General features: G+C 48.8%; 45 protein-coding genes, 1 other RNA gene, 1 pseudogene and 1 riboswitch (1 of these 48 running past the window's edge). Of the genes and pseudogenes, 15 read left to right on the plus strand and 32 right to left on the minus strand.

What is annotated here, in order from left to right:
• The 9 genes from KO508_RS14500 to ffs form a co-directional block, all read right to left on the minus strand.
• Positions 1 to 1,727: vWA domain-containing protein (locus KO508_RS14500; RefSeq protein WP_216009026.1), on the minus strand; the 1,727-nt coding region annotated here is incomplete at its 3' end.
• Between the two features lie 32 nt (positions 1,728 to 1,759).
• Entirely contained in the window at positions 1,760 to 2,104 is a 345-nt protein-coding gene (locus KO508_RS14505; protein ID WP_216009027.1) for a hypothetical protein, read from the minus strand.
• On the minus strand, positions 2,104 to 2,550 hold the full coding sequence (locus tag KO508_RS14510) for a YcgN family cysteine cluster protein (RefSeq protein WP_216009028.1): 447 nt from the start codon (positions 2,548 to 2,550) through the stop codon (positions 2,104 to 2,106). The genes KO508_RS14505 and KO508_RS14510 overlap by 1 nt, the downstream gene beginning before the upstream one ends.
• On the minus strand, positions 2,547 to 2,840 hold the full coding sequence (locus KO508_RS14515; protein WP_216009029.1) for a YcgL domain-containing protein: 294 nt from the start codon (positions 2,838 to 2,840) through the stop codon (positions 2,547 to 2,549). Before KO508_RS14515 ends, KO508_RS14510 begins: the two co-directional genes overlap by 4 nt.
• A complete protein-coding gene (locus KO508_RS14520) occupies positions 2,837 to 3,985 on the minus strand; it encodes a ribonuclease D (RefSeq protein ID WP_216009030.1) in 1,149 nt (382 codons plus the stop codon). Before KO508_RS14520 ends, KO508_RS14515 begins: the two co-directional genes overlap by 4 nt.
• 43 nt (positions 3,986 to 4,028) lie before the next feature.
• Positions 4,029 to 4,631 (minus strand): recombination mediator RecR, encoded by a 603-nt coding sequence (recR, locus tag KO508_RS14525; RefSeq protein ID WP_200360741.1) that lies wholly within the window; start codon positions 4,629 to 4,631, stop codon positions 4,029 to 4,031.
• 35 nt (positions 4,632 to 4,666) lie between these two features.
• On the minus strand, positions 4,667 to 4,990 hold the full coding sequence (locus KO508_RS14530) for a YbaB/EbfC family nucleoid-associated protein (RefSeq protein ID WP_216009031.1): 324 nt from the start codon (positions 4,988 to 4,990) through the stop codon (positions 4,667 to 4,669).
• Between the two features lie 3 nt (positions 4,991 to 4,993).
• Positions 4,994 to 6,949: a DNA polymerase III subunit gamma/tau gene (dnaX, locus tag KO508_RS14535; RefSeq protein WP_216009032.1), complete on the minus strand. Its 1,956-nt coding sequence runs from the start codon at positions 6,947 to 6,949 to the stop codon at positions 4,994 to 4,996.
• 121 nt (positions 6,950 to 7,070) lie between these two features.
• Positions 7,071 to 7,167: signal recognition particle sRNA small type (gene ffs, locus KO508_RS14540), an RNA gene on the minus strand.
• 83 nt (positions 7,168 to 7,250) lie between these two features.
• On the opposite strand from ffs, the gene KO508_RS14545 reads away from it, so the two are divergent.
• The 8 genes and pseudogenes from KO508_RS14545 (at position 7,251) to KO508_RS14580 (ending at position 20,121) form a co-directional block, all read left to right on the plus strand.
• The gene (locus KO508_RS14545) at positions 7,251 to 8,249 is read left to right on the plus strand and encodes a D-hexose-6-phosphate mutarotase (RefSeq protein ID WP_252738146.1); all 999 of its coding nucleotides are present in this window, start codon (positions 7,251 to 7,253) and stop codon (positions 8,247 to 8,249) included.
• Between the two features lie 482 nt (positions 8,250 to 8,731).
• A complete protein-coding gene (prsK, locus tag KO508_RS14550; protein WP_216009033.1) occupies positions 8,732 to 10,864 on the plus strand; it encodes an XrtA/PEP-CTERM system histidine kinase PrsK in 2,133 nt (710 codons plus the stop codon).
• A gap of 103 nt (positions 10,865 to 10,967) precedes the next feature.
• The gene (prsR, locus tag KO508_RS14555; protein ID WP_216009034.1) at positions 10,968 to 12,341 is read left to right on the plus strand and encodes a PEP-CTERM-box response regulator transcription factor; all 1,374 of its coding nucleotides are present in this window, start codon (positions 10,968 to 10,970) and stop codon (positions 12,339 to 12,341) included.
• 51 nt (positions 12,342 to 12,392) lie between these two features.
• Positions 12,393 to 15,029 carry a tetratricopeptide repeat protein gene (locus tag KO508_RS14560; RefSeq protein ID WP_252738147.1) on the plus strand — a complete coding sequence of 879 codons (2,637 nt, stop codon included), beginning with the start codon at positions 12,393 to 12,395 and terminating at the stop codon, positions 15,027 to 15,029.
• A 192-nt stretch (positions 15,030 to 15,221) separates the two neighbouring features.
• Positions 15,222 to 15,302, plus strand: a riboswitch (cyclic di-GMP riboswitch).
• Positions 15,303 to 15,815: 513 nt separating this feature from the next.
• Positions 15,816 to 15,902 (plus strand): annotated as a pseudogene (locus KO508_RS19130) (PEP-CTERM sorting domain-containing protein); the annotation flags it as partial.
• Between the two features lie 130 nt (positions 15,903 to 16,032).
• Positions 16,033 to 17,451: an exosortase/archaeosortase family protein gene (locus tag KO508_RS14570; RefSeq protein WP_216009035.1), complete on the plus strand. Its 1,419-nt coding sequence runs from the start codon at positions 16,033 to 16,035 to the stop codon at positions 17,449 to 17,451.
• Positions 17,452 to 17,684: 233 nt separating this feature from the next.
• Complete coding sequence (locus KO508_RS14575; protein WP_216009036.1) at positions 17,685 to 19,307, plus strand: FAD-binding oxidoreductase; 1,623 nt, start codon at positions 17,685 to 17,687, stop codon at positions 19,305 to 19,307.
• A gap of 13 nt (positions 19,308 to 19,320) precedes the next feature.
• Positions 19,321 to 20,121, plus strand: a complete 801-nt coding sequence (locus KO508_RS14580) for a PEP-CTERM/exosortase system-associated acyltransferase (RefSeq protein WP_216009037.1) — start codon at positions 19,321 to 19,323, stop codon at positions 20,119 to 20,121.
• A 68-nt stretch (positions 20,122 to 20,189) separates the two neighbouring features.
• On the opposite strand, the gene KO508_RS14585 is transcribed toward KO508_RS14580, so the two are convergent.
• On the minus strand, positions 20,190 to 21,002 hold the full coding sequence (locus tag KO508_RS14585) for a THxN family PEP-CTERM protein (protein WP_216009038.1): 813 nt from the start codon (positions 21,000 to 21,002) through the stop codon (positions 20,190 to 20,192).
• Between the two features lie 462 nt (positions 21,003 to 21,464).
• Here KO508_RS14585 and KO508_RS14590 point away from each other — a divergent pair, with 462 nt between their 5' ends.
• From KO508_RS14590 to KO508_RS14610, 5 genes are all read left to right on the plus strand, one after another.
• A complete protein-coding gene (locus KO508_RS14590) occupies positions 21,465 to 23,168 on the plus strand; it encodes a hypothetical protein (protein ID WP_216009039.1) in 1,704 nt (567 codons plus the stop codon).
• A 308-nt stretch (positions 23,169 to 23,476) separates the two neighbouring features.
• A complete protein-coding gene (locus KO508_RS14595) occupies positions 23,477 to 26,065 on the plus strand; it encodes a hypothetical protein (protein ID WP_216009040.1) in 2,589 nt (862 codons plus the stop codon).
• 1 nt (position 26,066) lies between these two features.
• Complete coding sequence (locus KO508_RS14600) at positions 26,067 to 26,690, plus strand: acyltransferase (protein WP_216009041.1); 624 nt, start codon at positions 26,067 to 26,069, stop codon at positions 26,688 to 26,690.
• Complete coding sequence (locus KO508_RS14605) at positions 26,690 to 28,051, plus strand: hypothetical protein (protein ID WP_216009042.1); 1,362 nt, start codon at positions 26,690 to 26,692, stop codon at positions 28,049 to 28,051. The genes KO508_RS14600 and KO508_RS14605 overlap by 1 nt, the downstream gene beginning before the upstream one ends.
• Entirely contained in the window at positions 28,048 to 29,010 is a 963-nt protein-coding gene (locus tag KO508_RS14610; protein ID WP_252738148.1) for a glycosyltransferase, read from the plus strand. The genes KO508_RS14605 and KO508_RS14610 overlap by 4 nt, the downstream gene beginning before the upstream one ends.
• A 31-nt stretch (positions 29,011 to 29,041) precedes the next feature.
• Here KO508_RS14610 and KO508_RS14615 read toward each other — a convergent pair whose 3' ends face one another.
• The 21 genes from KO508_RS14615 to KO508_RS14715 form a co-directional block, all read right to left on the minus strand.
• Complete coding sequence (locus tag KO508_RS14615) at positions 29,042 to 30,229, minus strand: hypothetical protein (protein ID WP_216009044.1); 1,188 nt, start codon at positions 30,227 to 30,229, stop codon at positions 29,042 to 29,044.
• Between the two features lie 231 nt (positions 30,230 to 30,460).
• A complete protein-coding gene (locus KO508_RS19085) occupies positions 30,461 to 31,573 on the minus strand; it encodes an acyltransferase family protein (RefSeq protein ID WP_216009045.1) in 1,113 nt (370 codons plus the stop codon).
• Positions 31,567 to 32,178, minus strand: coding sequence for a GDSL-type esterase/lipase family protein (locus tag KO508_RS14625; protein WP_216009046.1), 612 nt, complete (start codon positions 32,176 to 32,178; stop codon positions 31,567 to 31,569). The genes KO508_RS19085 and KO508_RS14625 overlap by 7 nt, the downstream gene beginning before the upstream one ends.
• A gap of 95 nt (positions 32,179 to 32,273) precedes the next feature.
• Positions 32,274 to 33,392 carry a glycosyltransferase family 4 protein gene (locus KO508_RS14630; protein WP_216009047.1) on the minus strand — a complete coding sequence of 373 codons (1,119 nt, stop codon included), beginning with the start codon at positions 33,390 to 33,392 and terminating at the stop codon, positions 32,274 to 32,276.
• Positions 33,392 to 34,873, minus strand: coding sequence for an oligosaccharide flippase family protein (locus KO508_RS14635; protein ID WP_216009048.1), 1,482 nt, complete (start codon positions 34,871 to 34,873; stop codon positions 33,392 to 33,394). The genes KO508_RS14630 and KO508_RS14635 overlap by 1 nt, the downstream gene beginning before the upstream one ends.
• The gene (locus KO508_RS14640; RefSeq protein WP_216009049.1) at positions 34,870 to 35,958 is read right to left on the minus strand and encodes a glycosyltransferase family 4 protein; all 1,089 of its coding nucleotides are present in this window, start codon (positions 35,956 to 35,958) and stop codon (positions 34,870 to 34,872) included. Before KO508_RS14640 ends, KO508_RS14635 begins: the two co-directional genes overlap by 4 nt.
• A 44-nt stretch (positions 35,959 to 36,002) precedes the next feature.
• Complete coding sequence (locus KO508_RS14645; RefSeq protein ID WP_216009050.1) at positions 36,003 to 36,920, minus strand: hypothetical protein; 918 nt, start codon at positions 36,918 to 36,920, stop codon at positions 36,003 to 36,005.
• Complete coding sequence (locus KO508_RS14650) at positions 36,908 to 37,978, minus strand: acyltransferase family protein (RefSeq protein WP_354668041.1); 1,071 nt, start codon at positions 37,976 to 37,978, stop codon at positions 36,908 to 36,910. The genes KO508_RS14645 and KO508_RS14650 overlap by 13 nt, the downstream gene beginning before the upstream one ends.
• Positions 37,930 to 39,819: an asparagine synthase (glutamine-hydrolyzing) gene (gene asnB / locus KO508_RS14655; protein WP_216009052.1), complete on the minus strand. Its 1,890-nt coding sequence runs from the start codon at positions 39,817 to 39,819 to the stop codon at positions 37,930 to 37,932. The genes KO508_RS14650 and asnB overlap by 49 nt, the downstream gene beginning before the upstream one ends.
• A complete protein-coding gene (locus KO508_RS14660) occupies positions 39,819 to 40,976 on the minus strand; it encodes a glycosyltransferase family 4 protein (protein ID WP_200360788.1) in 1,158 nt (385 codons plus the stop codon). Before KO508_RS14660 ends, asnB begins: the two co-directional genes overlap by 1 nt.
• 3 nt (positions 40,977 to 40,979) lie before the next feature.
• Positions 40,980 to 42,320: an O-antigen ligase family protein gene (locus tag KO508_RS14665; RefSeq protein WP_216009053.1), complete on the minus strand. Its 1,341-nt coding sequence runs from the start codon at positions 42,318 to 42,320 to the stop codon at positions 40,980 to 40,982.
• Entirely contained in the window at positions 42,320 to 43,489 is a 1,170-nt protein-coding gene (locus KO508_RS14670; protein ID WP_216009054.1) for a glycosyltransferase family 2 protein, read from the minus strand. The genes KO508_RS14665 and KO508_RS14670 overlap by 1 nt, the downstream gene beginning before the upstream one ends.
• Entirely contained in the window at positions 43,486 to 44,601 is a 1,116-nt protein-coding gene (locus KO508_RS14675; RefSeq protein ID WP_216009776.1) for a FemAB family XrtA/PEP-CTERM system-associated protein, read from the minus strand. Before KO508_RS14675 ends, KO508_RS14670 begins: the two co-directional genes overlap by 4 nt.
• Entirely contained in the window at positions 44,591 to 45,718 is a 1,128-nt protein-coding gene (locus KO508_RS14680; protein WP_252738149.1) for a GNAT family N-acetyltransferase, read from the minus strand. Before KO508_RS14680 ends, KO508_RS14675 begins: the two co-directional genes overlap by 11 nt.
• 21 nt (positions 45,719 to 45,739) lie before the next feature.
• On the minus strand, positions 45,740 to 47,566 hold the full coding sequence (locus KO508_RS14685; protein WP_216009055.1) for a carbamoyltransferase family protein: 1,827 nt from the start codon (positions 47,564 to 47,566) through the stop codon (positions 45,740 to 45,742).
• Complete coding sequence (locus tag KO508_RS14690; protein WP_216009056.1) at positions 47,563 to 48,558, minus strand: polysaccharide deacetylase family protein; 996 nt, start codon at positions 48,556 to 48,558, stop codon at positions 47,563 to 47,565. The genes KO508_RS14685 and KO508_RS14690 overlap by 4 nt, the downstream gene beginning before the upstream one ends.
• A gap of 16 nt (positions 48,559 to 48,574) precedes the next feature.
• Positions 48,575 to 49,924 (minus strand): hypothetical protein, encoded by a 1,350-nt coding sequence (locus tag KO508_RS14695; protein WP_216009057.1) that lies wholly within the window; start codon positions 49,922 to 49,924, stop codon positions 48,575 to 48,577.
• Between the two features lie 4 nt (positions 49,925 to 49,928).
• A complete protein-coding gene (locus tag KO508_RS14700) occupies positions 49,929 to 50,804 on the minus strand; it encodes a polysaccharide biosynthesis protein (protein WP_216009058.1) in 876 nt (291 codons plus the stop codon).
• Complete coding sequence (locus tag KO508_RS14705; protein ID WP_216009059.1) at positions 50,804 to 52,387, minus strand: XrtA system polysaccharide chain length determinant; 1,584 nt, start codon at positions 52,385 to 52,387, stop codon at positions 50,804 to 50,806. Before KO508_RS14705 ends, KO508_RS14700 begins: the two co-directional genes overlap by 1 nt.
• Positions 52,387 to 53,025: an XrtA/PEP-CTERM system exopolysaccharide export protein gene (locus KO508_RS14710; RefSeq protein WP_216009060.1), complete on the minus strand. Its 639-nt coding sequence runs from the start codon at positions 53,023 to 53,025 to the stop codon at positions 52,387 to 52,389. Before KO508_RS14710 ends, KO508_RS14705 begins: the two co-directional genes overlap by 1 nt.
• A 47-nt stretch (positions 53,026 to 53,072) precedes the next feature.
• Positions 53,073 to 54,479, minus strand: coding sequence for a TIGR03013 family XrtA/PEP-CTERM system glycosyltransferase (locus KO508_RS14715; protein WP_216009061.1), 1,407 nt, complete (start codon positions 54,477 to 54,479; stop codon positions 53,073 to 53,075).
• A 280-nt stretch (positions 54,480 to 54,759) separates the two neighbouring features.
• On the opposite strand from KO508_RS14715, the gene KO508_RS14720 reads away from it, so the two are divergent.
• Entirely contained in the window at positions 54,760 to 55,668 is a 909-nt protein-coding gene (locus KO508_RS14720; RefSeq protein WP_252738150.1) for an XrtA system polysaccharide deacetylase, read from the plus strand.
• A 42-nt stretch (positions 55,669 to 55,710) separates the two neighbouring features.
• Positions 55,711 to 56,748 (plus strand): ExeA family protein, encoded by a 1,038-nt coding sequence (locus KO508_RS14725; RefSeq protein ID WP_216009062.1) that lies wholly within the window; start codon positions 55,711 to 55,713, stop codon positions 56,746 to 56,748.
• 16 nt (positions 56,749 to 56,764) lie between these two features.
• Here the strand turns inward: KO508_RS14725 and prpD are convergent, their stop codons facing one another.
• Positions 56,765 to 57,671, minus strand: partial view of a 2-methylcitrate dehydratase gene (gene prpD, locus KO508_RS14730; RefSeq protein WP_216009063.1) — the 3' portion only. The gene runs 578 nt beyond the window's last position; the window shows 907 of its 1,485 coding nt (coding positions 579-1,485); the start codon falls outside the window, past its right edge; its stop codon occupies positions 56,765 to 56,767.

Here is a 57,671-nt window from a genome sequence, read left to right on the forward strand (position 1 = left end):
TCTGGCTCTGGCTCTGGCTCTAATTCTGGTTCGGGTTCAGGCATGACAACAGGCGCTTCTGCTTCAATATCTGCCATTGCCTGTTGCAACTCATCCAGACTTTCCGAGTCTTCCTGCGTTGTTTCTTCTACAGTGGCAGCATTACGACGCTTGCGTAAAAGCAAGAATACAATCAATGCAAAAAGCACTAACGCCCCTGCTCCCGCGCCGATCATCCATAAGGGTATGGGCAGGGTTCCAGACTCTTCTGGAGTCTCTTCAGGCTCTGGCGTAACCGAGGCCGCTGGCGCTTCAGGTTCGGGCTCAATCGCGGGCTCTGGCTCTTCTATTGGCTTCTGCTCTGGTGCCGACTCCGGCTCAACGGCTGGCTCCTGCTCCAGCTCCGACTCAGAACCTGACGGTGCCTGCTCAGCCGTTTCAGCCATACTTACATCTATAGGCGACTCAAGGCTCGGTTCAACCATGCCCTCAGGCACTAGAAATTCAGTTGTGGCGGTAAATTTGCGTGAAAACGTTTTACCATCGGCAACAACATCTATGCGGTACAGCCCTGCAACCGGCAATTTGCTGATGGAATCCGAGTACTCACCATCCGCAGGTGGCTGATCCCCAGATAAAGTCTTGCTGCCGCTACGACCGTCTTCAGAGGTCAGGCTTAGAGTTACACTCATTACGTTGAGAAATTCGGAATTGGTTACTTTTTCTTCTTTTTCGAAGAAAGCCACGCGAACATCCACGGGAGATTCTGCGGTAAACGTTGCAGGTATCGGAGCAGCCACCATTCTCAAATCACTAACGACCGTAACGCGACTACCTTCACCGAGTTGACCTTTAGCCCGCCACTCCCCGGCCAGAGGCTGTTTGATGGTTATAAGGTCATAGGCTGCTTCTCTTGCCCAGCGAACGTTGTCCGGCTGGTCTGATTGCTGAAGGGTTTCTCCATCAGGTCGAACCAGCTCAAGTTCTTCAGCTCCAGCGGCCGAGCCACGGAATATCAGTGCGGTAAATTCGTTGACCCCGGCATCCACAGCGAAGGCATTACCTTCAATAGGAATCTGCTCCTGCGGGGCAGCAGTATTCAGAGCATCGAGAAAAGCAAGATTAAGAGACTCTGCCGTGTCTGCAACCCGGAAGCTACCCTGTGATTTTGTAGCAAGAGTCTTCAGGAACCCGGCATCTGCCTGCTCCGATAAGGCAACCGGATGGAAAGTGGCACCTTTTGCAACCAGCGCATCAAGAACACCACCAAGAATTCGCTTTTCTTCCGCCTGATTAACATCGGCGCTGTTTGATATATCAACCTTGCCATCCGTCAGCAAAATGAAGTGGGTGTTCTCAAGGGTGCCACCGGTTACAAAATCATCACTGGCAACTTCAATGGCTTTACCAAGATTTGTGCGAAGGGCTACGGAGTTTATTTTTGGTGACCGTTCAATCGCGGTTTCGCGCCACGCGTCCGTCACTTCACCATGGGGCACCAGCATGTTCACATACTGCCCGAAGGTCCAAACGCCCGCGGTACTGCCTTCTGGGATCACCCTTGCCAGCAGCCTTACAGCAGGTTGCCGTAGGTTATTCGGGTCGGTTTCTTTCATTGACCCTGAAATGTCCACAATGATGCGTACATCCGGGCTTTCCGGCAGCGTTAGCGGTGCGGCGTCCTGAGCCCAAAGCGTTGCGGGCAGCAGTAAAGCAATGAAGAAAACCAGCGTAAAGGATCTTGGCATTGTTGTTCTCAAACGAAATGAATTGGGTTGTCTCAGCGCCGGGACAAACGGTAACGGACCATGTCAAGAATCCAGACCAAGAGCATAACAAGCCCCCCGATACTGAGATTCAGCCATGCTCTGCCAGCGTTATCTGCGTCACCCAGAATCTGCTCATAACCTCCGAAAAGCCAAGCGGGTATCCACCAGCCTGCCAGTTCAGGGGACTCTACGGGCGTCAGCAATAGGGCCACGAGCGCGGCGAGCAGAAGGGTACGCAGGCCGTACAACGGCAAAAACCTGAACAGCTTTTTCATCATGTAAAAAAACACAACGAAAGCGATAGCATAAGCGGCCCAGAAGATGCCGTAAGCAATTTGTGCATCAATATCGATCATTACAGAACCCAGTGAATGATGTGTTCTTCCCAGTTTTCTTCCGCCACTTTGTCCTCACGGATAACTTTGTGACGTATGGATACACCGGCCTCGTGAACCGTGTTCGGGTTCCCGCTACGTAATGGGTGCCAATCAGCAAGAGGCCGACCCTCCGCCAAGGTGCGGTATGCGCAGGTGTGAGGTAGCCAATGGTAATCGTTCACCGTACCTGGTGTCAGCACTGTACAGCCCGGTACTTTCTCAAGCCGATCTGAGTACACCGTACACTGGCAGGTACTTTCATCCATAAAACGGCAAACCAACTCAGTATGGTAAACCTCGCCTGTGTCTTCATCTTCGAGCTTGTTGAGGCAGCATTTTCCGCAACCGTCACACAATGACTCCCATTCCTGTTGCGTCATCTCGCTCAGGCGCTTGCGCTGCCAGAACGGGATTTGCGCAATCATGAGTTTCTCAGCCCCGGCTTGGTACGAAAATCGACAACATAAGAGTCTTGCTCTTCCGGCATCTGCAAAAAGAAATATTTTTCAGCTAGGGCGCTAAGTACCTGCTCACCGGTTGTTCTGGCAAGCTTGCGCTCCGGCGTCATAACCAAATCCATAGAATGAATCGGGTTACCAAAAATCCCTCTAAGGCTTTCAGGCAACTCCTCCCAATTCTGTCCACGACGAACAAAGATATAGGTATCGCTCTTTTTGCTGCTTCGGAAAACAGACACAAATTCCCGATCTTTCATGATTGCAGATAATCCTCGATATCGTTCATTACCGGCGCGAGAATTCTCGTGCGCCAGCCATGGAAAAATGGGCTGTCAGCCAAGCTTTTGTCTTGCACCACTTTCTCCAAACGCTTTCTTGGGGCAAGCAATTCTATTGGAATATCAGCAGCTTCTGCCGCACTTCTAAAAAACCGTTTCAAGTTTTTAAAGTACACCTGCTGGTCCCGACTCAGTGGTGGCGCAATGCGTTCTAGCCCAGAAGTATCAGCTTTACGCCCTTGCGCAACAAGCTTCAGCAAGGCGTCGCCATAACGCCGAACTACGCCCCCCGGAACACCCTGGATATTAGACAAGTCGTTGAGGGACTGCGGTAGCCGGTCTGCAATGGCAATAAGCAGAGGATCTGCCAACACCCTACCCCGCGGGCGGTCACGCTCTCTACTTTCGAGCTCGCGCCAGACCACCAAATTTTTGAGCACAAGCTGCTGCTGTAAGGTCAAAGCCCAGCCGCCACGCAAGCGAAGGTAATGATGGTGCGGGTCGTCCTGCCCTGCAAGCTCATCGGCAAAACGGGTGGACTCTTCTACAAGCGCCGCTTCTAGCCCTCGCTCTTTCAGATGTGCCGTAACCCACTGATACATGGGTTCAAGAAACCGTATGTCTTCTATCGCATAACGTTGCTGGGCCTCGCTCAAAGGGCGGGATATCCAGTCCGAACGGGTAACAGTTTTGTCCAATGCCTCACCAAACAGCGCCTCCACAAGCCGCGCATAACCTACGGAAAAGCCGGCTCCCGCTAAAGCAGCTCCAATTTGTAAATCTATAACACCTTTCGGCTTTATACCGAGCCAATCACGAAACAGCTCAAGATCTTCACTCATGGCGTACAGCAGCTTCGTTACCGCCGGATCGGCAAGAACCTCCCGGAAGCGGGATGACTGCTCCACTACGTCGGGATCCACAAGGCAAAAACTGTTTCCGAGGCCAAGCTGAACCAGCCCTGCTATAGGATAAAAGGTATTTACCCGCTCAAATTCTGTATCAAGAACAAGGGGAACACCCGGAGCGCTGTCCAGCCATTGGTTTAGCTCCTCCGGCTGGGTAATCCACTCAATGGTTTCAGGGGCCGACGGCACATTAATAGCGGTAAGAGGAAGTGTCATAGAAAAAGCCAGTTAAAAGCGCCGCCTAGGCGCCGATGCGGAATCAATCAAGCAGGGGTTTTCTGCCGCGGAACGCATGGGTGAGAGTAAAGCCGTCAACATAGCCAAGCTCGCCGCCCACCGGAATACCGTGGGCAAGCCGCGTGATGAGAATATCGGAACCGTCGAGCCGGTCAGAAATATAATGAGCTGTTGCTTCCCCTTCCACCGTAGGATTGGTCGCAAGAATAAGCTCGGTAACACCTTCTGAGCGCACACGGCGCAAGAGCCGTTCGATACCGATTTCATCGGGGCCAACACCATCAATAGGTGACAGGTGCCCCATCAAAACAAAATAGCTGCCTTTGTAATCGCCCGCCTGTTCAATGGCCAACAAATCCGACGGGCTCTCCACCACGCAAAGCGTGCCATTGCTTCGAACAGGGTTCTCACAAATTCCGCACACTTCGGTATCGGAAAAGTTCTGGCAGCTCTCACAACGACGAACCCCCTCCATGGCGTTACTCAACGCATCCGAAAGCCGGGTGCCACCAGAGCGAGCCCGCTCAAGCAGGTGAAAGGCCATGCGCTGGGCAGTCTTCTGGCCCACACCGGGCAAACACCGGAGGGATTCAACGAGTTCATCAACCAGAGGGCTGAATGCCATGGAACATCCTTAAACAGCAGGTTAAGAAAAAGACTTTAAAACGGCATCTTAAATCCGGGCGGCATACCCATACCGGACATCATGCCCGACATTGCATCTTTCTGGTTGGCCTCTACCCTGCGCACGGCATCATTAACAGCCGCAGCCAGCAAGTCTTCCAAAACATCTTTTTCTTCTGTCATCAAAGATGGATCGATCTCTACCCTGCGAACATCATGCCGCCCATTCATGGTAACTTTTACCATACCAGCGCCGGATTCACCGACAATTTCCGCTTTTGCTGCCTCTTCTTGAGCTTTTTGCATTTCTTCTTGCATCTTTTGGGCCTTTTTCATCAGCCCGCCCATATCGTTCAGCATCTGTTATCTCCTACTTCTCTGTGTTGGACGATCGCTTATCGGCTTAATACTGTCTTCGACTACCCGCGCCTCAAACCGTTCCACAATAGATTGTACAAATGGATCATTGCGAATAGAGTCCTCCGCCGCACTCTGGCGTATTTTGCGCTGGCGCTCTTCATACGCGGCTGGCGTGTTGGGGCCGGGGTCGCCCTGCTCTATCTTTAACTGAATGGCGTCGCCAAAGTGGTTTCTCAAGGCAGCCACGATTTTTTCTTCGTGCCTGTCGTTCAACAAACGAGCATGGCCTTCGTCGATTAACAGCGTGATGGTGTCTTCGGCGCGAGACATAGCACCATGGCTGGCCAGGTTGCCCGGCATGCCGATAATGCCAAGACTGCGAAAATCACGTTCCCAGACAAACTCTCCGTCTACAACTGGAGCCGGGGCATCCTCAATCTGGGCTGCTGGAGCTTCTGGTGACGCTGGCTCAGCAGCCGTCTCTAACTGTGGCGGTTCTTCTATCGTCTGTGCCACCTCGTGAGCTGAGCTGACTGCGGTATTCGCGGCAGGCTCGGGCTCGGGCTCGGGCTCGGACTCGGACTCGGACTCGGACTCGGAATAATCTGGCTGCGACCCCGCTTGGGCATCAATGCTGGCTAGCCAGGCATCATCTGCTGGCGCATCTGCGTATCCCTGCGGCTCAGATTGCACAGGTACCGGCTCGCTCTGAGTTAATTCTGGCTCTGGCTTTAGCTCTGGATTTGTTTCAGACGGTAAGGCGCTAACAGCCTGAGATGGCTCTGTTACAGTCGGCGCAGGCTCAGGTTCGTCGCGGGATTCGCCCTCAGCTCCAGAACCCTCAGTACTCACAGCCGGTGGTGCGCGGCGATCAGAGCCGGGGCGAAAAGCCAGCATTCGGAGCAGTGTCATTTCGAAACCCATGCGGGCATCGGGTGTAATCGCCAAATCTTTGCGGCCTATAAGTGCTGCCTGATAGAACAACTGAGCGTCTTCCGCACTGAGCGTACGGGCCAGCGATTGAACTTGCGCGGCATCTCCGAGTGCATTGTCTGCACTACCCGGAACCACCTGTTCCATGGTGACCCTATGGAACAGCGACAAAAGATCCGCGAGTATAATGCTGTAATCCGGCGCAAAATCCGAGATACGGCTGATTTCCGCCAGCAAGGCCGGACCATCCCGCTCTACCAGTGCATTTACAATCCGCTCAATATCTCGCTGGTCAATCGTACCCAGCATGCTGCTGACATCGCTGGCAGACAGTTTCTGGTTCCCGAACGCTATAGCCTGATCTGTGAGGCTCAGAGCGTCCCGCATACTGCCGTCGGCAGCGCGAGCCAGCAGCCAAAGCGCTGGCTCTTCAAAGGGAATACTTTCAGCAGTAAGAACGTTTGTGAGGTGCCCTGCAATATGCTCAGGCGTCATACGTTTGAGATTAAATTGCAAACAGCGTGATAGAACCGTTACGGGCAACTTCTGGGGGTCTGTAGTGGCCAGCAAAAACTTCACGTGCTCTGGCGGTTCCTCAAGGGTCTTGAGAAATGCGTTGAACGATTGATTGGTGAGCATGTGCACCTCGTCGATGAGGTACACCTTATAGCGGCCACGGCTGGGCGCGTACTGAACGTTATCCGTCAACTCCCGCATGTCGTCCACGCCAGTGCGGGATGCCGCATCAATTTCAATCAGATCGACAAACCTGCCTTCCTGAATTTCCACACAACTGGCGCAGGTACCGCAAGGCCGTGGCGTAATACCGGTTTCACAATTAAGACAGCGGGCCAGCAAACGCCCAATGGTGGTTTTACCCACGCCCCGGGTGCCGGTGAACAGATAAGCGTGATGCAGGCGCTGGTTTTCCAATGCGTGAATTAACGCCTGAAGAACGTGTTCCTGCCCCACCATATCTTCAAAGGTGCGAGGGCGCCATTTACGGGCAAGTACCTGATAGCTCATGATCCGCCAAATGCTGAGAAAAACGCATGCAACTTTAGCATGGAGAGGGAGTTATAAGAAGTTATAAGGCGTGAGGAGCAGAGCTTAAGAGAGGGAAAATCGAGAAGAAATCTGGGGGTGGCCCCACCAGCAACACTCCGGCACACAATTCCACCGCTGCGGCTGCTCCCTTCCGGGCCTGACCGGGTTCACGGTTTCATGTTGCGGAGGCACCAATGGAGCCACCATAACGGCGTTTCAGGACAAACTCCCTGAAAGCGGCGCGAATATTAACAAAAGGGTTTGCGGACTACAACGGCAAATGCAGACAGTCGCCCACAACACCGTTTTGATTTACTCTTTGGGTAAGCTGATGCACCTAAGTCTGGAAACACGTTCTATGTCTGAAAGCAGCAACAAGCCACTCTCACCACTATCTCCGGGGCAATGGTCTTTTACTCGCTGGAAAACCATCGGGCAGCTCGAAGCGTTGGAGGTTCACCACCCACTGTTCGAAGCCACCTTATTTTTGCAAGGCGCGCACCTCACTCATTTTGTTCCCAAGAATGAGTCAAATTGGCTATGGCTAAGCCCAAACGCTCGCTTCGAACCCGGCCGTGCCATACGCGGCGGCATTCCAATATGCTGGCCTTGGTTTGGCGATCCTGCACGGAACGCACCAGAAGTTCGCAAACGAGTAAAGACTAAAAACGCCCATGGATTTGCACGAACAGCACTTTGGAAGCTGGAGAACGTAAACGAAAGCGCCCATGAGGTTGAAATAGCGCTGTCTCTGGAAGCCAACAGGGATTTTATGAACGTTTGGAGTGGTCAGGCACTGGCCCTACTCACATTCAGCTTTTCTGTGCGTGGCTGCCAGCTTACCCTCACCTCCACAAACCTCGGTAGCGAACCCCTCTCCTTTAGTCAAGCGCTACATACCTACCTGCCAACCACTGACATTACCCGCTCAAGGGTTTTAGGTTTAGGCCACAGCAATTACATCGACACCCTAAAAAACTGGGAATACTGCGCTCAAGACGGCCCGGTGTATTTTGATGGCGAAACCGATAGCATCTACGAAAGCGGCGAACCGATGATTGTAGTAACACCCGAATCCTCCCGCAAAATCACCTCTGTGGGGAGCGACTCCACCGTCGTGTGGAACCCCGGCCCCGACAAAGCAAAAACCTTAAGCGACTTCCCCGATACTGCCTGGCAGACAATGCTATGTGTCGAAACTGCCAATGCCGCCAGCGATTACCGTGTGCTTAATAAGGGGCAAAGCTACACACTCGGCGTGCTTATCGGGCGCGGCTGAGACTGGCTACACACAAAGGCGAAACGTCCTCGCTGTATAATAATACTAAAAAGGGAGAGCGCATGAGCCTGGTATCGTATCTGAAGTCGCGGCTAATTCCGGATGAGCTGGACAACGATATCGACCGAATTCACAAGCCGATAGGCACACTAGAGTTCAATCCCTGAGGCTATAATAAAGCGCTGGCCTAAGCGCAGACCTGATTGATTCGGTAGAACTCGACAATCTGGCGAGCATCTATTTATGGCGCTACCCGGAGCTGAACATCAGCATTTTGCGCCTTTGCAACATTGTAGGCCCGAGTGTTCGCAGCACCATGGGCAAGTTGCTCTCCAGCCCTCTCGCACCGGTCATGACTGGATTCTCACCGATGATGCAGTTCATCCACATCGACGACATGGCAGAGCTTTAGCTGCATGCGGTAGTTGCACAGAACCGCTGGCCACCTCAAACTACACCTATCCATGGAATAGGCAGGTTGCATGCTTCCAGATCTAAGCGTGATAAGCCACGGCGCGGCGGCAGTGGTGTTCGCAATACTCGCAGTGCTTGTAGGTACTCGCTACCTAAGGCGTGATATCGACCGAGCCCTGTTTCTAGCGGCCGTTGTGAGTATGCTGTGGGCATCTACTCTGGTCACTCAGAGCATTTGGGGGCAACCCGGATTTTTTATTCGCTACTTGCTTGAGATTCTTCGCGACACATCTTGGATTCTCCTGCTTTTCGCTATGCTGCGAGACACCTTCCGGCAAGGACTCCTGAGCGGCAAAATCAAAAAGTTTCTTGGCATAGCAACAGCCGTTCTGATTGTCACCTTACTTGCGTTAGGCAGTCTTGAGTTTATTTTTGGCTTCGCTCTGGTAGACGGCAAAACCAAACTCATAGGCCAGATTGCATTATCACTTCTCGGTGTCTCTCTAGCAGAGCAAATTTGGCGTAACGCGCCGACCTTTGGCCGATCCAGTATGAAGTACCTGTGTATTGGCACCGCTACGATTTTTATTTTTGATTTTTTCATGTACGCCGACGCACTGCTGTTCGGCTCTATCGCAGATTCGTTCTGGAATGCGCGAGGATTTGTTAATGCGGCACTGATGCCTCTATTCGCAGTAAACGTTGTTAACACCCGCAAACAGCCCATCGATTTTCAGCTATCCCGCTCGGCAGTGTTCCACGTTAGCACGCTGATACTGGCAGGCGTATACCTGCTACTGCTTTCTGTGAGCGGCTATTACGTTCGCATCCTCGGCGGCAGCTGGGGCGAAGCTCTACAAGTACTATTATCGACCGTTGCTCTGGTATTTCTAACAACACTGATATTCTCTCAGCGCATCCGCGCCAAGCTAATGGTTCTGATCAGCCAAAACTTCTTCGATTATAAATACGATTATAGGGAGGAGTGGCTAAAACTAACGAAAGAGCTGGCCGACCTAACTGACCAACCCCCTCTCCCACAGCGTGCAATCCGCATTCTCGCGGATCTTGTAGAAAGCAATGCAGGCGCAATCTTTCTCAAAAGCGAGCTAGGGCCCTACACGCTAAAAGAGTCCACTAATTTCGCTACCCCGCGATACACCAGTATCGACGAGGATGCAGAGCTGGTTCGCTTTTTTGTCGAGAAAGAATGGATTGTAAACCTCGATGACTACAAAGAAGACCCGGTAAGCTACGATCTACTCGAAATACCGGACGCCATCGCCAAAGCTCCGGATGCCTGGCTGATCATTCCGCTGTACTTAAGTAACGAACTCTATGGTATTGCGGTCATCGGCCATCCCTATGCCAGAGTGGATCTAAACTGGGAAAACTTCGACCTGATCAAAGTCGTAGCGCGGCAAACATGCAACTTACTCGCACAAGCTGATGCCCAAAATAGGTTATCTCGAGCCATGCAATTCGAAGCTGTCAGCAAAGCCTCCGCTTTTATGGTGCATGATCTAAAAACGGTGATCGCACAATTGTCACTACTGGTGAACAACGCCGAGAAGCACAAGGGCAATCCAGCCTTTATTGATGACATGATCAGCACCACAGACCACGCAGTGCGCAAGATGACCAACCTTGTAGACCATATTCGCAAGCCAGCACAAGACAGCACGGATAATACCCAAAAATTGGACCTGACCAACCTCGTAAGCGGGCTCATTGAGCACTACAGCAAACGAAACCCACCACCGAAGCTCGAAGGCGCCCAGCCACGCATAATGGTAAAGGCCGACCCAGTGCAACTAAAAAGTGTTCTGGGCCACTTAATACAAAACGCCCAAGACGCCACACCACCCGATGGTGAGGTCAGCCTTTCTCTAAAAATTGCCACAGGCAATGTTGTCCTGTTTATTCAAGACTCCGGTTGTGGCATGAGTGAAGATTTTATTAGCAATCGACTGTTCAAGCCCTTCGAAAGCACCAAAGGACTCACTGGCATGGGGATTGGCGCCTATCAGGCTCGGGAGTATTTACAGAAGCTGGGTGGGACCATAGATGCAACGAGCGAACCTGACGTGGGTTCCTGTTTTTCTGTACGGATACCACTAGCGGAGACATCGGCTCACGGTAACCAGACCAATAAACACTTAATCATCGATTTGCCAAACCCACCGGAATCTGTCAATTAACCGACATTTTGAGCCCCTGAACAAATCGATCATTGCAAAGTGTCAATGTTCAGTTAAGAATTAAAGATACTTGGAACACCGAAACAAAGGACTTGTTGCTGCTGTGACTAGACGACTTTTAATAGTAGAAGACGATCCCGGCCTGCAAAGCCAGATGCGCTGGTGTTTCAGCGACGATCTGGACGTTACGGTTGCGTCAGATAGAGACGCCGCCCTCACTGCGCTGCGGCGGGAAGAGCCTCATGTGGTGACGCTGGACCTAGGCCTGCCCCCCGACCCCGGTGGAGCGACCGAAGGTTTTGCGCTATTGGAAGAGATTCTTCGGCTTGCACCATCAACCAAGGTGATTGTCGTAACTGGCCGAGAAGATAAAGAAAACGCCGTGATAGCGGTAGGCATGGGCGCTTCCGACTTTTATCAAAAACCACTGGACGCGGACATCCTCAAGTTTGTTGTCAACAGAGCCTTTCGTCTGGCTGAGCTTGAACAGGAAAACCAAAAGCTTTCTCAGCAAAGCAACGGCACCAACATCAAAGGCATAATCGCTGCCAGCCCGCAAATGATGAGCGTTTGTCGCACGTTGGAGAAAGTTGCACCTACTGACGTAACCACACTTATCACTGGCGAAACCGGCACAGGCAAAGAACTTCTCGCCCGCGCCTTACACGATCTTAGCCCCAGAGCCGGGAACGCTTTCGCTGCCATCAACTGCGCAGCAATTCCTGAAAACCTTTTAGAGAGCGAGCTATTTGGCTTCGAAAAAGGCGCATTCACCGGCGCCACACAAGCTAAAAAGGGTAAAATTGAAAGCGCCAACAGCGGCACTCTGTTCCTTGATGAAATTGGCGATATGCCAATGGCGTTGCAATCAAAACTGCTGCGTTTTCTGCAAGAGCGGGTTGTCGACAGAGTTGGAGCGGTAAAACCCATCCCCGTGGATGTGCGAGTAGTGTGCGCAACACACCAAAAACTTGCCCAACTGATTGAGAACGGCGACTTCAGAGAAGACCTGTATTACAGAATCAGCGAAATTACTCTCGACGTACCCGCCTTAAGAGAGCGCGACGGAGATGCACTGGTTATTGCTCAATCGCTACTGAAATCCCTCGGCAAGCAGATGGACCGGCAAAACCTCACATTCTCGGAAGATGCCGTTAACGCCATCAGCAGCTATTCCTGGCCCGGTAACGTGCGAGAAATGATCAACAAAGTGAAACGCGCCACCATCATGGCGGATGGCAAGCGGATAACGAGTGAGGACTTAGAGCTGCCGGAGTGCGACCAGCCCGGTGCAAGCCACCTCAACCTCCGTCAGGTTCGGGAGCAAGCCGAAAGTAGAGCCATTATTCAGGCCCTTCAAACAAGTGGCTTCAACATGACACAGGCCTCCCGGCTTCTGGGCGTTACACGCCCGACTCTCTACAACCTAACCGACAAATATAACATCGACACATCGGCGGAAACTCCAGAAGTCTAAGTTAACTTCTCAGCACACGATGGCCGCGAAAAGCTCAAGGAGCAGCTTTACATGATTACAATTCAAACAAAAATGAAGACACTTCCCGGGCTGATATTGGCAAGCAGCATGCTACTTGCGTTTCCATTGCTGTCTGGTTGCAGCAACGGCGCGGATTCATCGGAAGCGCTCTCGCACATTACCCGTGCAGAAACATACTCTGAACAAGGCCAATTCCGTTCCGCCCTACTTGAAGTGAAAAACGCCATCCAAAAAGACCCAAACAATGTTGAACACATTGTGCGCTTGGCAGACCTGTATCTGCAGGTAGGAGCAGCAAAATCCGCCTCAGAGCTCCTTGAGCCATGGATGCAGGAAAACCCCGAAGCAATAGCTCTTACTTTAGCCCGTGCTTATATGGAACAGGGCAAGCACCTCTCGGCGACTGAAGCCCTCGCTCTGCAAACCCCTGAAACACCGGAAGAACAGCTTGAAGCATCGCTTATCCGTGCTGAGGCCTTGCTCAGATCTGGCGAAGTAGCTGAGGCCCTCGCCCTTTTCAATAATCTACGCGCAAGCAATGCTTCTAACACCGAAGCAATAACAGGTGCCCTCAAAGCGCTAATCAACCTTGGCAAACACACTCAGGCCATAGAGACCGCCGATGACTGGCTCACAAAAAATGACAAAGCACCGGAGGTTCTATATTGGAAAGGTCTAGCCCAGTATCAGCTAAACCAGTTGGAGCAAGCGTCTGCCACACTTACCGATGCAGTAGGCGAAATGCCAACCTCGGATGTTTTCCTGCCCATCCGCCGAAATGTACTGACTGCACTCTCCCGGGTGCTCACAGAACAGGGCAAAATTACAGAAGCCCAGATTTATAACCACATTTTGGCAGAGAACAGCAACACCAGTGCGCGCGAACAAGGCGAAGCCGTTATGGCGGCCCTGAAAGAACGCAATTTTGAAGGAGCGAAAACAATCCTGCGAGACAGCCTCAAGCTAGATCCGGAGAACGAGCAAGCAGCCATGCTACTCGGAGCGATTTCCGCAGGCACTGGAGACCTCGACGAGGGCGCGCAGTTACTTACTGAAAATCTAGACCCAGAAACCACTCCAACCCAGTTCATCCGAGCCGCCACAATGGCCCAGATAGATACTGGAGACCGAGAGGTCGCCCTAAAAACGCTAGACCGCGCCATACAAGCTCGCCCGAACGATAACGAGCTATTGGCCATGCATGGCATATTGGCCCTTAGCCTTCCCGCCTACGAAAGTGAAGGCATTGCCAGCCTTAGTAAAGCCATCAGTAACCAGCCCGAGCGAGTTCGATTCAGGCTTGCACTCGCAAGACACTACCTACAAAAGGGCAACCCCGAACAGGCACTTGGCCAGTTGCGAATGGCGTTCACAACCAACCCTTCAGACTGGGCCACCACTGGCACGTATCTCAACGTACTCATCCAGCAGGGAGAAAAACAAGAAGCTGGCGAAATTCGCGACTCGTTGCTTAACGGGTATGGGAATGAACCCCGCGCAGTATTATTGGCGAGCCTTGTAGATACCCAGTTAGGAAACCCAGAGGCTGCAACAAAACGACTGGAAAAACTGGTCAATGAAAGCCCGCAACTACAGGCACCTAAGGTCGCACTGGCAAGCCTTTATACGCAATCCGGACAAACAGATCAGGCGGTCAGCTTGCTGATTGATGCCGCCACATTAACGCCAGATGTAATTCGCCCTCTGCAGCAAGCTGGCCGAATCTACGCCCAGAACCATACCTTAGCTGAAACCATAAGCTGGTTGGAAAATGTAGCCGAATCTCGCCCTGAATTAGAACGCAATAGCGACGTACTCTTAACATTGATCGCAATAAATCAGGACAAGTTGTCAGACGCCAGAGCAACTCTCTCTAAATGGGAAGATACCGAGTTCGGCCCCGTGAAGCTCGCCTATGGCCAACTTTTACTCGCTGAAACCAACGCTGCTATAAGCAATAAGGAATGGCCCCAAGCACGAGCAAAAGCTGCAGAAGCCATTGCTCTAGATCCGAAAAACATTGGATTTGCACTCTTGCCAGCGGGAATCGCCCAAATGGAGGGAAAACTGGATGACGCCTTCTCGGCAGTGGATGCTGTAGAGAAGACCCACGGAGAGTTCCCTGCCACTATTCTTTCGCGCGCAAGGTTGCTACAACAGCAGAAAGACTCAAAAGTCGCTTACGACTACCTCTCTGATAAATGGCAAGCCACTAAAATGATTCAGCTGATGCCGCCACTTATCGGCTTAGCCAAAAAAGAAGACTCGGGCGCGCTTGGCGACCTCACGCAACAATGGACTCAGGCAGCCCCCCAGAACCTAGCAGCCCACTTAGCAAGGGCAGACTGGCTCCTGACCAACGGACAAGAAACGGCTGCTGTAAACCACTACGAGCAAGTTCTTATCAGGCAACCCAATACCGTTGCGGCATTAAACAACCTCGCTTGGACGTTGCGCAATGAAAACATTGAACGCGCAGTGAAGCTAGCCAAACAAGCAAGCGAACTGGCACCTAACAGCCCTGCAGTACTAGATACCTATGGCTGGGTTCTTCATCTGGCAGGAGATCATACGGAGGCGAAGATAGCCATCGAGAAAGCTTTGGAGCTGGCGCCAGGCAATGCTGAGATCGAACAACACCTTGAGGCTGTTAAAAACGCTTTGTAGAAAGCGCTCAACAGCCCTGCCAGATTCCGGCAGATTAAATGCCTGAAGCACTAAAATCTCAGGCAATTTCATTCAAATAAGCGTCGATTTTTTTTACACACGCAACAAACAACTCACTTATTTATTATAAAATTCAAGATGTTAACAATGTGGTATGATTTTCGCTTAAGATCTAGATAGGTTCGGGTAGTACCGGCCATAAGCCAAACCACTTGTGAGGGTGGGACGGAAAGCCAAGGATCTCAAAAATAACGAGACAGCCTGGTTGCAAAGCAACCTATATGGAATTAGAGCTAAACAACCGGAGTACACATGAACAAACTATCGAAAGGGTTTATTGGTGCAGCGCTTCTGAGCATTTCAAGCGCCACACTCGCAGTACCCATGTTGGGGGGCATCAGCTTCTCATCATTACCAGGGAACGGGTTCACCTTTGACTCAGTAACAAATCAGTTTGATTTCGACCCTGGTCTCAATTCGAGCGTAAATAACACTTCAGGTGACTTCGCAAACTACTTTGCGAACGGGGATCTCGCACAGTTTTACGATTTCACCTACGCGCCATTCTCAGGCCCCCAAACCATTTGGGATGCCACCGCGACTGTTGGTTCGAACAACGGTACAGCGCTGTCATTCATCCTGAATAACGCCAGTGTTGATTACGAAACTAGCAGCCTCGTTGTTATTAGTGGCTCTGGCACCTTAACTGACGGCGTTGAATCAGTTTTGGGCTCTTGGAACATTACTGCCAATCAGGCAGGCGGAGCTTTCAGCTGGTCCTCGTCCACAGCCGTACCTGAGCCAGGCACTTTGGCGCTGTTGGGCCTCGGCCTTGCAGGACTTGGTGCTGCTCGCCGTCGTCAGAAATCCTGATCTCGGCAAGCTAGAAAAAAGCCAGCTTCGGCTGGCTTTTTTGTTTTGAACTTTAGTTTTACGTATAGGTCTTAGGTAGTACTTTGTGAACATCACCCAGTGAAATGACTAGAAGTCTGGCGGACAAACGATGTTAAGGAAAACACTCAACAACTTATCCCTTTCCAGACCTTACCTTGTCGTTACAGTCATTGCTGCCTTAATCTTCTACCCTACCTGGATGCGGCTAGCACAAGCTTGGCTTGAATTTGAGCAAGTTCTCGCTCATGGCCTTGCAACAGCTATTATTTATCTTGGCCTGCTGATCATTCATCCGCCTGCGGCTATCGAGCGCCACACGTTATCTAAGCCCCACCATCTTGCTGGTGCCGCTCTTCTGGTTGCCATAACCTTGGCTTGGGCACTCCTCGAATTGGTTCGCATCGATACTCTGGCTTACCTACTACTGCCAGCCGGGTTAATCGCCACAGCCTGGACACTTCTGGGGCTACCAAGAACACTAACCTTTATTCCCTACGCACTGCTTTTATCACTGTCGCTGCCAATTTGGGCAGACCTAGTTCCTGGGCTTGTAGAAATCGCCAGCGTCGTTGTAGGGACCTGGGTGGGCTGGTTTGGCATGACAGCTCTCATTGAAGGCAACAGCATTACCCTGCCCTACGGCCGCCTAATCATCGCAGACGGCTGTTCCGGTATTCGCTATTTTGCAATTTCTGTTTTGCTGGCCATGATGACCTCCATTCTCAACGACTACCGCTGGCGCGGCTGGCTGGTCACCCTACTGATCGCCGCTTCACTCGGGCTTATCGCAAATTGGGTGCGCATCACAATCTTGGTCGTCGTCGCCTATGAAACCAACATGCAAAGCGAAATGCTCGCAGATCACGAAACCATGGGATGGGTCGTTTTTGGCGCGTTTATTATTCCCGCACTGTACTTTTCCCCAGTCCGAAAGCGTATTACAAAAGGGAGCCCGCTCAACGGCGGCCTCTACAAAAAAGGCATCGTTGCGATTGCGGTAGCCATAGCTCTTGGCCCACTGGCACTCCTGCTGGCCCAAAACACCGCCAGTCCAAAGCCTGTATGGAGCATTGCACCATCGGAGTTTCGACAAACCCAAACTGGTAAACTTCCCCTGCCAATCGCCCTTCCGGATACTCTAAACGAGCAGATCTGGAAGTCTGGGGATATGTGGATATCCTTCGCACAGAGCCAAAAATCAAAGCCTGATGAGAAACTTGTACCCTACCTACCAAAACAATTCGACACGTCGGTTTGGCACGTAGAAGCGCAACTGGAACCCGGCCTGAGTGTTTATCGAAACATCTTAAGCCGAGATAGAGTTCTTGTGGCCCAGTGGTACAGAGTGGGCTCGAAAAAGAGCTGGAGTTACCGCAATGCCAAACTGCTCCAGATCCCCGCCATACTTGCTGGTGAAACGCGATTTGCCGTTGTTACCATTCAAACACCCTGCGGTCCTCGAGATTGCACCAACCTACTCCCCAAAATGCATACCGCAATGGCTTCAATTCAAGCCAAGCAAAAGTGAACCCACACCCAATTAACATTATTTAACAAAATTTACATCTTCATTTTGCCTAACTTCTCTCCAACTCTCTGTTTTATTTCCGTTCATCTATTCGGATAGCCCGCAAAGCGACGAGTAGATGAAATGTGCTGTTACCAGTATCTCAACTATAATCATTGTGTGATTACTGAACAATCTGGCAACGATCTGTAAGAAGTGCCCAGTAAATTCACCGACTAACCGTGGAAACGCCAGTGGACAGTACCTCTATAGAGTCTGCACGTGCCGAATGGACCACCATTCTGGGTGAATCGGGCGTAATCGCAGCGAGCCCAAAAGATTATGGTGCTTCTACTATGGGAGTGGTGCGTCACATTCCTGCTGTGCTTCGCCCAAAAACTAAGGAGCAAGTGTCGGCAATACTTCAGGTGGCGCAACGTTGGCAGATAGCAGTTTACCCAGTAAGTACAGGCCATAACTGGGGCTACGGTAGCGCCAACCCCGCTCAAGACGAGTGCGTTATTATTGACCTCAGCCAGCTCGACAAGATTTCAGAATTTGATCCTGAAATGGGCGTGGTAACGATTCAACCGGGGGTAACCCAAGGCGCTTTGAGGGAGTTTTTAGACCGCCACGATGGCGAATATTTAGTCCCGGTAACCGGAGCAGGGCCAACTTGCAGCCTCCTTGGAAACGCCCTTGAGCGCGGCTACGGCATCACCCCAATTACCGACCACTTTGCGGCAGTCACGAAAATTGAAGCCATCTTGCCAGACGGCACACTCTACCGAACACCTCTCAGCGAACTGGGTGGAGCGGAAGTGGACGGGCTGTTTAAGTGGGGCCTTGGCCCCTACCTAGACGGGCTTTTTAGCCAAGGAAATTTTGGCGTGGTTGTGGGCATTACCCTCGCTCTGGCCCCCACTCCTGAAACCGTAACCGCCTTTTTCTTTTCCACCAAAGACGATTCCAAACTGGAAGCGCTGGTGCCGACCGTAAGAGCTGTGCTGCGAGCCCTGAGCGGATCAGTAGTCGCCATTAACCTCCTCAATAGCCAACGCATGCTCTCAATGATGACGCCCTTCCCAGCAGACAAAGCCGTTGAGGGAGTTCTACCTGAAAACGTGGTCGAAGACTTAGCCCGTCGACATGGCGTACCTGCATGGAGCGGGGTAGGAGCAATTTATGCTTCAAAGGAAGTGGCCAAAGCGGCTCGGCGCACACTAAGGCGACTACTAGGCCCTGTTACAGACCGGCTTATATTCATCAACCAACGCAAAGTTGATATGGCCCAGAAGGTCACCCGCTTGCTACCGGGCAAGCTTGCCACAAGAGTACAAGGCATGGCGGATACGCTCTCCGGCGCGCTGCAAATCATGCACGGCACCCCGAACGATGTGGCGCTGGCACTCGCATATTGGCGCTCAGGCGACTTACCGCCACCGGGGCACCCCAAAAATCCCGCTCAGGATGGTTGCGGGCTCATCTGGTTTGCACCATTGGTTCCAATACGTGGAAAAGACGCACGCCGCTATATCGATATGATTGAACGTGTTTGTCCACAGTACGGTATCAACCCACTGATTACCCTAACAACAATAAACGATCGCTGTTTCGACTCTACTGTGCCTCTGCTCTTTGATCGCAAAGACACAGAAGCAACAACACGAGCGAATGATTGTTATCGCGCGCTGTACCACGAGGGGCAAAAGGAAGGCTTTCTACCCTACCGCCTAAACATCCACGCCATGGACATCCTCAATAACGGTAGCCTTGGGTTCTCTAAGCTTTCGAGCCAACTCAAAGCCGCCATCGACCCAAACTCCATCCTAGCACCCGGGCGTTACATTCCTAGTACAAAGCGTACCGAGGTTTAATGAGGATCTAGCTATGCCAACAGGCCAACAACATAACGAAAACGTCAGCGCCATCTTCAACTCGGTCTTTCACGTAGAGTTGGCGACCTCTCCAGAAGTAGTTAACGAAGTTTTCGAAGTGCGTTATCAGGTTTATTGTGTAGACCGGCATTTTGAAGACCCAGACTGCTTCCTTGATAAACGCGAACACGATGAGTACGACGAGCGATCTGTTCACGCCCTGATTCGTCACAAGAAAACGGGCGACAGCGTTGCCACCGTTCGTCTAGTGATGGCTGGCGACAACCCTGAGCAGGCCGACTTCCCTATGGAAGGCTGCATTAAACACATGAGCCGAGCAGCGCAGCAGGCAGTCGCCAATGCACCGCGCAACGAAATCGCCGAAATATCGAGAATGGCGGTTAGCCGGGAATTTCGACGACGCCTCAACGAAGAGCAAACCGTTTCAGGCATTAGCGAAACCGCCTACTACTGCGATTCAGAAAAGGGGAAGCGCGCAATGCCATACATAAGCCTAGGACTATTCGCCGCTATTCTACAAATGTCGGTGAAACATGGAATAACTCATTGGATGGCCGTTATGGAACCAGCACAACTACGACTGTTAAAGCGGTGCGGCGTGGAGTTTGATCATGTCGGCCCCATACTCGAGTACCATGGTCGCCGCCGCCCTGCCTTCACAAGTGCAACCAAGCTGCTTGATGGTATAAAAAAACGCCGCCCAGATGTTTGGGCGTTGATCACCGATTCAGGACGATACTTACCAGAACAACCTAGTAGCGGCCATACAATAAATGAGGTGCAGGCTGCCTAAGCACTGCAGAATGAAAAAAACCCCCGTTTTTAAGCGGGGGCTTTAGTTCTAGGTCGACAACCTAAATATTATGCCTTTGCAGTTTTCTTCCTGCGTGAGAAGCCAAGACCTGCGAGGCCCATTCCTAGTAGGGCTAAGGTGCCGGGTTCTGGAACATACTCTACTGCTGTAATTCTGAAACGGGTCTGGAAATCATTGACTGCGCCTTCTTCAGTTACAAGCCCTACACAGCCGCTTGGAGCACCTGCTGCTGCACAACTAGGATCACCCAGCGTGGTTAAGTCAGCGAGCTCCAAGAACAACGTGTAAGTGTAGCCACCCAAGTTAAATGACGAGTTGAACTCGAAATTGCCAAAGGCATTTAACGTGGCACCAGTAACACTGCCAATAGTGAATATGTCAGCACAGTCAGGGCCCGCCGGCTCAACACAGGTACCACCATTACCCGTTTCAATGAAATAGCTACCAAACGTAGTCGACGATGCGGGCAAAGAACCACCAGCAACTGGGGCGAACGGTGTCAAAGTCAACGTTGATACTAAGTCAAAGCTATCTAAGGCAAGACCTTGAGATGGGAGAACGTTGTTGGTGTGAGTGAACACCCCACCATTAACGTAACCGCCGTTGGTTACAAGGCCGCTAGCCTCATTAACGTTCGTAATCGAGACAGAAGACTGATCTCCACTGCCGACACCCCAGGACAAAGTACTAGTATTATTTCCGTCGAGTGTTCCGGTTCCAGCTGTGGGTACCGCATTAGTAAACACGCTATCTACTTGGTAACCCCAATTGGTAATTAAATCAGCGTTAGCAGACTGCGCGCCCAATGCAAATGGGACAATAAGGGATGAAAGAAGCGTTCTTTTAAGGGACTTGCTCATTGTTGTATCTCCTTGAAAGTGGACGCTGGCAGCCGTACTTCGTGATCAGCACGTCAGCGCTAGGAGCAAACGAGCATCTTCTATGCCACGAGCAGGAATTGGTTAATTTTCAGCCATGTAAAGCGACCTATAACGATAGCTCAGCAGATCTGAGGCATAAGGTGTAAGTATCTTCGACGCACAAGCAGTATAAATATCCCGCCTACGGCGGTATGTTGTTTTTTAAGGAAGATTTAGCTTTTCTTGAAAAAACAAAGAGAACTAAAAGGACCTGCCTTTAGAATGAAAAAGATTATTAAAATCCATAGAACGCAAATTCGCCTAAAAGTGCGTAAATTATGCTGACGCAATCAAAGCTAGAGCCGACAACATACCTGAGATTTTTGAGACCGACATAGAGCAGCTCCAAATATTTGCTATGCTAAATCCTTGGGATATTCCAAGAGTCAAGGAAGGGCAAAAATGTTGAAGCCAAACTCATTTCTTCTGCGTATCGAAAATCAAGATTATCAGCGCCCCGCCACTCACGCCCTCAACGCGCAGGCCTTCCTCCAACTGCAGGATCCCAATCCATTCTACATCCGCCACGAACCTCAGCAGTCCGGGGAGTTCAAGCTCTTCTTCGGCGAGAGAAAAGATAGCCAAGACATAGATTTCGACACGCCAATAAACGGGACTTCTATAACCTACTCTATTATAAGAAAAAGGTTGATCGTTACGTCCGACTTAATCGGCGCCGAACCAGTTTACTATCGACATAGCGGCTCAACGATTCAAATATCAAACCGTTTGGAAAACTTGGTTAAAGAAAATGATTGCCCCGATTGGGTAGCCATTCATTGTTACCTATCGTTTGGTTACACATTAGGGGAAAGCTCGTTCTTCAAGAATATTTTTCAAACTCTGCCAAACCAAAGAATAGAGATCGACACAGAGTCTCTAGAGCTAAAGAAACTAGTTGCCGACTCCGCACCTCACACAATGAACACGGAATCACTAGCAAGCAATAGTAAAGCCGTCTCAAACCTACTTTATAACGTTATGCAGACCTACAGCCCCATGGTACTGATGACTTCAGCCGGCTGGGATTCCAGAGCCCTACTCGCACCTCAAAAATCTCCAATCACTGCTGCCTACACCCACGGAGACCTCTCAAGCCGGGAGTGTACCATTGCAAAAAACATCACAGGCACTCTACGTATGGATCACTATTTCAAAGATGTGGAAGGGATGGTGATCGATACAAAGCTGCTCGATGAGATGCTAGAGCTTCACGGCCATTGCCTTTGGCCAATTTGGCACATATCCAGCAGATTTATCTCAGAGACATTATGCTTACCCATCGCCAGCGGAGTGATTGGTGCCAGAATGGGTGGGCACAACGGCTTTCCAAGCATGGGCTCTCGATTTCAGAAGATCATTAACTCTTTACACACTATAAATCCAAAAATAATATCTAAAGAAAAAATAATAAACGATATTAAGAAAAATTCGACAGCACCTAAAAACTTCTGGTTTACCAGTGACAAGGGAAGTAAACTTTTTGGCGATTTAGCAAATACAACAACAAGAAATATACATAATACCATTGACAGATACTTGAACGATACAAACGACTTATCTTTTGCAATCGAGAAATTCAACTATGATCACATCAGCCGACAGTATATGATGAAACAGCCAATATTGGCAGGAGCATTCAAAGGCTACTACTCCCCTCTTAGTCAGCCCAACCTTATTAGACTTGTCTACAGCATTCCGTTCAAACAGCGAATACAAAATCGTTTAACCAAAGGAGTAATTTCAGAGCTTAACCCGGGTTTATTGAATTTTCCAATGGCGGCCACATTGACTCAGGCTAAATATTCTATTTTTACTCAGGAGATTTCAAGAATATTACGAATAACACTTGAAAAAACATTTTTCAAAATAAAAAACAATCGATCTAAATTTGGGTGGTTCAACTATGATCACCTTTACTCAACAGATTTTTTTGAAACCACAATAGAATCTCTTAAGTTAGACATTTGGTCTAAAAATCGAATGCTTAATAGAATACCAAACAATATAGTTCATGGTATAGATGCAGGGTCTACCATGGACATGGTTTGCAAAATAAAAACAGTTGACTATCACTTATCCAGAGCTAATATTAGCTTATTATAAGCTTAATTTTCGGCCACCACGACCACACTTAATAATTAAAAGGAGACCAAAAGCAAAGACTCGGTGAGGTTTTTCGCGTTATCATCGAGGCCACTTCAGGCTCACCCAGAAGACGAATGGGAAATGTTGCCCGACGGTCAGAAAAAAGCCAGAAAATGAACCTAAACTGTAAACGCCTCATAGCTATTTTTTGAGCAGTGCCCCGCTACGTAATTTTTTTCGGGTGTTACTGAGTCATTGTAGCTTTATGTTACTAAACTGACAGACTATCCTATGCCCCACAAGGGAGGTCGGCCGTAAGAAGGTTTATGAAAAATATCGTATTTCTATTAGAGGAAAAAGACGGCATCGCCAGAGTCCGTGAGCCTGTAAACGTTGGTGTTCCGCTGCCAAAAAATATGGCTCATACTGTAGAGAATGTCTCGCTCACTGATGGGGATGAGCCGCTCACAGTTCAATTTCTACCTCTCGCTTATTGGCCCGACGGCAGCATTAGGTGGCTTCATGTTTGCTTTCTGATAAGTCTGGAACCAAACGGAAGGAAGGACTTGGTATTAGCCCAACGCAGCCCAACCCCGCCCCATTCAGCAGAACCCGTTGTAACGTCGGAAACTGGGGGCAAGGTCATACCAACTTCACTAGGTAGCATTGTCTTGAAAAGAGACGATCTGGCTTGGGGGATCCGCGCGCGCAACGATGACATCACACCGTCTTCCGTGATCTTAAACGATAAAAACAATATAGCATGCTTGGCGAAACCGGATACGGACTGGGAAATCACCCATACAGGCCCCGTATTTGTGGCTGCAGTCTTAAAGGGCCAATGGATAAACCAACTCAGCGAGCCACTTGCAAGGTTTGAGTGCGAGCTACGTATCTTTTTGGAAACTAGCCTAGTACAAGTAGAGCTAGTAACACATAACCCCAGCCGCGCACGACATCCGGGCGGCTTATGGGATTTAGGTGACTCAGGTTCCTTACACTTCCGTGAACTTGCCATAGAAACAACCGTATCTGGCACAAGCCCCGCCAAGGTCATACCACAGGCAACAGATGCAAGCCCATGCGCTTTTAATTTCGCTGACTTCAACCTCTATCAAGATTCAAGCGGCGGTAAAAACTGGCGAAGCCGAAATCACGTAGACGCGAACGGCGACGTCACGACCCAGTTTTGTGGCTACCGTATCACTAACGCAGGCAAGCTCGAACACGAAGGTAAGCGCGCCAATCCAATAGTGAGTATTAAACACGATTCTGGACAGCTAGAGCTTGCGGTACCCCACTTCTGGCAGAACTTTCCAGCAAGCCTGCAAAAAGAAGGTAACATAATAACCGTTGGGCTCTTTCCTAAAGATGCAAAATCTGCCTACGAGCTACAAGGCGGAGAAAGAAAGACATTGCGCTGCCTCATGAGCTACCAGAACAACACCAGCTTATCTGCGATGGCCTACACACCTCTGGTACCAATAATTGCGCAAGAGTGCTATGAGCGTGCTGAAGCCTTCCCCTGGTTCAAAGCCAAGACAAAACCCGGCCTACTGGACCAGCTTATTGCCCAAGGCCTTGAGGGAGAATCTGACTTCTTTACTAAAAGAGAAATAATTGACGAGTTCGGCTGGCGTAACTTTGGCGATATCTTTGCAGACCATGAAACCCTCTATCAGGCCAAAAATGAAGAGCCTTTCATATCTCATTACAACAACCAGTACGACGCAATATACGGCTTTGCGCGTCAATTCGCACTCACTGGAGAGAGGCGCTGGTTTGAGTTGATGGATGATTTGGCAAGCCATGTTGCAGATATAGACATTTATCACACTGAGGAAGATCGAGCAGAATACAATAATGGCTTGTTCTGGCATACCGATCATTATCTTGATGCCCATACGGCTACTCATCGAACTTTTTCGAAGCTCAATGACACAAGTTCGACGCCGGGACAAACAGGTGGCGGACCAGCGGCTGAGCACTGCTACACTACGGGGTTGCTTTATCACCATTACATGACCGGTTCGCAAGCTTCACGGGATGCAGTTCTTCAACTAGCAAATTGGATTCGAATTTCCCACGAAGGTCAAGGCGGCCTATTAGCGCAAATCCTTGCCGTAAAGAAGCACGATCTGCCTAAGTTAAAAGCGCTACTTAAAGGCCAGCAAACATCCATCCACCAATACCCGTTTACCAGAGGTACAGGCAACTATATCAACGCCCTCCTGGACGCATCGCTATTAGAGCCTGACGGAAACTGGCTCAAACATGCAGAAGATGTGATTAGCAAAACCATTCACCCATTAGACAATATAGATGAACGAAACTTGCTGAACGTGGAAACTGGCTGGTCATACCTGATACTGATGACTAGTATTGCCCGGTACCTGCACATCAAAATGGAATTCGGCGATACTGATGCCCATTTGGTACACGCGCACGAGGCATTCATGCATTACACCAACTGGATGCTGGAGAATGAGCGCCCTTTCCTGTCAGATCCTGAGCAACTTGAATTTCCCAACGATACTTGGGTAGCCCAGGATATACGCAAAGCGATGCTGATGTTTCAGGCAGCGGAGCTGAACCCAGTGAACGCCCAAAGCTTCCAGAAAAGAGGACACCAGTGGTTAAAGGAGGTTTTTGAAACGCTAGCCAAAGGAGAACAAAAGCACTATTCAAGAATTCTGATTATACTTATGCAAAATTACGGCCCTCATCACACAAGCCCTATGGACGTTGCATTCAAGTTGTCAGGCGACCCCTCAAAAGCAGTGTCGAGTAAGCCTCCAATTCTTACTTGGGGAGCGCTGACTAATAGAGTATTTACCAGATTGCTTCGAGGCGCACTCACATTCCGGCCATCAAGAGAGCGCGCCTGGATTGAAGCTCGATTGGATCGCACTTAATATGCAGACTTTAAAACGCTTCCTGAAACTAATCTTTCGGGCACTCGCATTCCCCGTGTATTTGCTCTTCTTGCTATTCGCTCAGTTTGGTAAGACCGATAGCGTGTTCATGTCATTTTCGCAGGGCCTAAGCCTTATACCTGGAAAATTTGGGACCTACTTACGTGCCGCTTTCTACCACCTTACCTGCCCAGACACCTCTGACGAAATATCAGTGGGCTTTTTGACGATACTATCCCATCGCAACACAAATATCGCAAAAGGGGTCTATATCGGGCCTCAGTGTAATATTGGCATGTGCTCAATCGGAGAAAACACTTTGCTCGGTAGTGGAGTACATGTTTTAAGCGGAAGTAGCCAACATGAATTTTCAGATATTACGAAGCCCATTCAGGAGCAAGGCGGCCACTTTGAAAAAGTCCGAATAGGGGCAGACTGCTGGTTAGGAAACACTGCACTAGTGATGGCGAGCCTCGAAGACCAGAGCATACTTGCGGCAGGCAGCGTCCTCACTAAACCTACAATCAGGGGAGATATTCTGGCGGGCAACCCGGCGAAATGTATCAGTAATCGCTTAAAACCCAACTCAGCCTATTCGCCCAAGCCATCACAGGTGGCCGAATAATGAAGAGCTTTACAGAAGCAATATACTACCGCTCACCGACCCTCTTGCAGAACTTATTAGTGTCCGCTTATGGATACAAGTTGTACCATAAGCGATACGCAGGATCGCTCTACCGCGACATTATGGAAAAGGTACGCCTCAGCCGGTCTTGGAGTTCAGAAGAGATCGAGGCATACCAAAGCGAACGCCTGCACGAAATGGTGAAGCATTGTCGATTAAATATCCCTTACTACCAGCAACAATTTTCGGAGCATGGGATCCATGAAAACGACATTACGGCGACAGAGCACATTACACGCTTACCAATTCTCCAAAAAGAGACACTCAAGGAAAATTCGCAACTATTTAGCCAACCCGGCACAAAACCCTTTATGCTTCAGCACACGAGCGGTAGCACGGGCACTCCATTGGCCCTTGAGGTTGACGAGCGCACCTACAAACTAGCAATGGCATTATTGGTTGATCACGAAGAAACGCATGGAGTTCCCTTTGGCGCTAAACGAGCAACCTTTGCCGGAAGAATGCTCAAGCCTGCCGACGATATGAAACCACCCTTCTCCCGTTTCAATCGAGCTGAAAACCAGAAACTTTTTTCAAGCTACCACCTTAATGGAAAGACGTTTCCTCACTACCAGAAAGAGCTCGACCAGTTTCAGCCTATAGAGCTGATCGGCTACCCATCAGCAATCTACGATCTTGCCAGTCAGTACCAGAATTCCGATTCGAAGCCGGGCTTTCAACCCAAAGCGATCATTACCAACTCAGAATCACTCCTTGTGTGGCAAAGGGAAACAATTGAATCGGTGTTTGGGTGCACAGTTTACGACTACTACGGAACCGCTGAATATGTAATGTTTGCCGGGCAGGATAAAGCCGGGGTCTATCAGCCGAACCCTCTTATTGGCATTGCAGAAGTTGATGTGCGTAGCGATACAATTGACACGGGTAATCTATTGGCTACATCGCTAAGCAACAGACAAATGCCATTACTTAGATACAACCTCGGTGATACGGCAACTTTAGCGAACGCGAACCATCCAACGGTCGGAACTCCTACCCTAAAATCTATAAATGGCAGAATCGATGATTATATCGAAACCCGTGACGGACGCTTTGTCGGACGTATTGACCATATATTTAAGGGTGTTAGCGGAGTTCGAGAAGCTCAGGTCGTCCAAGTGTTCCCCGGTTCTGCTACTGTTAAGCTGGTTAAAGACTCATCCTCCAGTTTCAACGAAACCTCTCTCATCTCAAACTGCAAACAAAGGCTCGGGGATGACTTTCAGATCGCCATAGAGTTTGTATCAGAAATCGAGCGAGGAAAAAATGGCAAATTTCGTTCCGTGGTTAGACAAAAATGAATGACCAGTGCACCCAAGTAAACGCGCGACCCTATTTTTCATTCGTGATACCTGTGTACAACGAGGAAGAACATATTGCTTCGTGCCTTACCTCAATCTTTAGCAGCAACTACGACAGTGACAAATACGAAGTAATCGTTGTCGATAACGGATCTGAAGACCGCAGCCTAGAAATTGCACTTACTTTCGAGCAAGCAAGAGTGTTTGAACTCACTCAAGGAAACGTAGGTGCGGTAAGAAACTATGGCGCTGCTCAAGCGCTTGGTCAGATCCTCGTTTTCATCGACGCAGATTGCCTTGTTGATAACGAATGGCTAACCCGAGCTCACGACTTGATTAACGAGCACCCGAAGTGTGCCTACGGAGGAGGCGTTAAATTACCAATAGACGCTACATGGATTGAAAGTTCATGGCTCCTAGAGAAACAAGGTAAGCCGACCCTGCCGAAACACCTGATAGGTGCCAGCACTGTACTGTCCAAAGACCTTTTTCATTCGGCTGGAGGATTCAATGAAGAGGTATCATCTGGTGAAGATACTGATTTACACAACCAGCTGATCTTTGCAAGCGCAACCGTGATTATTGATCATGCGCTCAATGTCACGCATCTCGGAAATGCTAAAACGCCAATGCAGTTTATACGTCGGCAGATTTGGCACTCAGAAAACTATATAAGCAACCTACAAAAATCATTAAAAGATCCAATTTTCTTAATAACGCTAACATTCATCACGTTATTAATTTTGGCTGCAACAACAATTTTCTTCCTACCAGAAAAATTCACGTCTTATTGTATTCTTTGTGCTTTTTTGGCCACCCCGACCCTACTTTCTTACAAGCGTATGCTCCGATCCAGATATGTTAGTTTTAACCCACTGACCCTAATAAAAATTTACTTCCTAGACTACCTATATTTATCCGGCCGAAGCATTGGAATAATAAAGAGTCTCTTCCGATAATAGAAAACCTAAAATATAAAATAACACCCTATTATTCAACATCAAGAAGTGGCGGCTTAGGTGGACTAATTTGATTCGTTTCCAAATGAGCTGGGATATCGTGCCGAATAACTAGATCATCAATTGCCCACCACTCCTGATAGCGCTCCTCATTAGGCCGGGCACTAAAAAAGTCGTTGCCGCCAATTAAAACAGAGTTCCATTTGACCATCGGGTAACCAGGCTGGATCCAAGCGACGGTCTTATTCGTAAAAATACGATTGTCATCTATCCACTGCATGAGAACACCATCGTAGACGCCCGGTGCGCTGTTCATCTTCAAGTAGAAAGCAACCTTCGTCCAATTAGTCTCATTTCCAAACACTTGATCAAGCGCGGCAGGCCCGCTAGTGATCAGCCCTCCATTTTTCTTATCTGGCAGTACAGCGTCAGCACCGTTAACCCCCATTCCTTCCAACGCTTTTTGTGTGTATGAGAGGCTCAATTGACTGCGCTGGAAAGGGTAGCCATAAGGTATTCCCACCATTTTATTCGGGTCAAGATGGTCGCCCTTTGTAAGCATGGCAAGGCCATTGCGAAACCCATAATCGACATTGCTAGAACCAGCCCCCCATATAAAATCTGGTTTGTTGGACTCATCGAAGTAAGAATACACTTCGTCTCTATTTCCGGCCCAATGCAACACTCTAAAAAGCTTGGCGGATCCCACTGCGTCCGCATAATAGGATGCTATCATTTCATTTGAAAATGTTATGTAAAACTCGACGTAAAGCTCTGTTAACCCGTCTGGAGGTACGCTGCCACTCTCTGGTAAGTAAAACATTGCGATGCCATCCGAAGACCATGCACCGCCGGTAACAGTGCTGGAATCACGCCACTTAACAAACGACTTACCTGTTCCACCACGAGATTTTTCTGCGTTGGCCGCCAAAACTTCTATAGATTCGTGACCATCAGGGTAACCATTCGAAGGAGACCATTGGGGGGTTTGCCTTATTGAGAACCACCCGTCAGGAAGCGTCGCTCCATCAAACGAATGCTGACCACGGTCAGGGCTTCCGGAAATGAAAGGGCTGTCATTTTCTAGCAACCCACTATGCCAATCTGGATGACTGTCAAAACGCTCTTCGAGCACAACATCGGCGAAACACGGCACCACCCATAACGCGAGCAAAGAGGTAGTGATTCCTATCTTAAGACGAGAACGTAAGTTAGTCATTTGTCGTGCCCACCACACAGAAGAAAAATGAAAGGTTAGCATGTAGAGTTAGTTAAAACCCTAGTGGCGAAAAAAACAACACAAAACACTACAAATAGTCAAATTTTTCTCGGGTCAGGTTTGTTCAATGCTCACACCATTGGGCATCCTAGCGGGTCAACTTACTCTTTTAGATCTGGATTTCTCTCGTTTCAACGGGCACGCAGTGATGAGGCTAGACTTATGACGGATTTAACTCTTACTTAGATTTTTCGGACGCACCCCGTTCAGTAAGAATAAGAGCAAGCTAGATTTCTTAATCTTTTGATGGGCCAGCATGGTCACTATAAACGTAAGTATGACTATAACCGGATACGCAACGTAAATATTGACTGGAAGGCTCAAAAAAACAATACCAAAAAGGATGACGAGAACATGGTGCAAAAGATATATACTATATGCCGATTCCGAAACTAATCCAAGAAATCGGCTTCTATAATCGAGAAATCGTTTGAACAGGGAAAAGCATATAGAAGATAGAAAAATAATTAATATAGAATAATTATAAGCAGCGGAAATATCATAAACAACGCTATCCTCGATAGCGGACTTTTTAATACACCAAGACACTCCGTACGCCAATAGAAATACAACAAGGTCAATGACTTTAGGGCTAGAAAATCTAAATAATAGCTCTTTACTATATCCTAAAAACAACCCAACAACAAAAAACTGAAAGTAGAAAAGAAGTATGAAAACACTACCTACATTAAATATAGTTTTGTATATCTCGACAACAGAATTTAGAGCATATATTCCGTCAATAATGAACGGGAAGGCGACAATCATTAAGAGGTACGCCCACTTACCAGAAAAGAAACTGCTAGTTTTCTTGAGAAAGATATGTGTAGGCTTGAATAGAAAAGCCACCCAAACAACTACATTGTAGACACTTAGGTTTATCAGAAACCAAAGATGTGACACCCATCGACCTTCGGTGAAAAATCGTAACAAATCTAATGATTTACTATTGTAGTATGAAAGCACTATCTCTTGAATTACGTTAAGCGTTAATGCAGTAAATACGAGAGGAACTAGCAGCCTTAAAATTCGATCGACGATATCGACTCTCTGTTTTCTCAAGTATGTATACGAAAAAAAGAATCCTGACACCATAAAAAATGCGGGCATTCTAAACAGATTTATAAAGCCACTAATACCACTAAAAAGTATATTTGATTCATCACTTGATATTAACCAAACCTGATTTGGGCTAAAAATATTTGCTGCGTGCAATAAAATACCAAGTATCATGAGAATAGCCCTCATCGAATCCATGTAGTGAATTCTTTCTTTACTTAGCATTCCTTGGGCACCTTATCGAGAAAAACACGGTATCCATTGGAGTTCAAATGTACACCGTCATTCAAGTAATATTTCGGTATAACCTTCTTAGAGAGCTTTGACCCTACAACAATTACTCGTGGGTGCTTAGCTAAGGCCTCCAGCTCGGTGTTCAAAGCCTTAAACTGCAAGTGATACTCAGAACGAGATGGTGCCAACTTAACTTTAATTATTACTATATGCGCTTGATCGAATTCAGAGCTTAGTCGTTCAGCCAGCTGATCAAATTGACTAATAACTTGATCAACATCTTCACCATAAACTATATCGTTTTCGCCAGCATAAACGATAACTAATTTGACCGACCTAGACAAAGATTGCAGGTTTAGATAAGTAAAAATCTTATCCAAAGTTCCACCTCCAAAGCCACGATTTAGGAAATTTGAACAATTCTCAAAGTGTTCCAAAGGTAGATTAATTATGGAGCTGCTACCTAACGCTATAGCTCCGATATCATTATTGTTTTTTAGGTCATCGATAAAATATTCAATATAGTCTGAATTTTTAAATCCAAACCAGACACTAAATGCTATCACTATTATTGAGCCAGTGAAGATGGAAGCCATTTTTTTGAAAGATGTACTATATCCAACCAAAATATAATTCTCTGTTGATTAATTACTAAATATTCATAAACAATAAATTTGCATCCAGTTAACTATCACGACACCAGCTCAACATATTTACGAGCGATACTGACCCAATCAAAACGACTTTCTGCGTTTCTTATACGCAAACCCATCTCGCTCTTATTCTTCGAAGAAATCCCGTAGAAATCGATTGCTTTTAACCATATATCCACATCTAAATAAGAGATCAGACTGCCCTGTTCTTCGCTTTCTATAATATCCACCGGGCCAGCCGTTCTTGTACTTATTACTGGGGTCCCGAAAGCAAGTGACTCGGCTACAACCATGCCATATATTTCATAATCGCTTGGCAGAACAAATACATCAGCTTGTTCATAAAGAGCTGGGAGCTCTTTTTGAGACAATTGGCCTACCAAATGGAGATTGTTTTTACTATTCTTGATAATGGCAGTTTCAACATCCGATTGGCAGGGTCCACGGCCCACCAAAACAAAATGTTGGTCGGCTCTGGCATTGCACGCTAAATCAGCAATGAATTGAGGATTTCGGCGTTTTTCAAGGCTCCCAACGTACAATATAAGCTGAGCATCAGCTCCAATATTTAAATGGTTTCTCCAATCACGATTCTCACGAATCCTAAATTTTGAAAAGTCCAATCCGACCGGCACTACGTGAGTTTTTTTATAACCTTTTGAGCTCAAATAATCACCCGCCAGAGAGGTTTTACAAAATGCACCTACCGAGCGTGTTCGAAGAAGAGGTCGAAAAAATCTATGGTGGATCGCCTCGTAAAGAGCCCACTTTCGGCCGGATAATGTGCGATACATGCCCTGATATATGCCAAATTTTAAATCATTTTTATTACAAACTCGAGCTATAAGATAGGACGCAAAGTTACCTTCTTCGTTGATTTGTACGTAGTCATATTTATTTTTGCTTAGAATTTTGTAGACCTTGGGATAAAACGGCTCATTAAGCAGAGGAATTATCCGAAAAGGAAGTTCGATAATTCGTATCGCGCCGTCGGTGTCATCAATCACCTTTTCACTGTAATGGCCTGTAGACGACGCCATAATTATATCCACAACATGCCCCAGTTTACGAAGACCTTTTGCTAAACCCATTTCTTGTGAATTATATGAAGCTGGATCCTGAGAAGATGAATCCGTCCTGAATATAGCAATTTTCATTAAGGCTCCCTCTTAATTATATTTAACAATTTTTTTTGTAGCATTCTTATTATAATCAAACTGTACTCGAATACTTGAGCCCAGACTAGGCTGTACTTTGAAAGTACGCCTGCGAGGATAAACATTAGTACGCCATAAACAAAAACAAATAAAACACCATTAACGATCAATGATAAAAAATCATACTGAAAGATCAAAACATTTACCATAAAAACGGTAGCGAAAGATAATGCTAAAGGCGCCGCTAGAATTAGCAGTTGACTTATGAAGTTCGCGCTTATCAATCGACAACAAACATATAAGAACAGGACTATAGCAAAGAGACCAACAAAGCTTCGTAACCAGATGAAATTGATAAGTGTAAGATTCTGTGCAGCCAACAAAATCGAAAATATTATGGCCAAGGATGTTAAATCGTACCAAAAAACGAGTTTAACCTTAGCGAGCGAAAAGCAAATGTTATTAAGGATACCTCCCAGAGCGAACGCAAACAGAAGTGGGGTCATGGCTTGCATCAAGGGAGCGGCTTCAAGCCAACTTTCACCTAAAAGATAAAAAACAATTTGCTCGTAAAACTGATATATAAACGCGACAAATGGGGCTGTAAATATTGAGATAACTAACAGCGCTAACGATACTTGTTGGCGCATTTTTTTTTGATCAGACCTAACACTTGAAAAGGTTGCTAACAGCGGCTCTACGGAAGGCTGGATGATTTCATTTGCTGGCATAATCGTGAATTCGCGGGCGATATTAAATTTACCCAACTGCGCCAATGAATAAAACTGGGAGACTAGTAGCGTATCAGCTTGTGCTCTTAGATAACCGATACTGCCTCTGGCTAGCATCCATTTTGAAAACGACCATTGCGTCCCAATATTTTGCACCGACAGTCTTGGTCGCCTCTGGCAGTATGAGTAGCTCAGAACCAAGCTAGCTAGGCTCGCAATGATGTCCCCAACGACGATTGCCCAAAAAGACTGAGTCAACAGAGCAACTGCCACAACCGCAGCAAAGCTAATTAACTTTGAGATCACTCCTATTTTGAAGACAATGCTGTAATTAAGTTCCCGACGCTGAACATAGAGTTCAGGATTAACAAGAGCCCTTATAAATATTACAGGTATAAGAATTGCGACAGCATAGATGATATTGGGATCGTCATAGAACCAACTAATACCCGGAAGCAAAATATAGAGAATCAGGCAAACGACTGTTTTCAAGCCGAGATTTAGCGTCCATGCAGTATTTACGGTCTCGTCACTGCTGTCCTCTGCCTGAACGATATATTGCTGAATACCGGTATTGGAAAGGACGTCTGAAAAATGAATAATGAGTGCAGATACTGCAACAATCCCGAAGTCTTCAGGGGTAAGCAGTCTTGCAAGTATTAGTGTGCTTATTAGCCCAAGTGAACGCTGAAAGAATCGGATTCCAACTAACAGGCCAGAGCTTTGAAATAGCTTTTTAACCGTACTCATAGTCCGGTCGAACCTTTCGTATCTCTATAAATTCGGCTGTAAGAATCAATCATTCGATCTTGAGAGAACGCCTTGTGGAAAACCCTTTTGCTTTCTTTTGAAAACCTATCCATCAAAGATCGGTCACCCGCCATCTGTCGTATTGCCTTCGCGAAGCTTCCTATATTATCAGGCTCGGTCAGCAAGCCGGTGTCTCCGTGAATAACGATTTCCGGGTTCCCTCCAACATTGGTCGCAATTGCCGGAACACCAAGACTCATGGCCTCCAGAAGCGTCATTGAGGTGCCTTCTGTGTGAGAGCTAAGAAGGAAAATATCCATGACGGCAAGATAGTTGACTGGCTCTGGCTTAAACCCAGTGAAGATAACATTCTTGTCAATTCCTAAATCTTTAGCCTTCTCCTCGAGCAGGTTTCGATCAGGTCCGTCTCCCACCATCAGCAGTTTACTGTTCGGCAATTGCTCCAAAACGACAGCGAAAGCATCTAGCATCAGAGACTGATTTTTTACGGGGTCGAGCCGTGCAACGGTTCCCAAAACCAACTCCGATTCCAATATCCCGAGATTCTTTCGGAGAGCTTGCACAGCACTAAGGTCCAACTCGAACCCCTTGATGCCGTTGTAGATAACCTCAATACACTTTTCCGGAATGAACTCGTATCTCGATAGGGCTGTTTTCGTCGCACCTGAAATCGCGATAATCTTATCCGTCATTAAAGCCAATAGCGGGTTTACAAGCATTGCTTTATATCGATACCGGTCAGGATGAAAGCGCCCGTGCTCCGTGAAAACAACTTTGGTTTTAAGGCCGACCGCTGCCAGGAGGCCATAGACCCAAGGCGTGTACTGATGACAGTGAATAATGTCGATACTGCGTTCTCGGATCTGGTTTCGAATTTGTTTTATCAATTCAACATCGAATCCTGGCTTCCGTCGTAGGCTAAATACATCAACACCCTGCCCTCTGACTTGGTCACCTATTGCACCAATACTTCCGTCGATACACGCTATTGTATTTATGAACCCCGTCTTCGGGAGGCCAGTAACAAGCTGACGAATAACCTGTTCGGTCCCACCGATGCCCATGTTGAAGGTGATGTGCAGGATGCGTAGAGGCAGGTGCTGAGTACTCACGATTGATACGTCCCGTTTCGTACTTTTCTAGTCATTAAGAAATAGAATCCAGGGCCAAGCAATAGAACAACAGGCAACAGCCACTTAAATATATAGCTTACTTCTTCAAATACGTAGCGTTTGGTCATAAAGTGAAACGTGTCATCAAAAATTACGTATTTAGTATTATAGGCTTCAAAAAGATAGTCGACTTCAGTCGAGGGGTAACCCGCTTCGATATAATAACGCCTAAAATCCTCAGGGTTCTGTGTAAGCTGTTCAAGACTTCCATGCATCTCAACGCCAAAGTCGGGGTCGACTAACAGCCAATTACCCTTATCGTCTTCAAATTCGACAACAACATGACCTTTAAATGACACGATTCTATTTTCAATTTTGTGGTTATCTAAGATGCTGGACAATACTGTAGACGCGTCGCCACAAATACCAATACCACGTCGGATATTGCGCTTGTAATTTGCATAGTGATACCGTTCAAATTGAGGGAGCCCGGAAAACGTTCCAATAGCCCACAAAAAGTAATTTTCCCATATCGGAACCAACTGCCTGTACTCTTTAGGATCCACCTCCATCCAATCAATATGAACTAAGCTTTCATTAACAACGCGATTTGCTTTTTTGGCTATATCCCTTATCGACCTTAACTCATATAGTTGATCAATAGCTTCCATACTGGTCTTATACGACCATACCTCTTCGGGTATGAATCTAAGCTTTTCATGATCAACAACACCTAAACCCGGTTTGCGTACTGTCTGAAATAATCCATAAATGTTTATTAGCAATAGGAGCATACCAACAACAAATAAAGCAAATAACACGGCATCGAGAGCTAGTACTTTTTTTGGTCGTAAGTTTTCTTGCACATTTATCATATAGTCCCGCCCCAATTTACGTGCATTTATGCCGCCCACTTAAATCTTGACCTCATATTCATGAATGGTAGCTCAACGATTCGGTAAAGCACTTCCGCAGCCGCGACTGACAGTAGAAACACTATAGATAGATAGACGAGAAAAGGTAGATCAATTGTAACTCGGTTTACCAAAGCAATTGCGTCCGGATGCAAAAGATAAATTGCATACGACCGAGTAGCAATGTAATTAGCACCAGGAAAAAAAAGATTCCACCGGATTTTATTACTCGAGTTAGCAAAAACAACCCATGCACCAAACATCATTGCCCGCGCCATAAACCCTGGGTCACCCAGCCAGCTCAGCGGAAACCATCTTTGATAGAAGTACAAAACAAAGAATACCGTCGACACTATAGCCATGCCGAATGAGTATTTTAGTAGAACACTCCAGATCTGATTGTGCTGGTACTTTATGCATGCCAACATAACTCCCATTATGCAGCAGTCTAATCTTACGTGAGTCTCCAGATTAGTGCTGTACCATCCTAAATATCTAAAGATTGCAGGCAAGATAAAAAGCGATACCAATAAGCACAGTCGTATGTTAGGTTTTACGTATACAGTGAGCGCAAGAAACGGCGCAATAAATAAATAGAACTGCTCCTCTACTGCCAGAGACCAACTGACTGAAAAAATTTCAAGAGGGTAATCGTAATTCTGAATAAAGAAAAAATATGTCCATGGAGTTGAAGGATCCTCCTTGGTAAGAATTTGCTGGCCCATAGTGTAAATAAGCACCACGTAGTACGCGGGCAGCGTCCTCATCCACCGACGCACCCAGAAACGGCGAACATTTATCCCTCCCTGTGCCATCTCCTTAAACAATAGACTGCCCAAAAGCCAACCCGACAAAACAAAAAAGAGATCGACACCCATCCCGCCCAGCTGCGCGGGTGCTAAATGCGTTGGAGCACCAAACCCAAGAACTGAATGGGCAAACAGCACCATCAGTATCGCAATACTCCTAAGCGAATCCAGAGAACGTATACGATTGTGTCCTGCGACCATCATCTGTTGTACCTTTGCCACCAAAGCGCAAATGCCAACATGCTCCATAACTCTTGTGTGAAGCTATCGTCTCCCCCTATGTGCCGATCCCAAAGGTCCCCTACTCGCTCCATATCGAAGCAGTATGACAATCCACCATCTCTATCCGTAAGCAAGCTGTGTGCAATAGGACGAAGTTCATTCCGCAACCACTGTGCCAAAGGCACTGAAAAACCCATTTTTTTCCGGTATAGAATGTCTTCCGGCAGCATGCGCTCAAACGCTTTTTTTAGAATGTATTTCTTCTCTTTGCCGTGGAGTTTTAACGCTGCCGGTATCTGCGCCGCATACTCCACCACCCGATAATCCAAAAGCGGCGCACGAGTTTCTAGCGAGTTAGCCATACTCATGCGGTCTACCTTCACCAGAATATCCCCGGGGAGATAAGTTTTAATGTCTGCATAAAGAATGCTGGAGAGGTGATCATCCGTATCCGCATTATTGTAATGAGCTCGCGTTATATCCGCGGGGTCATAATCTCGGGTTTCACGTTTCAGCTCGCCTGTAACGAGGTCATTCCAAATGTCTCTTCGGAAGAAGCTATTTGTGATAAAAAAGGCCTCGTCCGGATCCAGCGCGAGGGTACTCAGGAGCGATCTGGCTTTGCTCGTTGGGCCGGAGTTTACCATTCCTGCGAGACGTGCAAGCCCGGGGAAGAGGTTGTGGCGCACTCCCGCCGGAAAAAGGCCACGTAACCGGTTTTCAACTTGGTCGGTGTAGTATTTGCTATAGCCCGCAAAATTTTCATCACCACCATCGCCCGCCAGCGCCACGGTCACTTTCTGGCGTGCCAGTTGTGATACAAAATATGTGGGTACAAAGGAGGGGTCCGCAAAGGGTTCATCAAAGAAGCGCGCAATGCTGCTGAGGCTTTCTGCAACATTGTCTTTCACGGTAAATTCGTGATGGTCGGTCTTGAATTGCTCGGCAACTTTTTTGGCCCAGTGCACTTCATCAAATCGTTCTGAATCGAAACCAATGGCGCAGGTTGTTACGGGTGTGTCGGTGTGGCCTGTCATTAAGCCCACTACTGCACTCGAATCAATTCCGCCACTCAAGAATGCCCCTAGCGGAACGTCGCTTACCATTCGTAGTCGAACTGCGTCGTCAATTAAGTTGTAAAGCCCATCCTGTAACTCCTCAACGCTTGCGCTTGAGGGCGCGCCAAATGATACATCCCAGTACTGTTCTTGATGTGTATGGGTGCCGTCTGTTTCTAGCCAATAGCCGGGGGCCAGTTTATGGATGTTCTTATAGATGGTTTTTGGGTCTGGCACGTACTGGTAGGCAAAAAAATCTTTAATTGCGTCGAAGCGTAACTCGGTTTTAACGAAAGGTGCGGGTGTTAGAGCTTTTAATTCGGAGGCAAAGGCGAAGTGTCCGTTTGCCTCATAGAAGTAAAGAGGTTTTTTTCCAAGGCGATCCCTTGCCAGAAATAGTTTGCGAGCGGTTCGATCCCAGATGGAGAGTGCGAACATACCATTAAGTAGCTTAAGGCATTCAGGGCCATGTATTTCATAGAGCGCGAGCAGCACTTCTGTATCAGTTCGCGTGCGAAAGCTATGCCCCTGATTGATGAGATCGCTGCGAAGTTCCTGAAAATTGTAGATTTCGCCGTTATACGCAATTACGTAACGCTCGGAAGCAGAGACCATTGGCTGGGTACCCGCTTCACTCAAATCCAGAATGCTAAGCCTGCGGTGCACCAATCCTACCGCGTCATCAAGCCAGACAGCTCCGGCATCTGGTCCGCGGTGAATGATCGCTTGCCCCATGGCATTGAGCCAACCTTCGTGTGCTTCTCTGTCAGGTGTTGAGGTGGTACGTAGGAAGCCAGCCAATCCACACATTAAACCAACTCACTCTGCTTGGATGTGACAGCTTCTGTCTTACCTACGAGCTTTCTGAATAGAACCTCATACTCATCTGCCATACGAGCGGCAGAGTAGCGTTCATGAATCATTTGCCGGGCATTGTGGCTAAGGCTTTGTGCCAGCAATGGGTCGCTTAACGCCTGCTTGCAGCATGCTTCTAACGCAGTCTTGTCGCCAAAGGGGGCGAGAAGACCGGTTTTTCCATGCTCCACTAACTGATCAACACCGGGAATGTCGTAGGCGACTACGGGAATGCCTACGGCCATGGCTTCCATCATGCAACGGGGGATACCCTCCAATGAGGAAGTCATAACGAACAGACTGAATTTTGAAAGCAATTCCAAGCGGTCACTACGAAAGCCCAAAAACTCGACTGCTTTAGCGCTGCTAAGTTCTGCTGCTTGCGCCTCTAGCTCCTGCCTTTGACTGCCATCGCCTAGTAACTGCAGCTGTATATCTGGCTCTTGTTTATAGAGTTGATCGAATACCTCTATAAGGTCAGGTATCCCCTTTCTCGGAATCATTTGGCCGATAAACCCTATGACTCGTGAGCCTGAATCAACATTATTTTTCTGTGGCAGGCTGGCCAGAGTTGCATCGATTTCCTTAAGGTCGACACCGTTCCGGATAAATGACGTTTTGGCCTCAGGTACTTTGAATCGCTTCATGTCATCCATAAGTTCTTCAGAAAGAGGAACGACTTGGTCGAAATAACGAAGCATGTGGGTGCCAATGCGGATAAAAGTCGCAAGCTTGAAACCTACATTGCCAGAGAACCCGTGAGGCGTGCTCACACAGGCGATGCCAGTTTTCTTAGCAGCAAGGAGTCCTAGAATGTCAGACTTGTAGCCATGTGTATGGATAACATCAATGTTTCTATCTCGTATGACCTCAGCCAATCTACCTACCACTCGGAAATCAAAGCGGCCATTCATCTTCAAGCGATAAACATTACCTGCAGAGGCTGGGTAATACTCTGCAACGGACAGGTCTTGGTTCTGCCCCTCATCAGACACAGCGAGATCACATTGCGTTGTATCGAGGTTAATATTATTAGCCAACGCTAACACCCACCGCTCGGCCCCATAAAAACCCGCAGGAGTAATAAACTGTAGTATCCTAACTTTTTTCATTGATTAAGTCCTTTCAGCTCTTTCCTGCTTATGGGTACTTGCATTTCGAGTCGGCACTATCGTTGATAACGGGTGCAGGTAGTAAACCTTAATAGCAACTGCGAGGAACAGGATCGTCCAATAGAGAATTTCTGCTCTAAATTGATTAATAAAAGTGCTCGTTACGAGGTAGCCCAAAATCGAACACTCCAGCGCTAAAATATGAAAGTATTTTTCATAGTCCTTTCTACTTAAAACGAAGCGTTTTGCTTTCTGAGACATTCTATACAGGCTGCCCAGCATCACCAAAAACACGATCAGGCCATGCCAACCAATCTCCGAAAGCGCTTGAAACCAAATCGAATGGACTGTTTTGAAAGGGACTCCCTCTCTCTCTGTTTCCGTCAAATAAGATGGAGACAGAAGGTTATACCCATATACACCCATGCCTAATGGGTAGTCCTCCATCATTTCAAACGTCGTCATCCAAAATAGAACTCTGTGTGATCCCCTCTCGCCACTATCGGAGCTCTGAAGGGAGGACATCCTCTGCCAGAATAAATCGTCTGTTACATACAAGCCGCCGCCTAGCCCGATCATCACTATAAGTACAGCGAGACCCCGCTGACCTTTCTGACGATACTTGGAAAACATCATATAAAGAAGAAACATTCCGGAACTTGCAATTGTCCCAAGAAAGGCACCGCGACTGTTGAATAGAACTAGGGCATTCGCAACGAAGGCACCACAAACAAAGCATAAAAATCGTATTTTCTTGTTACCCATCCAAGCATAATAAAGCAACATAGCACCTGCTGGTACGAGAGCGGCAGACACTCCATTACTGTCACTACCGTCAGGCAAAGCTACACCCTCAAGCCTATCTCCCGAATTACGACCTATAGACGTCGCAAGTTGTCCGATATAAGCACATCCGAGCAGATATGCCCATAAAGAAACCTTGAGCGCCACCTCACTGTTGAGAAGCTTGTATGCAACAAGAACTATTACAACCAACTTAAGATATATGAATGTGAATTTATCGTGAACACTTGGCGCTAAAGCCCAAAATTTTGCGACATAGAAAAATAAAACTAAAACAATCAAATAAATAAATACTGGCTGCTGCTTCCAAGGGCTTATTTTACTGAGACTCTTGTACTTCAATAAAAGAACGAAAACCATTAAAATTGATGCGATAAATGAATATCGCAACCCAGGTATATTCGCAGACCACCAACGATCGTCTGGGTTAAGAAAGTAAACAACTTGATATAGAATGAAGGCAGCTGCGCCAGTATAAAAAAGCGCAGCAACTATACAACCGAAAAAAACAACTAAAAAAAGCAGCGCAAACTTAGACATTAGCGCTGCTCCTGCCCCGGTCGCGCACTACTCCAAGTCACTTGAGTCTGCCCCTGCAGCGCCTTAACAATGCCCCGAACCGCATAGCCGTTCACCATTACAAAATAATAGGGAGTAGCAACCCAGACCGGTAACTGGTTACGATTTTTCGACAGATGCCCAACTAGCGTCAGCACCAGCATCAACATCGCCCCTGCGCTAATCAGTTGGAACAGACCGATGCCCGCAAAAGCTAGGATCACACTGCCTGCAACACCTGTAAGTAGGAATAACGGAATAAGCCAGCGAAGCAGTTTGTGGGAGATAACCTCAAACGCAAAGACTCCCGATTTCGCGGGGTTCATTACCTGCCCTACCCGCATTAGGCCACGGATGCTGCGGTTTACGATGCGTTCTTTGCGGGCTACTTCACGGTCGAAATCGCCAGCGGTTTCTTCAAAGCACTTTGCATCGGCATCGAACACGCCTCGGTAGCCTTTAGCGATGATTTGCAAGGGGTTTACAAAGTCGTTGATGTCCTGCTGCTGCAGCGGTTCCCATAGTTCGGTGCGAATAGCGTAAATAGCGCCGTCGCCGCCCACTACGGAATGCAGGCGGGACTCCATGCCCTTGATAGCCAACTCGTAACGCCAGTAGAGGTTTTCATTCCGTGCGCTAGCGCCCTGATCGCCATCGGTATAGAGGGCAGCTCCTACGGCATAACCCACGTCCAGATCAGCAAAATTGCGCGCCAGTTTACTAATCGCATCGCGGGCATACATGGCGTTGGCGTCACTGAACACGGTGATATCGGCATCAACCTGTTCCATGGCCAAATTGATGCCCATGGTTTTACCCAACCTACCTTCCTGTCGGACCAGTACAATGCGCCCGTTTTCAAACTCTTTTACGGCTTCGTCGGTGCCATCATCCGAGCCATCCGAAACCACTATGATCCGGAGCAGTTCTGGTGGGTAATCCAGTTCCAAAGCATTTTCTAGCTTCTGCCGGATTACACCTTCTTCGTTGTAGCAGGAGATAATCAAAGCCACAGAAGGCTTTTGCTCGCCCCGGCGGTGGGTAATGTCCGGCAGGCCCCGAGTAAGCACCCACAAGATGGCCGGGTACCCAAAATACACATACACGGGTACAGCAAGGCAAAGCAGTGTGAACAGCAGTACAAACGTCATAAGGTGATGTATCGTCTCAATTTTGGGCCTAGCCAATTGGCAAACGGTAGTGGCAGTTGTCGCCAGATGCTTTCGATAAAGGGCCTTAGCCGGGATACCAAAGATATTCCCGCTCCAGCGGAATCTGCGCTGGGCGGAGTTTGTGCACCCTTGCGGTAATCTGTCCAAGCCAGCTCATAGGGCTGAGCGCCCCACTGTTTTTTGAAGCGGTAGGTACCTTCATTCAATGTGGAGCGGCCAAAGTCGAACCGGGTGAAACCCAGATCACACACGTGGCTCAATAAGGTCCAATACAGAAGCATGTTGGGCGCAAGCTTGTTGAACTCTTCCAGCGTAGACGCCCAAGGAATACAAGCTTCTTTGCCACCTAAAAGCACAATCCCCGCACCCACGGGCTTGTCGTTTTGGAATACGAGGCCAATGAGCATGTGTTCGCCGTAAGCGGCTTTCAAATCCTGAAACCACTGTAGGCTGTGCACGGGAGATCCAAGTCTGTGCATGTTCTGGGCAAACACCTCATAAAACAGGGGTACCGCGTCTGCTTCTGTGCGTAACTCCGCTCTCAGCCCGTTTTTCTCAGCTTTGCGAATCTGGCTGCGCAACTTGGGCTTGTAGCTTTTGAACAGAGCTTCGCTGTTTTCAGGTAAGTTGCAGAGCATTCGTACCTTGGTGTTGGCGGGCAGCGCTTCAAGGCTCTGCTTATTCTGTTCGGCTGTCGCGTCTTTTTCGGTACTCAGTGCTGGCCCGCCCTCCCGAATTCCCAGAGTTTTGATGTTGTGCGCTTGCGCCAGCGTTAGAGCCTCGGTAATAAGCAGTTCTCGTGTTTCTGCATTGTTCGCTAGCACACCACCGAGATCACAGAATGGTAGAGAAGCCAGACTGCTTACGCCGATGGGTGATTTCACTTCTACCAGAGGCAATACACCACACAGCGTGTCGTTTTGATGAACGCTAACCAGCCAGCCTGTATGGCCATAGGCACTTTCTGTTGCCTGCAGCCAAGCTCTATTGTGATACGGTGTTGCTTTAGGGTGCCCAGCTACATACCGGTTATATTCGTCTGCCGGAAACGTGCTTAATCGTGAGGCCCGTGTGTGAAATTCAGCGTTCATTGCTGGCACTTGCCTCTCCAAGCCAACGCTTTCGTGCTCGCCTGGCTACATCTTCAAGCTTCAGTTTAAAGCGAGGGCGCTGCAAAGCGATCTGGACCAGATTACGATGGAAGTGGCCGAGATTGGATTTATAACGCTCATCCCCACCCATGAAGTCGTAATAGTGAAAGCCATGGTGGCGATAGTCTTCAATACACAAGCTGTGGCCTAACAAGCCCGGCTTGAGGCGGTTATCCGTATCAACAGCCATACCGCCCAGATAAAAATACACTACCTGATTGTGCAGCAGATTATAAAAACAGGCGATTTCTTCGTCGCCAGCCATTACTGAAATCAAGTCAACGCCCCCTTCCGCCCACTGCTCACGTATTAGTTCTCGATGAAAGCGAACGAAATCCGGATTTGCGAAGCCACTCTGGTCAAGCCCGTTGCCCCATCGTTCTAGATGCCTTGGCCCGATGCGCTCAAACACCTCTAGCGCCTCGGCGGCAGAATCAGGACGAACCAACGTTACTTCGCCACGTTCGCTGTAAAGTCGGTGCGCGCGGTTAATTTGGTAGCGAGTATTGCGTGAAAGCGTGTCGAGATACTGTTCTCCGTTTCTGCGCAGGCTATCAAGGTCAACGCCAAAGCAGGGTGCTTCCCAACGCAGATGCTTATATAGGCCGGTAATTTTCGCATAACTATCCGCTTCCTCTGCATCGATGGCCCCTAGAATAAACTCGTCCCAGCCCTGCATATTGCGGCACAGGTGCTCTAGGCACGCTTCGGCGACGGCGTCTTCTTTGCCGCGCTCCGCCAGAAACCCGTTGTACTCTATCCAGATTTGGTCCAGCAGTTTGTGGCCGGTTTGATGTAGGCGCAGGCAACGGGATTTTAGAACGCCATGGCGGCGTTCATCGGTTTCCACCACCAAACCTAAACCTACCAAACGCTCTCCTTCCGTAACTCGAATTACCAGCGCATCTGGCTTGTACACACGCAGCCAATGCCCGAGCCATTGCCAGGATAGAAACACCGTGGGTTGTGCACGGGCTTCCAAATCCAGCCAGTCGTTCTGCAAAGTTGCACACGCTGCGGCTGGCTCTTTTGTTACGGTCAGCATGGCTGCTGTCATGGCGTTACATCCGCTACCAGTTCACTGTCCCGGGTTCGGGTGCTTTACCAAGAACGGGCCTATCGCTAGATAGTCCAGAGCGCCCTGAATGAAGGCCCTTACCGCATCCTCGGGGGAGTTAACAATGGGCTCTTCGTGCATATTGAAACTGGTGTTGATCAGGCTTGGAATGCCGCTCAGCTTTTCATACTCGCTTAATATGTCGTAGTAGCCGGGGTTGGCCTCGCGCTTTATGAGCTGTGGTCTGGCTGTACCATCCACATGCACCGCTGCAGGGCAGCTTTCTCTCATGAAGTCGGTGCAGTCAAAGGTAACCGTCATGAACTCGGCTGCGTGCTCTGCACCTTTGATGTTGTGATAGCACTTCTCCCTTGCTTCGTAGAGGGTAACCGGGGCAAATGGCATAAATTCGGTACGGCCGAGGCGTTTGTTCAGCCACTGGTTCACTTCTGGCTCGCGGGCGTGATAAAGAATGGAGCGGTTACCAAGCGCTCTGGGGCCATACTCCATGCGTCCGTCAAAGCGTGCGACAACCTCACCGCTGTGAATCAGCCCTGCAACATCGGCTGCAAGATTTTCTGGGCGACGGTATTGAAGGTTTTCAGCTTTCAGTGCCTTTTCTATTTCCGCCTCGGAATAGTCAGGCCCCATGTAGCTGTTGGTAATGGAGGGTTTAACCCCGCCTGGCCAGCTGTGATATAGCGCAGCGCCCGTTCCGCAGCCGCCATCGCCCATATTCGGGTAGACAAAGATGTTGTTAACGCCTTCGATCTCGAAAATACGTTGGTTTAGCTTTACATTTGCGGTTACGCCACCGGAAAGTACGATGGTATCGATCCCCGTTTTCTCTACCCAGTAGCGGATGTAGTTTGTTGCCACTTTTTCAAGCACATACTGATAAGCCGCAGCCACGTCGATTTTCGGGAACTTTGAGGCCAAATAACGTGAGAAAAATACGTTATTTGCTTCGTAGATGCGGAAATCGCCTGGCGATTGTTCGATGCGAGAAAGTAGAATTTCTCCCAAGATTTCAGGGTCGCCATAAGAGGCCAAACCTACGATTTTGCCTTCGTGGCGACTGGGCTTAAACCCTAGGCTGGAGGTCACATGCTCGTATAGCGTGCCGAGGGAGTTCGGATAAGGCAGCCCGTGCAGGCGGTGGATTTTGCCATCACGCCCTTCACTCACTGAACCAGCAAGCCCGGAGCCATAGCCGTCCAGAGTTACACAGAGTGCCCTTTCAAAACCGCTGCACAGAAAGCTGTTTGCAGCGTGGGATAGGTGATGATCCATGCGTTTGACGGGGCCAGTCCACCCCATCTCACTCAAGCCTTGAGTCAGGTCACCTTCCCATTGTTTAAAAGATTCTGAAGCACTCTCACCCCAATGCCGAGAGGATTTCAGAGCCGCGTTGTTAGATGCCAGCTTCTGCACCCCTGCCATGTTGTAGTAAGAATTGTGCAGAAACCCTTTTTCCATCATGGCATTCGGATGCTCAAGGCCATGAATTGGCTGATTCCGATCAGGCACCCTGCCCTGAGCTTCCTTAATCTGGGGGCCCAAATCCTTAGGCTGGAAAGCTTTGATGAAGGTTTTCTCATCTTCCAGATTTTTTGTGAACAGTTTCTGTTCGTTCTCCCATGTAAGAAATGGGTAGCACACCAGATCAATATCGCTCATGGAGAGACCGGTGTAGGCGAGTGCTTTTTCTAGCGCTAGGCGCGGAAAGCCTGATTGCTGCTTAACTCTGGAAAAGCGTTCTTCACCGGCGGCAAAGAGAATGTTGCCGTCCTCAACAATGGAAACCGTTGAGTCTTTATCTAGCGGGGATATCCCTAGCACCTTCATGCCTTACTCTCCATATACTTGCGAATGCGGATAGGCGATGACGCCTGACCGCCTAATTCATTGAAAAAGAATTCGAAAAACTGACGAAAACTGTCCAAAAATGCCTTCAGCTGAGCTTCGTTCTGTACGTAACTTGTGTTTCCCGGCACAACGCTGGGGCTATGGAAGCTCCAAGTGAAGGTGCGCACGCCCTGATTGTAGAGCGCTCGGGTGAGCTTGATGTGCTCCGCTGGTGTGAAACCTTCAGGAGACAGCATCAGCCTGTCTACCGCTCCAGCACGGGCCAAAATACCCGGTGCTTTAAACTGTTTTAGCCTCTGTGCAGCTTCATACAATGGCACTGCAATGGGCCGCGCCCAGCCGACAAACCCGCCTGTACAAGGAATCTCCAGAATGGGTTTGTCTGACCCGCCAAACCAAAATGGGTGTGCATCAAATCTTCGGTAATCTGGTCCACCGTCAGCGCGCGAATCTAAAGGTGGGCAAACCGACAAATCAATATTAAACCCCAGCTCTTGAAGAATACCGGTGGTGTTCGGGCCAAAACCATAACGCCCGGCTTTATAGGCAACTGGCGCCTGACCAAAGTTTTGCTCAATGGTGTCGCGCAATACCCGGAGCTTTTCCCGCTCCAAACCTTCCGGTAGGTTCCCAGGATACATATTTGAGCGCGAAAGGGTTTCTTCCTGAGGTGGGTTCACCCAGGGATGAAGATGCGCTCCAATTTCGCATTGGCCTTTTTCTGCAAACTGCTTCAGTAACCCATACCCTTGAGGCTGGCTAGCTACCGGATAATCAATCACATAACACGGGCAGATGCCGTATTCATTGAAGATGTTCTGAGCGCGATCAATGTGCTCCATGGCCGAAACTTGGTTTGCCTTGGCATCTGGCTCGGCACTCCAATCAAACTCTTCTTCGGTATCAATCACCACGACTAGCTGTGGCGGCGTCTCCGGAGGGAGCAGTATGTCCTTCTTTTGTTCAAACATGATTCCATTCCTAACGCTATCTACTCAGTGCAAAACCGCGACTCAGCACAAGGCGTAACTCAAATTGGTCTTGATCGTCTCTAGCCAAACGCGAGCGCAGATACGATTGATTGAATTCAACACCAAAGGTTGTATTTTCGGCTAATTGCCGGGTCCAGCTTGTGGTTAGCCGGTGAATCTCATCAACAATAATATTGGCATCTTCGTTTGCATCGCCTTGCCAGCTGTATCCAAAGGATAATCTTTGAAGCGCGTTCAGCTGAAATCCAAGGTTGACTCCTCCGCGGTACTCATGGGTAATCGCTCCAGAGAGCTGTGATTCCAAAATGGAGCCTTGTGCATAAACGCCTAGGGTGCATACATCGCATAGCCGTTGGTTGTTATGGCTAATCAGCAATGAATCGCTGACAACGAGGTCTTGCAGTCGCACGGTATCTGGCAGGAGATCAAATATCGGCGGTACTTCCCGGGAAAGGTCGATAGCGCTGTCATACATTCTGCGGTCGTACTTTACAGCCGTCCGCCAATCCGCGCTGACCCACGAGCGCTCTAAAAAACCGGTTACAGCATCGTGCTCGTCTTTAGCGCCGCCAGTGTATTCGGTATCGGCCTTGCTACCACCAGCCCCGATGCTGAAGCTGCCATGTTCCAACTGTAAGCTGTAGACCAACTGCGCGGAGTCTATGGTTGTTTCGGTTCCCTGTTGCTCGGACCAGCTTCGGTTAGTATTTAAGCTTACCGAGGAGCGCTCATTCAACCTGCGTGACAGCTCACTACCGGCAGTGAATGACTCTTGATCGCCAAGCTCGTCTTCACCGAAGCTCCTACCAGCCTGGCCAAAAAAACGCAGCATTGAAAGGTCACCGGGATAGAATTTCAACCCAGCTCCTCCAGTCACTGTGTTTTGCGTGTCGTAACTGGACGGATTTGTCACAAAGCCAGTGTTGTTGCGCACAGAGGTGACAGTGTGACCCAAATTAAAATCGAACCGACTGCCCGGGTCTGCATGGGTGTAGCGAGAAGCTCCGGTTAGAGTGCTGCTGTCTGTCTGGCCGCCATCTGCCGTTTCCCGGCGGGTTTCTATAGTGCCACCGTACCTCAGCGCCAGAGCATTGGCGCCTTTTTCGAGAGTGCCACCTATATTTCCGGATACACCGGCCACTGGCTCCGTATTGGTGTCAGTATAAGTGCCTCTGTCGGTACGGGTGTGAGTAACCCCTGTAAACACAGATCCGGAACCGGAGATTGTTGTAATATCGTCACTCAGGCTCTGAGCCATTCCTATATACGGCCAAGCGACGCAGCATAAGCCCACCAGACAACGGGTAAGAGGATATGTGCTTGCAATCCATGCCCGGCGCTTCATTTGGCTACTCCTGAAAGATCAGGCCGGAGAATTTATCAGATCCAAGTGCGTCCACTGAATCCTCAATGACTTCAGCGGTGACTTCTCCAAATGGAACACCGAAAACAATCTGGTCAGCAAAGCGTTCCAAAATCCTCGCTTCGGTGTTTTCCTGAAAAGGCGGGGCGTTAAGAACTATGCAACGATCCGGGTAGCGGGCTTTCAGTTCGGTAATCAGTTCCCGCATGCGCACGGCGGAGAACAGTTCAACCGCTGAGGAGGCTTGAGTGCCTGCAGGAATAACGGTAAGACGCTCAACGCCACTGGGGTAAAGAATAGACTGAATTTTGAGCGAACGGTCTGCAACAAAGTCTGTAACCCCTGATGTCATAGGGCTTGAAACAAGGCTGCTCAACTCGTTACCGTAAGGATCACAGTCGACAAGCAATGCAGAAGTGTGAGAATCCAAAGCAAAAGCCGCTGCCAAGTTATAGGCTGTTAACAGGCCGCCGTGACCTTTTCCCAAACTGCTGAACATTACAATAAAGTTGCCTTCGCCAGCACGGTTACGTAGCTGAATCCGCAACTCCCGGTAGGCATCCATCACTTCTTTATCGGCCATTCCCGAATAAATTATCTTGCGCTCACGTAACTGTTCGCGGCTCCACGGCTTTGGGTTGCCAATGAGAGAAAGGGATACTGATGAGTCATAAACCGTGGGCGGGCGCTCGTTGTCATTGGTTTCAACTCGAGTCCAGTTGGGTTTATCGCGATCAGAGCCTGCATAGGGCCGCTCTTTGCGAAAATTGTCTTCTGCTTTCGCTTCTCCACGATCACTTTCAACTTGGCGGCGTTCACTCTGGCTTTTAAGAAGCGCATTGTAGAGTTTGTTGTCGTCCATCAATTGCTCCCTTCACCAGTGCTTAGCCCGGTTAGCTCGCCGACCTTGTTGATCAATTGTTCCGGGGTAATGCCCATCACACTGAAAACGAGAACAGCAAGATACGCCGCCATGAAGACGGCTAGCACCACCAAAATTAATAGTACGTCTTTGCGCAGCAGGCGGTCTTTCCAAGTGCTGCGGTAATGGGGGATGCTTGTTAGAACAGGGATAGACTCCGGCAGTGCAAGCTGGAGTGCACGGGGTGAGCGAACCCGTTGATCAAACATCACCAGCATAACCAGCAGGCCCAGCACCAGAGCACTTCCCAAGAACGGGCCAGCTAGGCCTACTTGATAGAGCTGAAGGCCATCCCAACGGGTGGGATAAGACGCCGGCTCCTGAATTTTGTAACTTACCCCCTCTCCCTGCACATCTAGTGTCATAGATAGCCGGGCTTTCTCTCGGCGCTGCAGCATGTCTTCGTATACACCACGGGTAACATCGTAGTCTCGGGTAAGCTCTGAGAGTTGGGCCTGATTTTCTGCGACTCTTTGGGAACGTTCGAAAGATTCCTCAAGTAGTCGTTCAAGAGACGCTAGTCGGTTTTTCTGAACGGTTAACCGGGTAGTGCTGTCTGACAGCTGAATTTTTAGGTTTTCATAAACCGGGTTCTCCATCACCTCGGTAATACCGCCGTCTCGATCAGCATCCGATTGCTTGGAAACTCTTTGTTCCAAATCGGTGATCTGGTCTTGAACGCTCACTACATCCGGGTGGCGCTCGTGATAGCGCAGCAACAACGAGTCGAGCTCTTGGCGCATGGCTACGAGCCGGCGCTCTGCGGCAGACTTGCCGGGATCTACGGTGATACGACGCACCGGTTGCTCGTTCTCAAGCTGGCGCCTCGTAAGCAGAACTTCCGATTCGGTTTGTTGAATTTCCAGTTTTAGGTTTTCAATATCTCGGCGAAGGGCCTCGATCCTGCCTTGCACGCTGCCCTCAGTACCGTCCTGATTAGCGGATTTGAACTCTTTCAACCGCTGTTCCGCTTCTTCGAGTTGGCGTTGGTAGGTTTTAACTTGAGAGTCGATAAACTCGAACGCACCTTGGCTCTCGGAACGTTTTTTACGAACAGTGCGCTCAACAAAGCGATTTAACACGGCGCTGAGAACCTGGAACGATTCGTCAGGGCTTCTGCTGGTGTAGCTCAGCTCAAGGAAATTTCGGTTTGATACCCGAATGCCTACCTGCTTGCGCAGGCTGCTGATTTTTCCGTTTCGGACAGCATCCGTTTCGCCGCCCTCAATCAACCCTGTATCCAGAGCGATCTGCTCCAAAAAAGAGCGACTTTGCATCATCTCCCGAGCTTCGTTGATTCGATCCAGTTGAGTAACCTCAGCCTGCCCCCGAAGCAATGGCTGGAGAATATTGGACTGGTCGGCGTATAAAACCGCCTGAGAGGTGTAACTTTTTGGTGTTGCGTAGCCCAACGCCAACACCCCCGCTGTTACGGTCATAAATATGATAACCGCCGCCAATCGATGCCGATACAGCTCAAGCTTGACCGCACGAAGGGTATCGAGAATGAACTGTATGTCCATTAGAGTTCGCCTCGAAGCAGTTGTTTACGGGGCACACTGATCACATCGCCCGGCTGCAGGCCATGGTTCGTGCGCATGTCACCGTCGGTAAGGATGGCTTCCAGATCTAGCGCAAAACTCTGATACTCACCGTTAATCTGGCGGTGAAGAACGGCGCGGCTGTCTGCGGCGAAGTCAGTAACACCACCTGCCATGAGCACAACATCGAGAACGGTCATACCAGGTTGAAATGCAACTGACTGCGGAGAACCAACCTGGCCAGTAATCCTAACGCGATTACGGAATTCTTTACTGAGCGGGTTGGTAACCATAACAGTCACCTCCGGCGTGCGGATGAACTCACCCAAGGTGGCGCTGATTTCCTCAGCTAGCTGTTCCGGCTTTTTACCTTCGGCTTTTACATCACCCATGAGGGGCATGGAGATGTAACCATCAGGCCGAACCACGATGGATTGGCCCAACTCTGGATTGCGCCATACATGAACGGAGACGGTATCCCCTACGCCAATCATGTATGGCTCCGCCTGCAACTCGGATGCTGGCGGCATTTCAGCGGAGGAAGGAAGGCCAGAGCAAGCGGCAATGAACAAACTCAATATCGCAATCAATCCAGTCCGAACGTACGTGATAGTTGTCATAAACGCCTTCCAACCCCTTTTTGTTCTATCTCTGTGTTTCGGTATATTTACCGAACGCCTTTGCCTAGGAGGATCACTTCCACGGTTTGAATCATGATTAGAAAATCCATCAAAAGGCTGTGATTTTTGGAGTAATAAAGATCGTACTCCAGCTTCCCTCTGGCGTCTTCAACCGATGCACCATAGGGGTATTTAAGTTGTGCCCAACCCATAAGCCCAGGCTTTACATAATGCCGCGTATCATAAAACGGAATTTTTTCTTTTAGCTCTGTGACAAATTCTGGCCTTTCCGGGCGAGGGCCAACAATGCTCATTTCGCCTCTGATCACGTTGTAGATCTGCGGCAATTCATCTAAGCGTGTGTTGCGTATAAAGGCACCGACTCTGGTAACCCGGTTGTCATTTGCGGAGGCCCAGCGTGCTTGTCCGTCTTTCTCTGCATCCTGCCGCATGCTGCGGAATTTATAGATGCGAAACTCTTTGCCCAACATGCCCACGCGATTTTGGCTATATAAAATGGGCCGCCCAGTTTCCAAGAAGACAGCAAGCGCTGTGAGAATGATGAATGGCAACATGACTGCGAGAAGCGTAAGGCTAATCAGCAAATCCAGCGACCGCTTAGCAAACGCCCTAGATTTTGAAGCTTTGAAGCCTTCTGAAAACACAATCCACGAAGGGTGCACCATATCCAACTTGGCTTTTTTTAACTCCCGTTCGTAGAAATCGACACCGTTAGTAATGGCGATTCCACGCAACTTGCACTCCATTAACTCTGGTACGGGCAGCCACCCACCCTCGCTACGACGACGTTCTTGTTGGGCAACAACGATTTCCGAAACCCTATTCTTCCGGCAAAATTGATAAAGATCTTCGGGCGTAGGCAGCATCAGGTCTGCTTTGACGGCGCCTGTCGCATTATCCGAGATACAACCGATGATCCGCACCCCGAGAGCACGCATATTACTTTCATACTCATCCAGCAAATTCGCAGCAAAACTGCCCGCACCGAAAATCACTACCCGGCGGACAAGCTGCTCCGAGTCCACAATCCGCAGGAATATCAACCGAAGAACAATCACGACCAGAGAAGCAAACGTAACCGCCCAGAATAAATTGGTACTGCCTGGGTTTGCCGACGGCAGGATCAAATAGAGTAATTTCAGCCCGATACCGCCCACAAAACAGTAGGCAACCAAGGTTCGGAAAAACAGCGCCGACGTGCTTTCATAAACCATGGAGAGGTAGCCACCCATGGCAAGTGTTCCGCAACTCAGGATTAACGCGAACAGGCTCGCTGAGAAAATGTTTGTATCAACAGATGGATAGCCGACACCGGCGACCGCGAGTAACAGCGCCAACGAGGAAAAAATAGCATACAAAACAGTGAACTCCAGTGCAGCGAGCACCAGATAGGGGATATGAAGATAGTGTTTCCTGAAACGAATATACGACACGCTGAACTTCCTTGTCGTCTGCACAACAACCTGCGTCAGACAAACATCAAATTCTCCAACAGCCACGCTCTGCTTACGGAGAGCGCCCCTTACCGCCAATTCATTTTGTATAATGACCTATTTTGCTATGGCCAGTATCCAATCTCAACTTATTGTATCTTTTGGTAACATAGTTTTACATTGTTTTTCATCGCTACTAGGAATTAACTGAACGGAGAATTGTATTTGCACTGTCAGTAGGTGAAAATCGTGCCATCGGTTTCACTGGGAAGGAGCGCCCATGCCAAGTCAGGACAGACCCCAACCCTTGCATGCCATGAGCATAGACGTAGAAGATTACTTCCACGTTGCTGCTCTTTCCGGCGTAATCCGGCCAGATCAATGGGACTCCCTACCCTCCCGTGTGGAACAGAACACTGAGCGCCTGCTTGAGCTGTTTGACAAGCATCATGTGAAAGCGACTTTTTTTGTGCTTGGATGGGTCGCCGAGAGATTTCCAGCCTTGATCCGAAAATTAGCCGATCATGGTCACGAAATTGCGTCCCACGGGTACAGTCATCAGCTTATTTACAAGCAGACCCAAGGTGTTTTCCGGGAAGAAACCCTTCGCTCCAAAGCCCTACTTGAAGACATTACAGGTGAAGCCATTGAAGGCTATCGCGCAGCCAGCTATTCCATTACTCGTGACTCTCTCTGGGCACTGGATATTCTTAGCGAGGCTGGCTTTACGTGGGATTCGAGCATTTTCCCGATTCGGCACGATAATTACGGCATTCCCGACTCCCCATCTGCACCCTATTCCATTGAAACTGCCAGCGGCGCGATTATTCGTGAGTTTCCACTAACCACTGCCCATATCATGGGGCTTTCAATACCAGCAGCTGGTGGTGGTTATTTTCGCCAATTCCCTTACCCGGTATTTCGATACCTGTTCCGAAATGCAACAGGCTTTGGCGCCCGGCCACAAATGTTCTATTTGCACCCCTGGGAAATAGACCCGGAACAGCCACGTTACGATAACGCAAGTTGGTTTTCGCGTTTTCGACATTACACTAATCTGGACCAGTGTTACGGTCGCCTCGAACGCCTGCTCGGTGATTTCAGGTTTGGAACCGTCAGCGAAAGCTATAATGCTTATGAACCAGACAAAACCCTGCTGCGCAGCGATCAATTGATCCGCCTCGCCTGATTCAGGGCAAAGAACTGAACAGGAACTGAACAGGAACTGAATATGTATTTGGAATTTTTCGGTCTCCATAGACACCCCTTCCGCATTACACCGGAAGACGATTTTATTTACATGAGCCAGCAGCATTCCCGGGCTTTTGTGTACATGTCGTCGGCGATCTGGAGCTCCGAAGGGTTTGTGGTTATCAGCGGTGAAATCGGTTCCGGCAAAACCACCTTGCTTAAGAAGACCGTTCGTAACCTTGAGGGTAACCTCAAGTTACTTAACATCTCCTATACCAATCTAGAATCCAAAGACCTATTCGGCCTAATTCTTCGCAAAGCCGGCATGAAGGTTGAAGACGATAGCAAAGTAGCCATGCTTTTCCAGATATCCGATTATCTGGAACAAATGGCGAAGGCTGGGACACCGGTCGTGCTAACCATTGATGAAGCACAGAACCTCACCCGAGAGAATCTGGAAGACATTCGCATGCTGGCCGGTATGGAAAGCATGGGCGGACCTGCTATGCGGGTAATTCTGCTTGGCCAGCCAGAGCTGAAACAGGCAGTTTTGGACATTCCTCAGCTCGCGCAACGGGTGAAACTTTTCTTCCATTTGGAAGGGCTCACGCTAAAAGAAACTGCAGAATATATTGATTACCGACTGCTGGTTTCTGGTCACGGTGGCAATAAGCTGTTTGATAGCGACACGGTTCGCGAGATTCACAAGTTGAGCAAGGGCATTCCAAGGCTGATCAACAAACTGTGTGACGGCATGATGATGTGCGCTTATTCGGAGGACCGGCCGTTTATCGACCCCCACGACCTGAAATCCATCCGTAAGGATTTATTGGGCGAAGAGCTGCCAGAAAACACACCCCAGTCGGCCACATTGGAAAAGCGCGAGCACTCGGTTGCCGAATCAGCCGGACATTCTGCTGATTCGGCAGCTGTTTCCAGTGCCCTAGTGCGTATGGCCCAAGCGCTAGAGCGTATCGACGACCGGCTCGCCACGATCTTTCCCGACGAACACGTGCCTCGCAAAGAAAGTGTTGGCGTGCCTGACAATGTAAAGCCGTTGTCGCCGAACCGAAAATAGCATCGATTTTAATTACTTAGATCACGAGCTTATCTACAAACTCATGAACAGCGGTCTGTTCCAGACTTTTCTGGTCTGCGCAGGCTTCAAAAATGTGTTCGCACCTTTGGGCCGGAAAGCGGGTTGCCAGATTGGATCGGAACTTATCTGCAAGCAAAGGAATGCTCTCTTCCCTACGGCGGCGATGGCCAATGGGGTATTCGACTGTAATCCGGTCGGTGCTTGAGCCGTCCTTGAAGAACACCTGAATAGCGTTTGCAATTGAGCGTTTGTCTGCCTCTAGGTATTCACGGGTGTATTGCTCATCTTCAATAACTTCCATCTTGTCTCTGAGCTCATCGATGATGGGATGGGCTTCGTGGAAGCTATCTTCGTAGTGCTCAGCCACCAAATCACCAAAGATAAGCGGTACAGCTGTCATATATTGTAGGCAGTGATCCCTATCTGCTGCGTTCGCAAGTTTGCCAACTTTGGAGATTATACGAATAGCCGATTCGTGGGTTGTTATAACGATTCGATCAATCTCTCCGAGCCGGTCTTTCACTTGTGAATGGAGTATTACCGCTGCCTCTGCCGCCGTTTGAGCGTGAAACTCTGCAGGAAAGGATACCTTGAACAATATATTTTCCATCACATAGGAGCCAAACTCTTGCGGCAAAGAAAACTCCCGCTTGCCTTCCGGCTTCAAAGCCTGATCTTTGTTGGTTTTACTGAATAGAACATCGTAGAAACCCCACTGAGGGGCCGTTAATGCACTGGGAATACCCATCTCGCCTCGCATGGCAATGTCCGCAAGGCGAACAGCCCGGGATGTGGCATCACCCGCAGCCCAAGATTTACGGGAACCGGCGTTAGGGGCGTGGCGGTAGGTTCGCAGAGCCTGACCATCTATCCAAGCATGGGAAAGGGCCGAAAGCATTTGT

The sequence above is a fragment of the Marinobacter salexigens genome (assembly GCF_018860765.1).
Lineage (GTDB): Bacteria > Pseudomonadota > Gammaproteobacteria > Pseudomonadales > Oleiphilaceae > Marinobacter > Marinobacter salexigens_A.

Bases quoted from the DNA above. Each gene is read 5' to 3' on its own strand.
- KO508_RS14610 (WP_252738148.1), top strand. From the start codon at position 28,048: ATGAATGACCAGTGCACCCAAGTAAACGCGCGACCCTATTTTTCATTC.
- KO508_RS14665 (WP_216009053.1), bottom strand. From the start codon at position 42,320: ATGTCTAAGTTTGCGCTGCTTTTTTTAGTTGTTTTTTTCGGTTGTATA.
- KO508_RS14545 (WP_252738146.1), top strand. From the start codon at position 7,251: ATGCAGACAGTCGCCCACAACACCGTTTTGATTTACTCTTTGGGTAAG.
- KO508_RS14680 (WP_252738149.1), bottom strand. From the start codon at position 45,718: ATGACAGCAGCCATGCTGACCGTAACAAAAGAGCCAGCCGCAGCGTGT.
- prsK (WP_216009033.1), top strand. From the start codon at position 8,732: ATGCTTCCAGATCTAAGCGTGATAAGCCACGGCGCGGCGGCAGTGGTG.
- KO508_RS14510 (WP_216009028.1), bottom strand. From the start codon at position 2,550: ATGATTGCGCAAATCCCGTTCTGGCAGCGCAAGCGCCTGAGCGAGATG.
- KO508_RS14705 (WP_216009059.1), bottom strand. From the start codon at position 52,387: ATGGACATACAGTTCATTCTCGATACCCTTCGTGCGGTCAAGCTTGAG.
- KO508_RS14685 (WP_216009055.1), bottom strand. From the start codon at position 47,566: ATGAAGGTGCTAGGGATATCCCCGCTAGATAAAGACTCAACGGTTTCC.
- KO508_RS14585 (WP_216009038.1), bottom strand. From the start codon at position 21,002: ATGAGCAAGTCCCTTAAAAGAACGCTTCTTTCATCCCTTATTGTCCCA.
- KO508_RS14660 (WP_200360788.1), bottom strand. From the start codon at position 40,976: ATGAAAAAAGTTAGGATACTACAGTTTATTACTCCTGCGGGTTTTTAT.
- KO508_RS14700 (WP_216009058.1), bottom strand. From the start codon at position 50,804: ATGGACGACAACAAACTCTACAATGCGCTTCTTAAAAGCCAGAGTGAA.
- KO508_RS14570 (WP_216009035.1), top strand. From the start codon at position 16,033: ATGTTAAGGAAAACACTCAACAACTTATCCCTTTCCAGACCTTACCTT.
- KO508_RS14720 (WP_252738150.1), top strand. From the start codon at position 54,760: ATGCCAAGTCAGGACAGACCCCAACCCTTGCATGCCATGAGCATAGAC.
- KO508_RS14725 (WP_216009062.1), top strand. From the start codon at position 55,711: ATGTATTTGGAATTTTTCGGTCTCCATAGACACCCCTTCCGCATTACA.
- KO508_RS14670 (WP_216009054.1), bottom strand. From the start codon at position 43,489: ATGACGTTTGTACTGCTGTTCACACTGCTTTGCCTTGCTGTACCCGTG.
- KO508_RS14505 (WP_216009027.1), bottom strand. From the start codon at position 2,104: ATGATCGATATTGATGCACAAATTGCTTACGGCATCTTCTGGGCCGCT.
- KO508_RS14650 (WP_354668041.1), bottom strand. From the start codon at position 37,978: ATGGAGCATGTTGGCATTTGCGCTTTGGTGGCAAAGGTACAACAGATG.
- dnaX (WP_216009032.1), bottom strand. From the start codon at position 6,949: ATGAGCTATCAGGTACTTGCCCGTAAATGGCGCCCTCGCACCTTTGAA.
- KO508_RS14515 (WP_216009029.1), bottom strand. From the start codon at position 2,840: ATGAAAGATCGGGAATTTGTGTCTGTTTTCCGAAGCAGCAAAAAGAGC.
- KO508_RS19085 (WP_216009045.1), bottom strand. From the start codon at position 31,573: ATGCTAAGTAAAGAAAGAATTCACTACATGGATTCGATGAGGGCTATT.
- KO508_RS14695 (WP_216009057.1), bottom strand. From the start codon at position 49,924: ATGAAGCGCCGGGCATGGATTGCAAGCACATATCCTCTTACCCGTTGT.
- KO508_RS14580 (WP_216009037.1), top strand. From the start codon at position 19,321: ATGCCAACAGGCCAACAACATAACGAAAACGTCAGCGCCATCTTCAAC.
- KO508_RS14635 (WP_216009048.1), bottom strand. From the start codon at position 34,873: ATGAGTACGGTTAAAAAGCTATTTCAAAGCTCTGGCCTGTTAGTTGGA.
- KO508_RS14640 (WP_216009049.1), bottom strand. From the start codon at position 35,958: ATGGGCATCGGTGGGACCGAACAGGTTATTCGTCAGCTTGTTACTGGC.
- KO508_RS14600 (WP_216009041.1), top strand. From the start codon at position 26,067: ATGCAGACTTTAAAACGCTTCCTGAAACTAATCTTTCGGGCACTCGCA.
- KO508_RS14605 (WP_216009042.1), top strand. From the start codon at position 26,690: ATGAAGAGCTTTACAGAAGCAATATACTACCGCTCACCGACCCTCTTG.
- KO508_RS14595 (WP_216009040.1), top strand. From the start codon at position 23,477: ATGAAAAATATCGTATTTCTATTAGAGGAAAAAGACGGCATCGCCAGA.
- asnB (WP_216009052.1), bottom strand. From the start codon at position 39,819: ATGTGTGGATTGGCTGGCTTCCTACGTACCACCTCAACACCTGACAGA.
- KO508_RS14590 (WP_216009039.1), top strand. From the start codon at position 21,465: ATGTTGAAGCCAAACTCATTTCTTCTGCGTATCGAAAATCAAGATTAT.
- KO508_RS14625 (WP_216009046.1), bottom strand. From the start codon at position 32,178: ATGGCTTCCATCTTCACTGGCTCAATAATAGTGATAGCATTTAGTGTC.
- KO508_RS14615 (WP_216009044.1), bottom strand. From the start codon at position 30,229: ATGACTAACTTACGTTCTCGTCTTAAGATAGGAATCACTACCTCTTTG.
- recR (WP_200360741.1), bottom strand. From the start codon at position 4,631: ATGGCATTCAGCCCTCTGGTTGATGAACTCGTTGAATCCCTCCGGTGT.
- KO508_RS14630 (WP_216009047.1), bottom strand. From the start codon at position 33,392: ATGAAAATTGCTATATTCAGGACGGATTCATCTTCTCAGGATCCAGCT.
- KO508_RS14520 (WP_216009030.1), bottom strand. From the start codon at position 3,985: ATGACACTTCCTCTTACCGCTATTAATGTGCCGTCGGCCCCTGAAACC.
- KO508_RS14560 (WP_252738147.1), top strand. From the start codon at position 12,393: ATGATTACAATTCAAACAAAAATGAAGACACTTCCCGGGCTGATATTG.
- KO508_RS14530 (WP_216009031.1), bottom strand. From the start codon at position 4,990: ATGCTGAACGATATGGGCGGGCTGATGAAAAAGGCCCAAAAGATGCAA.
- KO508_RS14690 (WP_216009056.1), bottom strand. From the start codon at position 48,558: ATGTTTGAACAAAAGAAGGACATACTGCTCCCTCCGGAGACGCCGCCA.
- KO508_RS14710 (WP_216009060.1), bottom strand. From the start codon at position 53,025: ATGACAACTATCACGTACGTTCGGACTGGATTGATTGCGATATTGAGT.
- KO508_RS14675 (WP_216009776.1), bottom strand. From the start codon at position 44,601: ATGAACGCTGAATTTCACACACGGGCCTCACGATTAAGCACGTTTCCG.